This window comes from Brachybacterium tyrofermentans, from assembly GCF_039526165.1.
Classification (GTDB): domain Bacteria; phylum Actinomycetota; class Actinomycetes; order Actinomycetales; family Dermabacteraceae; genus Brachybacterium; species Brachybacterium tyrofermentans.
In genome coordinates this window covers 112,854-154,614 of sequence record NZ_BAAAIR010000042.1, presented here as the reverse complement: position 1 = coordinate 154,614, position 41,761 = coordinate 112,854, and the positions used below count along the sequence as shown (strand labels likewise).

38 protein-coding genes (1 of these 38 running past the window's edge) are annotated in these 41,761 nt (G+C 71.3%); 32 read left to right on the top strand and 6 right to left on the bottom strand.

From position 1 onward, the window contains the following. Window positions 1-111: 111 nt before the first annotated feature. Both ABD093_RS12085 and ABD093_RS12080 read left to right on the top strand, forming a co-directional pair. Window positions 112-1,716, top strand: coding sequence for a hypothetical protein (locus ABD093_RS12085; protein ID WP_343924730.1), 1,605 nt, complete (start codon window positions 112-114; stop codon window positions 1,714-1,716). Window positions 1,717-2,059: 343 nt separating this feature from the next. Next, window positions 2,060-3,490, top strand: a complete 1,431-nt coding sequence (locus ABD093_RS12080) for an MFS transporter (RefSeq protein WP_343924728.1) — start codon at window positions 2,060-2,062, stop codon at window positions 3,488-3,490. 126 nt (window positions 3,491-3,616) lie between these two features. On the opposite strand, the gene ABD093_RS12075 is transcribed toward ABD093_RS12080, so the two are convergent. Both ABD093_RS12075 and ABD093_RS12070 read right to left on the bottom strand, forming a co-directional pair. Next, window positions 3,617-4,747: an FUSC family protein gene (locus ABD093_RS12075; protein WP_343924726.1), complete on the bottom strand. Its 1,131-nt coding sequence runs from the start codon at window positions 4,745-4,747 to the stop codon at window positions 3,617-3,619. 12 nt (window positions 4,748-4,759) lie between these two features. Further along, complete coding sequence (locus ABD093_RS12070; RefSeq protein ID WP_343924724.1) at window positions 4,760-5,290, bottom strand: MarR family winged helix-turn-helix transcriptional regulator; 531 nt, start codon at window positions 5,288-5,290, stop codon at window positions 4,760-4,762. A 69-nt stretch (window positions 5,291-5,359) separates the two neighbouring features. On the opposite strand from ABD093_RS12070, the gene idi reads away from it, so the two are divergent. From idi to ABD093_RS12010, 12 genes are all read left to right on the top strand, one after another. Beyond that, a complete protein-coding gene (gene idi, locus ABD093_RS12065) occupies window positions 5,360-6,055 on the top strand; it encodes an isopentenyl-diphosphate Delta-isomerase (protein WP_343924722.1) in 696 nt (231 codons plus the stop codon). Then, window positions 6,052-7,311: a polyprenyl synthetase family protein gene (locus ABD093_RS12060; protein WP_343924720.1), complete on the top strand. Its 1,260-nt coding sequence runs from the start codon at window positions 6,052-6,054 to the stop codon at window positions 7,309-7,311. Before idi ends, ABD093_RS12060 begins: the two co-directional genes overlap by 4 nt. Continuing rightward, complete coding sequence (locus ABD093_RS12055; protein ID WP_343924718.1) at window positions 7,308-8,885, top strand: SDR family oxidoreductase; 1,578 nt, start codon at window positions 7,308-7,310, stop codon at window positions 8,883-8,885. Before ABD093_RS12060 ends, ABD093_RS12055 begins: the two co-directional genes overlap by 4 nt. Next, the gene (locus ABD093_RS12050; RefSeq protein WP_343924716.1) at window positions 8,882-9,655 is read left to right on the top strand and encodes a tryptophan-rich sensory protein; all 774 of its coding nucleotides are present in this window, start codon (window positions 8,882-8,884) and stop codon (window positions 9,653-9,655) included. Before ABD093_RS12055 ends, ABD093_RS12050 begins: the two co-directional genes overlap by 4 nt. Then, window positions 9,652-10,518, top strand: coding sequence for a phytoene/squalene synthase family protein (locus ABD093_RS12045; RefSeq protein WP_343924714.1), 867 nt, complete (start codon window positions 9,652-9,654; stop codon window positions 10,516-10,518). The genes ABD093_RS12050 and ABD093_RS12045 overlap by 4 nt, the downstream gene beginning before the upstream one ends. Continuing rightward, window positions 10,515-12,203, top strand: a complete 1,689-nt coding sequence (gene crtI, locus ABD093_RS12040; protein WP_343924712.1) for a phytoene desaturase family protein — start codon at window positions 10,515-10,517, stop codon at window positions 12,201-12,203. The genes ABD093_RS12045 and crtI overlap by 4 nt, the downstream gene beginning before the upstream one ends. Continuing rightward, the gene (locus ABD093_RS12035; protein ID WP_193116654.1) at window positions 12,203-12,553 is read left to right on the top strand and encodes a lycopene cyclase domain-containing protein; all 351 of its coding nucleotides are present in this window, start codon (window positions 12,203-12,205) and stop codon (window positions 12,551-12,553) included. Before crtI ends, ABD093_RS12035 begins: the two co-directional genes overlap by 1 nt. Next, window positions 12,550-12,861, top strand: a complete 312-nt coding sequence (locus ABD093_RS12030; protein ID WP_343924709.1) for a lycopene cyclase domain-containing protein — start codon at window positions 12,550-12,552, stop codon at window positions 12,859-12,861. Before ABD093_RS12035 ends, ABD093_RS12030 begins: the two co-directional genes overlap by 4 nt. Continuing rightward, the gene (locus tag ABD093_RS12025) at window positions 12,858-13,742 is read left to right on the top strand and encodes a prenyltransferase (protein ID WP_343924707.1); all 885 of its coding nucleotides are present in this window, start codon (window positions 12,858-12,860) and stop codon (window positions 13,740-13,742) included. Before ABD093_RS12030 ends, ABD093_RS12025 begins: the two co-directional genes overlap by 4 nt. A gap of 117 nt (window positions 13,743-13,859) precedes the next feature. After that, window positions 13,860-14,699 carry a carbohydrate ABC transporter permease gene (locus ABD093_RS12020; RefSeq protein WP_193116651.1) on the top strand — a complete coding sequence of 280 codons (840 nt, stop codon included), beginning with the start codon at window positions 13,860-13,862 and terminating at the stop codon, window positions 14,697-14,699. A 49-nt stretch (window positions 14,700-14,748) separates the two neighbouring features. After that, complete coding sequence (locus ABD093_RS12015; RefSeq protein ID WP_343924705.1) at window positions 14,749-15,486, top strand: sugar phosphate isomerase/epimerase family protein; 738 nt, start codon at window positions 14,749-14,751, stop codon at window positions 15,484-15,486. Between the two features lie 76 nt (window positions 15,487-15,562). Continuing rightward, on the top strand, window positions 15,563-16,678 hold the full coding sequence (locus tag ABD093_RS12010; protein ID WP_343924703.1) for a Gfo/Idh/MocA family protein: 1,116 nt from the start codon (window positions 15,563-15,565) through the stop codon (window positions 16,676-16,678). 92 nt (window positions 16,679-16,770) lie between these two features. On the opposite strand, the gene ABD093_RS12005 is transcribed toward ABD093_RS12010, so the two are convergent. Then, window positions 16,771-18,207, bottom strand: a complete 1,437-nt coding sequence (locus tag ABD093_RS12005) for a NupC/NupG family nucleoside CNT transporter (protein WP_343924701.1) — start codon at window positions 18,205-18,207, stop codon at window positions 16,771-16,773. Window positions 18,208-18,386: 179 nt separating this feature from the next. Between ABD093_RS12005 and ABD093_RS12000 the strand changes: the two genes are divergently transcribed. The 8 genes from ABD093_RS12000 to ABD093_RS11965 all read left to right on the top strand — a co-directional run bounded on the left by ABD093_RS12000 (window position 18,387) and on the right by ABD093_RS11965 (window position 25,695). Next, window positions 18,387-19,844 (top strand): suppressor of fused domain protein, encoded by a 1,458-nt coding sequence (locus ABD093_RS12000; protein ID WP_343924699.1) that lies wholly within the window; start codon window positions 18,387-18,389, stop codon window positions 19,842-19,844. Window positions 19,845-19,853: 9 nt separating this feature from the next. Next, complete coding sequence (locus ABD093_RS11995) at window positions 19,854-20,258, top strand: ArsR/SmtB family transcription factor (protein WP_343924697.1); 405 nt, start codon at window positions 19,854-19,856, stop codon at window positions 20,256-20,258. A gap of 115 nt (window positions 20,259-20,373) precedes the next feature. Next, window positions 20,374-21,603 (top strand): FecCD family ABC transporter permease, encoded by a 1,230-nt coding sequence (locus ABD093_RS11990; protein WP_343924695.1) that lies wholly within the window; start codon window positions 20,374-20,376, stop codon window positions 21,601-21,603. 44 nt (window positions 21,604-21,647) lie between these two features. Further along, a complete protein-coding gene (locus tag ABD093_RS11985) occupies window positions 21,648-22,688 on the top strand; it encodes an ABC transporter substrate-binding protein (RefSeq protein ID WP_343924693.1) in 1,041 nt (346 codons plus the stop codon). Further along, the gene (locus ABD093_RS11980; RefSeq protein ID WP_343924691.1) at window positions 22,685-23,716 is read left to right on the top strand and encodes an ABC transporter ATP-binding protein; all 1,032 of its coding nucleotides are present in this window, start codon (window positions 22,685-22,687) and stop codon (window positions 23,714-23,716) included. The genes ABD093_RS11985 and ABD093_RS11980 overlap by 4 nt, the downstream gene beginning before the upstream one ends. Then, entirely contained in the window at window positions 23,604-24,332 is a 729-nt protein-coding gene (locus tag ABD093_RS11975) for a class I SAM-dependent methyltransferase (RefSeq protein ID WP_343924689.1), read from the top strand. The genes ABD093_RS11980 and ABD093_RS11975 overlap by 113 nt, the downstream gene beginning before the upstream one ends. 60 nt (window positions 24,333-24,392) lie before the next feature. After that, window positions 24,393-24,740, top strand: a complete 348-nt coding sequence (locus ABD093_RS11970; RefSeq protein WP_343924687.1) for a PadR family transcriptional regulator — start codon at window positions 24,393-24,395, stop codon at window positions 24,738-24,740. Window position 24,741: 1 nt separating this feature from the next. Continuing rightward, window positions 24,742-25,695 carry a permease prefix domain 1-containing protein gene (locus tag ABD093_RS11965; protein ID WP_343924685.1) on the top strand — a complete coding sequence of 318 codons (954 nt, stop codon included), beginning with the start codon at window positions 24,742-24,744 and terminating at the stop codon, window positions 25,693-25,695. A 26-nt stretch (window positions 25,696-25,721) separates the two neighbouring features. On the opposite strand, the gene ABD093_RS11960 is transcribed toward ABD093_RS11965, so the two are convergent. Further along, window positions 25,722-26,204, bottom strand: coding sequence for a pyridoxamine 5'-phosphate oxidase family protein (locus tag ABD093_RS11960; protein ID WP_193116640.1), 483 nt, complete (start codon window positions 26,202-26,204; stop codon window positions 25,722-25,724). A 262-nt stretch (window positions 26,205-26,466) separates the two neighbouring features. Here ABD093_RS11960 and sbnA point away from each other — a divergent pair, with 262 nt between their 5' ends. Together sbnA and ABD093_RS11950 are read left to right on the top strand one after the other, a co-directional pair. Further along, on the top strand, window positions 26,467-27,543 hold the full coding sequence (gene sbnA / locus ABD093_RS11955; RefSeq protein WP_319021517.1) for a 2,3-diaminopropionate biosynthesis protein SbnA: 1,077 nt from the start codon (window positions 26,467-26,469) through the stop codon (window positions 27,541-27,543). Then, window positions 27,536-30,817 carry an FAD/NAD(P)-binding protein gene (locus ABD093_RS11950; protein ID WP_343924682.1) on the top strand — a complete coding sequence of 1,094 codons (3,282 nt, stop codon included), beginning with the start codon at window positions 27,536-27,538 and terminating at the stop codon, window positions 30,815-30,817. The genes sbnA and ABD093_RS11950 overlap by 8 nt, the downstream gene beginning before the upstream one ends. A 7-nt stretch (window positions 30,818-30,824) precedes the next feature. Here the strand turns inward: ABD093_RS11950 and ABD093_RS11945 are convergent, their stop codons facing one another. Then, window positions 30,825-31,784 (bottom strand): helix-turn-helix domain-containing protein, encoded by a 960-nt coding sequence (locus ABD093_RS11945; RefSeq protein WP_193116638.1) that lies wholly within the window; start codon window positions 31,782-31,784, stop codon window positions 30,825-30,827. A gap of 183 nt (window positions 31,785-31,967) precedes the next feature. On the opposite strand from ABD093_RS11945, the gene ABD093_RS11940 reads away from it, so the two are divergent. The 3 genes from ABD093_RS11940 to ABD093_RS11930 all read left to right on the top strand — a co-directional run bounded on the left by ABD093_RS11940 (window position 31,968) and on the right by ABD093_RS11930 (window position 35,199). Then, window positions 31,968-32,990, top strand: a complete 1,023-nt coding sequence (locus ABD093_RS11940) for a zinc-dependent alcohol dehydrogenase family protein (RefSeq protein WP_193116637.1) — start codon at window positions 31,968-31,970, stop codon at window positions 32,988-32,990. A 61-nt stretch (window positions 32,991-33,051) separates the two neighbouring features. Continuing rightward, complete coding sequence (locus ABD093_RS11935; protein WP_343924679.1) at window positions 33,052-34,350, top strand: MFS transporter; 1,299 nt, start codon at window positions 33,052-33,054, stop codon at window positions 34,348-34,350. Window positions 34,351-34,884: 534 nt separating this feature from the next. Further along, window positions 34,885-35,199, top strand: coding sequence for a hypothetical protein (locus ABD093_RS11930; protein WP_343924677.1), 315 nt, complete (start codon window positions 34,885-34,887; stop codon window positions 35,197-35,199). Window positions 35,200-35,435: 236 nt separating this feature from the next. On the opposite strand, the gene ABD093_RS11925 is transcribed toward ABD093_RS11930, so the two are convergent. Further along, window positions 35,436-36,500 carry an NAD(P)/FAD-dependent oxidoreductase gene (locus ABD093_RS11925; protein WP_343924675.1) on the bottom strand — a complete coding sequence of 355 codons (1,065 nt, stop codon included), beginning with the start codon at window positions 36,498-36,500 and terminating at the stop codon, window positions 35,436-35,438. A gap of 47 nt (window positions 36,501-36,547) precedes the next feature. Here ABD093_RS11925 and ABD093_RS11920 point away from each other — a divergent pair, with 47 nt between their 5' ends. The 5 genes from ABD093_RS11920 to ABD093_RS11900 all read left to right on the top strand — a co-directional run. After that, window positions 36,548-37,138 (top strand): helix-turn-helix domain-containing protein, encoded by a 591-nt coding sequence (locus tag ABD093_RS11920; protein WP_343924673.1) that lies wholly within the window; start codon window positions 36,548-36,550, stop codon window positions 37,136-37,138. 223 nt (window positions 37,139-37,361) lie between these two features. Next, window positions 37,362-38,375, top strand: coding sequence for a LacI family DNA-binding transcriptional regulator (locus ABD093_RS11915; protein WP_343924671.1), 1,014 nt, complete (start codon window positions 37,362-37,364; stop codon window positions 38,373-38,375). Further along, on the top strand, window positions 38,372-39,385 hold the full coding sequence (locus tag ABD093_RS11910; RefSeq protein WP_343924669.1) for an ABC transporter permease: 1,014 nt from the start codon (window positions 38,372-38,374) through the stop codon (window positions 39,383-39,385). The genes ABD093_RS11915 and ABD093_RS11910 overlap by 4 nt, the downstream gene beginning before the upstream one ends. Next, complete coding sequence (locus ABD093_RS11905; protein ID WP_343924667.1) at window positions 39,385-40,326, top strand: carbohydrate ABC transporter permease; 942 nt, start codon at window positions 39,385-39,387, stop codon at window positions 40,324-40,326. Before ABD093_RS11910 ends, ABD093_RS11905 begins: the two co-directional genes overlap by 1 nt. A 67-nt stretch (window positions 40,327-40,393) precedes the next feature. After that, window positions 40,394-41,761, top strand: the 5' portion of a protein-coding gene (locus tag ABD093_RS11900) for an extracellular solute-binding protein (protein ID WP_343924665.1). 219 nt of this gene lie beyond the right edge of the window; only the first 1,368 of its 1,587 coding nucleotides appear in the window; its start codon is at window positions 40,394-40,396; its stop codon lies beyond the right edge, outside the window.

The following is a 41,761-nucleotide window of genomic DNA, read 5'->3' as shown; positions in this document are numbered from 1 at the left end:
AGAGTTCGAGACGCTCCACTACGAGGCCCTCACCCGAGAGCCCGCACCCACAAAGTAGCGGCAGAGAACCCGGGCCGATTCAACCGCATCGTGCGCTCCCGGAACCGGCAGATGCTCGAGCGCCTCCCGGACGCCTCGCAGACGTTCACGGCGGAGATCACCGGGGACACCGACGGCTTCGAGCACCCCACCGAGGACCGTCTCGATCTCGCTGTCGGAGCCCAGGTCATGATGCTGAACAACGATCCGTGGGACCGCTGGGTCAACGGCACGCTGGGCCGCGTCACCGCGATCGGCCGCGACCGCGAAGGCCCCGCGATCGAGGTGCTGCTGCGCGACGGCCGCAGCGAGCAGGTGCGCCCCCACACCTGGGACGTGACCCGCCCGGTGGCCGAGGGCGGCAGCCTCACCCACCAGGTGCTGGGCACCTTCACCCAGCTGCCGATGAAGCTGGCCTGGGCGATCACGATCCACAAGTCGCAGGGGCAGACATTGGACCGCGTAGTCGTGGACCTCACCGGCGGCACCTTCGCCAACGGCCAGCTGTACGTCGCGCTCTCGCGATGCACGAGCCTCGAGGGTCTCGTGCTGCGCCGCGACGTGCTCCCGCGCGACCTCAAGTCCGACCCCCGCATCCGCCGCTTCCTGGCGACCGGCGAGGACCGCGCGAGCTCGCTGGGCGAGGTGTACCTCGCGGCCCTGATGGTCGGGAACGTCGGCGACCGCTACCGGCCACGCCCGGTGGAGATCGGCGTGGTCACGGCCGACGGGGACGAGGCGACCACCATCGTGAACCCCACCAGCGACCTGTTCGCCGCCCGCACCGAGTACGGCATCACCACCCGCGACGTGCAGCTCGCCCCGGTGCTCACCGAGGCCTGGGCGGCGCTGTCACCGCTGCTCGCGGGCCGCATCCCCGTCGGCCCCCGGATCGACGAGCAGCTGGGCTGGATCGATTTCGAGCTCAAGCGCAACGGCGTCGTGGAGCGCATGCCGCTGGGCGTCGACGTGCCGGCCACCGGTCTCACGGCCGACGAGCGCGCGGCCCTGCGCGCCCCCACCGCGCTCGAGCGGGCGCGGGCGATCCGCGACCTCGTCGAGCGCCGTCGCGCGGGAGTCGCCGGAACGGGGGCCGACGGCAGCACGACCACCCTGACCGCCGCTGCCGACGCGGGCACCCCGTTCCCGCATCTCGCCCGCGGCCGCGGCTATCTGCTCTCCCGCAGCAGCGGTGAGCTCGGGAACCCCGGACCGGACGGCTTCGTCGTCGGCGGCAACCTCTCCGCGCAGGACGACGCCGCCCAGGTCCTGGCCGAGGTGCTCGAGGCCGCCTGGGCGCGGGTGGTCGCCCACGACCAGGACGTCGTGGACCGCCTGCGGGACGTCGAGACCCATTTCGGCGTGCAGGTCCTGCCCGAGGGACTGGAGATCGCGGGACCGATCGACCTCACGGAGATCCTCGTGCCCGGCGCCCGGGTGTGCTTCACCGGCGAGGTCGTCTCCGCCACGCACGGATCGGTGGATCGCTCCGAGATGGAGCACCTCGCGCGGCAGCGCGGGCTGACCCCGGTCCCGAACCTCACCAAGACGCGCACCGACGTCCTGGTGGTCGCCGAGCGCGGCACCCAGTCGAACAAGTCGAAGAACGCCGCCCGCTGGGACAAGCCCGTGCTCGAGGCCGAGGAGTTCCTGGCGTGGGCGCACGGCGCGGTGTGACGCCCATCGTCCCGAGCCGCACAGCCGGGATTCCTCGGCCGACGACGGCCCGAACAACCTACCGATAAGTACGCTTCACCCCTCCTCGCGATGATCAGCGCATCCGCCGAATCTGTCACGCGGGAATACGCTCACCAGTTCAGGTCACGATTCGCACCAGTTGCTGCAACTGATGGCAACTGGTTTCAGCGGGCAGGTGAGCATCGCATGCTGTGGCAACCCCGAGGACGCAGCCGTCCCGGGATGCATTCGGGAATTCCCGGTGCATCCTGCGGACCCGCCGCAGCCACGAATTCAAACAATGCTGTTTGACGCCGCTTCATGCGGACTCCGAGAGGAAACAATGGGCAATACCCCTATGGGCGATGATCTCTCCGCCCCCGGCACGGTGACCACCGAGACCGGCACGATCCTTGCGCGGCCCACGAACCTCGACCCGGGCGTCGCCATCGTCGAGAGCGACGGGCGCCGCCCGGACGCGACGGGCACGAAGGGCACGAAGGGCACCGGCAAGGCCATGGCCGCCATGGGCTTCTCGCAGGCCGTCGACAACTCCGAGGGCGGGTTGATCACCACCTTCTTCCCGCTCATCGGCGCCGCCTTCGGAATCGGCGAGGGAATGCTCGGTCTCCTGAGCGCGATCAGCAAATTCGCCCGCATGATCTTCGGCCCGTTCTGGGCGATGATGGCGGACAAATACGGCCGCAGGAAGATCCTGATCCTGGTCACCGGCGTCTGGGGCCTGTGGACCGTCGCCGCCGGATTCGCCCCGAACTTCACCTGGCTGCTGATCCTCTACGCGATCTCCGTGGTGGGCACCGTCGCCTCGGAGCCGATCATCAACGGACTGCTGCCTGACCTGTTCAAGCAGTCCCAGCGCGGCAAGGCCTACGGCACGATCCGAGCGATCGGCGCCGGCGTCGGCATCCTTCTCGGCCCGGCGATCGGCCTCTTCGCCCGCGGCGACGACCCGAGCCCCGACGCCTGGCGCTACGCCATGTGGACCATGGGCGCGATCTCCATCCTCTCCGGCGTGCTCATCGCGATGTGGGTCAGGGATCCTCGACAGAACACGGCCTGCGACGACATGATGGCCGAGGCCGGGACGTTCAAGATCTCCGACGGCGTGAAGCTCTTCAAGATCCCCACCATCTACCTCATGGCCGGCATGGTCGTGCTCGTCACGAGCCTCGTGCTGCTCGCCTTCTACCCGAACTTCCTGGTCATCGAACGGGGGGTCAGCGTCTTCGAGACCACCCTGACCATGTCCTGCTTCTCGATCGGCGCAGTGTTCTCCGCCTTCCTCGGCGGCCGCCTGGCGGACCTGTTCGTGCGGAAGTTCGGCGAGAAGGGCCGCATCATGCTGATGCAGATCTACCTGGTCTCGTTCGCCGCGACCGTCGCGATCGTGACCCAGCTCCCCTACGAGGGCTTCGGCGCCGCGGCCCCGATCACCTTCCTGCTGGGCCTGGTGTTCTCGATCGGCTTCTCCGGCTGCGTGCTGCCGATGGTCTCCAATGTGGTGCCCACCCAGCTCAGTGCCACCGCCCTCGCGATGCTGTTCTCGCTCATCCAGGTCGGCGTCACCGCCCTCATGTCCCTGGGGCTCGGCTTCGTCGCCGAGGCCTTCAGCAGCCAGACGATGTTCCTGTGGTTCGTCGTCGTGCCGTACCTGCTCAACGCCCTGTACTGGATGCTGTTCTACAAGGTGTACCCCCGGGACGTGGAGCGCCAGCAGGAGCGCAGCGACCAGGTGGCCGCCGGCACCTTCTGAGCCGGCACCTTCTGGGCCGACATCGGCGCGGACGTCCTGCGGGGGAACCCGCGGAGGTCCGCGTCGATCTGCGTCCGGCCCGGTCCAGCCGACCTCGTCCAACCGGCCTCTACTGCCCGGCCTCGACTATGAGGTGGATGGCGTCTCGCGGGCGGCCCGCGCGGAGGCGACGTCGTCGACGATGACGGCGATGTGCAGCATGCTGGCGATCAGGGAGCCGTAGAGCGGCCAGGAGTGCCGCGGCAGCTCCGTGTTGTCGGCCAGGTCGAGGGCGAGGGTCGAGAGCCGATCGGCGATCGGCTCCACCTCGGCATCCGGATCGGCGATGGACCGGCCGGCATCACGGACCACCGCGACCCAGCGCTGACGGAAGCGGTCATCCCACTCACCCTCGGCGTAGGCGCCCTCGCGGAGCGTGCGCGAGAGGTGCCGGAGATGCGAGATCCCTTCCTCGACCCGGGCCAGGATCTCCTCGTAGGACGCCTGGTCAGCGGCGTCCGACGCCGTGCGGCGATCACGGCGGAAGAGGTCGCCGGGGCGCCGGGTGCGGGGGTTGCCCCGTTCGCTCTCGCGAGCGAAATGCACCTCCTGCCAGGCGCTGCCGAGCTCCCGGGACATCGAGCGGGTCTCCTCGACCCAGGCGTCGGCCCGCTCGGTGTCCCAGGCCGTGGCGAACTCGTCGGCCATGTCGACCAGCACGCCGCCCATCCGACGGTTGATGCTGTCCACATAGCGCGCCGCCTGCTTCTCCCACAGCGGAGGGATGATCAGCAGGTTCACCGCGATCCCCACGGCGACGCCGAGCCCGATCTCCAGGATCCGGTCCAGCAGCAACGGCTGCTGCTGCCCGAAGCCGGCACCCAGCACGAAGATCGCGGTGGTCGCGATCGCGACCCCTTCGTCCCGGATCCACGGCACCAGCGCCACGACCATGCCGACGGCCAGGGCGAGCGCGAAGGTCCCGACGCTCACCCCGAGCCACGCGCCGATCACGAAGGACAGCGCGACGCCGAGGATCGAGGCGACCAGGGTCTGCAGGCCGCGGGAGACGGATCGGTACACCGTGACGTGCACCGTGAGCAGGGCGGTCCACGGGGCCAGGAACGGCATCTGGGAGTCGAGCACGTCCCGTGACAGCCACCAGGCGACGGTTCCCGCGATCACCGCCTTGGCGATCTGCAGCCAGCCGGTGACCGCCTCGGGTCGCACCGCGGCGGCCCACAGCTTCTGCGCACGATCCTGCAGGGTGTCGACCATCCGTCGACGGTCTCACACCTCGCGGGCGGTGAGCTCCTCGGGCGGCGCCTCGGTCTCGAGGTGCCGGGCCATCGCCCGGAGGAACTCGATCGCGGCCGGCCGGGCCGACGGCGGCACCAGGTGGGCGATCTCGAGCATCCGCTCGTGCATCCCGGCGAGCCGCTCACGGACCTGGGTATGGGCGTGGTCCGTGGCCACGACCACGCGGGAGCGGCCGTCGCGAGGGTGGGGCACGCGCTCGAGGTGGCCGGAGCCGGTGAGCCGATCCAGCAGCTTCGAGGTCGAGGCCCCGGAGATCCCCAGGTTCCTCGCGAGCGCCTGCGGGGTCGCAGGATCCTCCCCGACCTCGTGGGCGATCACGTAGCGCAGCGCGGAGAGATCCGTGGTGTTCATCTCCATGTCGGCGCTCATGCGCCGCCGCATGTCGTGATCGGCGGTGCGGAATTCCCGCAGGGCCGACAGCAGGTCAACACCCGAATCGCCGCCGTCGTACCAGTACGAACCGCCTGAGCTCCCGCTCGTCTCCCCCACGCTCTCGACCATCCTCCGATGCTACAGTTCATTTATGTAGATAGGCTAAGGATCTCAGGCCGAGCATCGACGAGGAGGGCCATGATCACGACTGCAGGCGAAAGCACGCGGGAACCCCAGGACACGGTGTCCAGCGATTCCTGGGACCTCGACGGATCCTCGGGCCGCGGCGACCACAGCGACCACGTGATCCTGCTGGACGAGGACTGCGCCCCGCTGGGCCTCGCCCCTCGGGCCACCGTCCATTCCGCCACGACGCCGCTCCATCTCGCCTTCTCCTGCCACGTGGTGCGCGAGGACGGTCAGGTGCTGGTCACCCGTCGTGCCCTGACCAAGCGCACCTGGCCCGGAGTGTGGACCAACTCCTTCTGCGGGCATCCGCGCCAGGGCGAGTCCTTCGCCGCTGCAGTCGCCCGCCACGCCGCCCATGAGCTGGGGCTGGAGGTGCGCGGGGTGCGCGCGGCGCTGCCGGACTTCCGCTATCGCGCGGTCGACGCCTCCGGGGTGGTGGAGAACGAGATCTGCCCCGTCTTCATCGCCGACGCCGTCGGCGAGCCCACGCCGAATCCTGCGGAGGTCATGGACCTGCGCTGGGTCGCCCCTGGAGAGATCGCCGCACTCGTGGACCTCGCGCCCTGGACCCTGAGCCCGTGGATGGTCTCCCAGGTCCCTGATCTGCGCGGACACCTCGTCCCGTCGGCCGCACAGACGCCGGGCCCCGCCGCCGCACCCGCACCCGCACCCGCACCCGCACCCGCACCCGCGAGCAGATCATGAGTGCCCACGACCACGGCGCCGTGGACAGGGAGATCGCGCGCCTGCTCACGCGCGGTGTCACCTCCTCGAGCCCGGAGCACCGCGACCTGTGGGATGCCTTCGCCCGCGCCGCCGACGGTGGGAAGCGGTTCCGACCCGCGCTGCTCACGGCCACGCACGGCGCCCTCGGCGGTGGGCGTGAGGTGGCTGCGGTCCAGGTCGCCGCCGCCCTCGAGCTGCTGCACACCGCTTTCGTCGTCCAGGACGACGTGATCGACGGCGATCCGACGCGACGCGGCGTGCCCAGCCTGCCCGGCAGCTTCGCGCAGGACGTCCAGCAGCGCGGGGCCTCCCCCGCCGCCGCCCAGCGCTACGGCGAGGCGGCCGGCATCCTCGCCGGCGATCTCGGTCTGCTCGCGGCGTTCCGGGCGATCGCCCGCTGCGAAGCCCCTGCCCCCGTGGTCGACCGCCTGCTGGATCTCGTCGAGACCACCGTCCACGACTCCGCTGTCGGTGAGCTCGCCGACGTGCGCCTGCAGCTGGACCTGCGATCCGAGCCGCAACCCGACCGGACGGAACAGTCGGGTCAGACGGCGCAGTCCGCGGCGCTGAGGGACGCCCTGGCCGTCGCCGAGTTCAAGACCGCGGTCTACTCCTTCCAGTTCCCGCTCCACGCGGGCGCGCTGCTCGCCGACGCCGAGGACGCGACCCTCGCCGCCCTCGACGAGATCGGCAGCCTGCTCGGCATCGGCTTCCAGCTGTTCGACGACCTGCTGGGACTTTTCGGCGAGGAGCGCCGCACCGGCAAGAGCGCACTCGGCGACCTGCGCGAGGGCAAGCGCACCGCGCTGATCGCGCACGCGACCACCACCGCCCAGTGGCGCCAGCTCCAGCCGCTGCTGGGACGGCCGGACCTCGACGCCGAGGACGCCCGCCGCGCCCGCACGCTGCTCACCGACAGCGGTTCCCGCACGTGGACGGAGGAACTCGCCCGCTGGCACCTGACCAGCGCCGTCTCCTCCGCGATCCGCCATCGGCTGCCGGCCGCCCTCGTGCACGCCCTGAGCACCGCGACCGACGAGATCCTGCGCACCGCCGACCTCCTGCTCCCCTCGCAGCCGCCGTCGGCCCCGGACTCGGGCGCGGATCCGGCGGATTCCTCGCCCGCCGATCGCACCGCCGAGGACACGCCGCCTCATCTCACTCCCGCGTACCGGGCCTCCACCCACGAAATCCCCGCGCACCGCAGTCCGGCGACGACAGGATCCTCCTCATGAGCACCGCAGACGGCAGCACCCCGGACCGCAGCACCGCCCCCGGACCCGCCGCCCCGCTGGTCCTCGTCACCGGTGCCACCGGCTACATCGGCGGCAGGGTGATCCCCGAGCTGCTCCGCGCCGGCCTGCGGGTGCGCGCGATGGCTCGGCACGCCGACCGGCTCGACGGGCGCTCCTGGCGGGACGACGTCGAGGTGGTCGAGGCCGACGTCATGGATGCCGCGACGCTGGCCGATGCCCTGGACGGCGTCGACGTCGCCTATTACCTGATCCACGCCATGGGCTGCGGCAAGGGATTCGCCGACCACGACCGCACCGGGGTGCAGAACTTCGCGGACGTCGCGGCACGGTCCGGGGTGCGACGGATCGTCTACCTCGGCGGCATCCATCCCGAGGGTGAGGAGCTCTCCGCGCACATGGCCTCCCGGAAGGAGGTCGGGGACGTGCTCCTGGCCGGCGAGGTCCCTGCCGTGGTGCTGCGCGCCGCGGTGATCCTCGGCTCCGGCAGCGCCTCCTTCGAGGTGATGAGCCACCTCGCCGAGCGTCTCCCGGTGATGATCGCCCCGCGCTGGGTCCACAACCGCATCCAGCCGATCGCCGTGCGCGACGTGCTCCACTACCTCGTCGGCGCAGCCCGGCTCGAGGGCGCACCGAACCGCACCTTCGACGTCGGCGGGCCCGACGTGCTCACCTACGCCGGCCTGCTGCGGGCCTACGCCCGGGTCGCCGGGCTGCGACCACGCCGGATCCAGGCGGTCCCCGTGCTCACCCCGCGCCTGGCGAGCCACTGGATCGGCCTGGTCACGCCGGTCCCCACCGGGATCGCCCGCCCGCTGGTCGAGTCGCTGATCCACGACTCCGTCGCGGCGGAGTCCGACCTCCGTGGGCTCATCGCCGATCCCGAGGGCGGGCTCACCGGGGTGGACCGTGCCATCTCCCTCGCCCTGACCCGGATCCACGAGCTCGACGTGAGCACCGCCTGGCACTCGGCAGCACCGGCCGGGGCTCCGTCGGCCCCGCTGCCCGAGGACCCGCAGTGGGCCGGCGGCATCGTGCGCGGTGACGAACGCAGCCGGCGCGTCGCGGCCAGCCCGGAGATCCTGTGGGCCGTCGTCGAGGGCATCGGCGGCGCGAACGGCTGGTACTCCTGGCGTCTCGGCTGGGTCGCCCGCGGGCTGATGGATCGGATTGTCGGCGGTCCGGGACTGCGCCGCGGTCGCCGTCATCCGCAGCGCCTCTCGGTGGGCGATGCCCTGGACTGGTGGCGGGTGGAACGGATCGAGCCGGGCCGTCTGCTGCGCCTGCGCGCCGAGATGCGCGTCCCGGGTGAGGCCTGGCTCGAGCTGCGGGTCGAGGCCGAGGCCAACGGCGGCTCGCGACTGCACCAGCGCGCCATCTACCACCCGCGCGGCCTGCTCGGGGACGCGTACTGGTGGGCCGTCTGGCCCTTCCACGGCATCGTCTTCGGCGGCATGCAGCGCAACATCGCCCGCGCCGCCGAGGGTGCCACCACCAGTGCTCCCACCGCCCGCCCCCGCACCTCCCGTCGACCCGATCAGGAGTCCACCTCATGACGATCCTCCGCCGCGGGGCCGTGACCCTCGCCTTCCTGGCCGCCATGGTCGGCACCGCCATCGGCGTGGGTGCCGTCGGCGGGGACCCGATCGCCGAGGCCGCGGGCGGGCTGCTCGCCGCGGACTCCACCCATCTCGCCCCGGCCTCCTCGGCGTTCTCGATCTGGTCGCTGATCTACCTCGGCCTCGGTGCCTACACCCTGTGGCAGTGGTGGGACCCCCGTGATGAACGCTTGATCGCTGCGCCGGCCATCGCCTCGCTGCTGCTGAACGCCGCCTGGATCCTCGTGATCCAGGCCGGCTGGGTGTGGGTCAGCGTGCCGGTGATCGCCGTGCTGCTGGGTGTGCTGGCCCTGCTGTTCCACCGGATCACGGTGCACCCGGCCCGCAGCCTCCTCGAGCGGGTCGTCGTGGACGGCACCTTCGGCCTGTATCTCGGCTGGGTGAGCGTCGCGACCTGCGCGAACATCGCCGCGGCGCTGAAGGGTGCCGGCTTCCTGGGCTTCGGGGTCCCGGAGGTGCTCGCCGTCGTGGTGCTCGCGGTCGTCGCCGCGCTCGGCATCGCCCTCACGGTGGCGGGGCGGCGCCCTATCGCCGCGCCGGCGGCGATGGTCTGGGGCCTGGCCTGGATCGCCGTGGGCCGGGCCGCCGACGCCCCGCACTCCCCCGTGGTCGCGATCGCCGCCGTCACCGCGGCCCTCGTGATCACGATCGCCGCGGTCACCGGGTGGCTGCGCGGCCGACGGGCACCGGACGGGGCTGTGCGATGAGCACCCTGCGCCCGCCCGATGCGCCCGGCACCCACTACGACCGAGTCGCGCAGCGCAGCGCGCGCACCGTCATCGCGGGCTACTCGACCTCGTTCGGCTGGGCCGTGCGGCTGCTGGAGGAACCGGTGCGCACGCATGTGCGCAGCATCTATGCGCTGGTGCGCGTGGCCGACGAGACGGTGGACGACCCCGACCCGCTCCTGCCGAACACGCTGCGTGCCCAGATGCTCGACGACCTCGCCGCCGAGACGGCGCGCGCGGTGCAGCGGGGCCGTTCCACCAACCTCGTGGTGCAGGCTTTCGCGATCACCGCCCGACGCCACGGCATCGGCCCCGAGCTGCTCGACCCGTTCTTCGCCTCGATGCGCGCCGATCTGGCCGTCTCCGAGCACGACCAGGCGAGCCTGCAGGAGTACGTGCACGGCAGCGCCGAAGTGGTCGGGCTGATGTGCCTGCGGGTCTTCGTCGCCGGGGACGACGCCGCCTTTGCGCGGCTGCGGGAGCCTGCGCAGAGCCTGGGCGCCGCGTTCCAGAAGGTCAACTTCCTGCGTGACCTCGCAGAGGATCACGACCAGCTCGGCCGCGCCTACTTCCCGGGGCTGGACCCCGAGAGCTTCTCCGACGCGCATCGCGACCAGCTGCTCGACGACATCGACGCGGATCTCGACCGCGCCGCCGCCGCGATCCCCCACCTGCCCGGCGGAAGCCGTCGGGCGGTGGCCGCCGCGCACGGGCTGTACAGCGCGCTGTCCCGCCGGCTGCGGGCCACCCCCGCCGCGGAGATCCGCCGCACCCGGGTGCGGGTCCCCGACCACGAGAAGGCGCAGATCCTCGCGCGCGTGCTGCTGGGCCGACGCGCATGAGCACCTCCGATCCCCGCGCCCCCATCGCCAGCGCTTCCGACCCCCGCACAGCGGTCGTCATCGGCGGCGGGATCTCCGGACTCGCGACCGCCGCCCTGCTGGCCCGCGACGGCTACCAGGTTGACCTGGTCGAGGCGCGCGAGGAGCTCGGCGGCCGCGCCGGCTCGTGGGAGCGCGACGGCTTCCGCTTCGACACCGGCCCCTCCTGGTACCTGATGCCCGAGGTCTTCGACCACTTCTTCCGCCTCCTCGGCACATCGTCCGCCGAGCAGCTGGACCTGCGCCCCCTGGACCCGGGCTACCGCGTGCTCTTCGAGGGATACGAGGAGCCGCTGGACCTCCACGCCTCCGCCGCCCGCAATGCCGACGCCTTCGAGGAGATCGAACCCGGCGCAGGACGCCGGCTCGCGGAGTACCTCGACTCCGCCGGGAACACCTACGACCTGGCGCTGAAGCACTTCCTGTATACGTCCTTCACCTCGCTGCGAGGATTCCTGGACCCGGCCGTGATCACCCGGGCACCCCGGCTGCTGGCGCTGCTCGCCGAGCCCCTCGAGCGGTTCGTCGCCCGGCGCTTCCGGGATCCGAGGCTGCGCCAGGTGCTCGGCTATCCGGCGGTGTTCCTCGGCTCCTCGCCGGACCGCACCCCGAGCATGTACCACCTGATGAGCGCCCTGGACCTGACGGGTGGGGTGCAGTATCCGCAGGGCGGCTTCGCCACGCTGATCGATGCCGTCGTCCGTCTCGCCGAGCGCGAGGGCGTGCGCCTGCACACCGGCACCCGCGCCACGCGGATCCTCACCGCTCCGAGCGCCGCCGAGCGCGGAACCCGGGCCCAGGGACCCGGGGCGCTCCGGCACCCCCAGAGGCTCCGGAGACCCGAGGTGCAGGGAGCCGAGGTGCGAACGGCCGACGGGGGCCACCGCACCCTGCGCGCCGATGTCGTCGTCGCCACCGCGGACCTCCATCACGTGGAGACCGCTCTGCTGCCGCGCCCGCTGCAGACCTACCCGGAACCGTGGTGGCGGCGGCGCACGAGCGGCCCCGGCGCCGTGCTGGTGCTGCTCGGCGTGCGGGGCGAGCTGCCGCAGCTGCAGCACCACACCCTGCTCTTCACGCGCGACTGGCACGAGAACTTCGGGGCGATCCGCGAGGGACGCGTCCCCTCCCCGGCCTCGTCCTACGTGTGCCGACCCTCGGCGACCGATCCGTCGGTCGCGCCGCCCGGTCACGAGAACCTGTTCGTGCTGGTCCCCGTGCCGTCGGACCCGTCGCTGGGTCACGGCGGCGAGGACGGGACCGGCTCCCCCGCCGTCGAGCGCATCGCCGACGAGGCGATCGCCCGGCTCGCCGAGCAGGCTGGGGTCCCCGACCTCGCCGAGCGCATCGTGGTGCGCCGCACGGTCGGTCCGGCCGAGTTCGCCGAGGATCTCGGGGCCTGGCGGGGCAGCATGCTCGGCCCGGCCCACACCCTGCGGCAGAGCGCCTTCTTCCGCGCCGGCAACGCCTCCCGCCGGGTGACCGGGCTGCTGTACGCGGGCTCCAGCACGCTGCCGGGCATCGGCCTGCCGATGTGCCTGATCAGCGCGGAGCTCATCGCGAAGAGGCTGCGGGGCGACCGCTCCTCCGCGCCGCTGCCCGAACCTGCTGCGCGGACGGCCACGAGCAGCGGGGTCGACGCCTGATGGCCGGGCTGTACCTCGCCGCGCTGCTGGTCCCCTCGGGATGCATGGTGCTGCTGGACCGTCGCTTCCGCCTCGTCCTGTGGAGCACGCCGCGGAGCTCCGCCCGGGCCCTCGTGCTCACCCTCGGAATCGGGATCGTCTTCTTCCTGCTGTGGGATCTCGCCGCGATCGCCTCCGGCCACTACCGCACCGGTCAGAGCCCGGCGATGACCGGCATCGAGCTCCTGCCCGATCTGCCCCTCGAGGAGCTCGTGTTCGTCAGCTTCCTCGCCTACACGACGCTCGTGCTGTGGGGGCTGCTCGCCCGCGCGATGCCCCGGAGGAGAGAGAGCCGGAGGAGGGCGGGATGACCTACGCCCTGCTCGCCGCCCTCTTCCTCCTGCCCCCGGTGCTGGTGACGGCGCTCGCCGCCGTGGTGCGTCGGCCCGGACCACGCTGGTGGGCGGTGACCGCCGGGACCGTCGTCGTGCTGCTGCTCCTCACGATCGTGTTCGACTCCGCGATGATCGCGGCGGACCTGTTCCGGTACGACGAGTCCCAGCTGAGCGGGCTGCGGATCGCGCTGGTCCCGGTGGAGGACCTCGCCTGGCCGCTCGCCGCCGGACTGCTGCTGCCCTCGCTCGCCCTGCTGCTGAACCCCCTCGAGAAGGACCGATGACCACGACCACCGATGCCCCCGGTGCAGTCCGCCAGCTGGTGGGCTCCTCCCGCCCGCTGAGCTGGGTCAACACCGCCTACCCCTTCGCGGCGGCATACCTGCTGGCCGGCGGCGGCATCACCCTCACGCTCGTGCTCGGCACGGTGTTCTTCCTCGTGCCGTACAACCTGCTCATGTACGGGATCAACGATGTCTTCGACCACGAATCGGACCTGCGCAACCCGCGCAAGGGCGGCGTCGAGGGGATCGTGCTGGACAGCCGCTGGCACACGCTCACACTGTGGTCCGCCGGGCTGCTCGCCCTGCCCTTCGTGATCGCGCTCCTGCTGCTCGGCTCGCTGACATCCGCCCTCGTGCTCATGGTCGTGCTGGCGGCAGTGATCGGATACTCCGCGCCGGGGCTGCGCCTCAAGGAGCGTCCGGTGCTGGACTCGCTCACCTCGTCGACGCATTTCGTCGGCCCCGCCGCCGTGGGCCTGGCCCTGTCCGGCGCACCGCTCACACTCGCCGCCCTCGCGGCGCTGGCCGCGTTCTTCCTGTGGGGCATGGCCTCGCACGCCTTCGGCGCCGTGCAGGACATCGTGCCCGACCGGGAGGCCGGGATCGGATCGATCGCCACCGTGCTCGGGGCACGCACGACGGTTCGCCTCTCGCTGGCCCTGTACACCGCCGCCGGGCTCCTCATGCTCGCCGCCGGATGGCCCGCACTGCTGGCAGGGCTCCTGGTCATCCCCTACATCGCGAGCATCTGGCCGTACCGCTCGCTGTCCGACGAGCACGGCGACCGCGCCCGTCCCGGCTGGCGGCGGTTCCTGGGCCTGAACCTGCTGACCGGGTTCCTGCTCACCCAGCTGCTGATCTGGATCGCCCTGCGGAGCTGACGCCGCGCCCCCACCACTTCGTCATCCCGCCCTTCGACCCTCGACCCTCGACCGATCGGTCCACCCCGAAGCCGGACCATCCCGACTACTTCACCCAGTGGAAGAAGGAGAAGAACAATGCGTGAGACCGTCGGAGAGAAAGTCTTCCGCACCGTCGTGCTCGTGGTCCTCACGGTGTTCGTCGTGGTGCCGCTGTACGTCATGATCACCACCTCGCTGAAGCCGCTGGGCGATGTGCAGGCCGGGTTCTCGTGGATCCCCACCACCCTCACCATCCAGCCGTTCATCGACATGTGGTCGACGGTGCCGCTGGCGAAGTACTTCATGAACTCGCTGATCGTCACCTCGGTCGCGACCCTGTTCAGCGTCGGTGTGGCGACGCTCGCCGCCTACGCCGTCTCGCGCTGGCGCTTCCGCGGCCGCGGCCCGTTCATGACCACCGTGCTGTCCACCCAGATGTTCCCCGGCGTGCTGTTCCTGCTGCCGCTGTACCTGATCTTCGTGAACATCGACGCGACCTTCGGGATCCCGCTGGTGGGCACCCGCATCGGCCTGATCATCACCTATCTGACGTTCTCGCTGCCCTTCGCGATCTGGATGCTGGTGGGCTACTTCGACGGCATCCCCCAGGAGCTCGACCAGGCCGGCAAGGTCGACGGCGCCAGCAACCTCACCATCCTGCTGCGCATCATCCTGCCCGCCGCGCGGCCCGGCATCGTGGCCGTCGCGATATACGCCTTCATGACAGCCTGGGGAGAAGTCCTGTTCGCCTCTGTGCTGACCACGGAGGAGACCCGTACGCTCGCGGTGGGGCTGCGGCAGTACGCCACGCAGACCAACGTCTACTGGAACCAGGTCCTCGCCGCCTCGCTCGCGGTGTCGATCCCGGTGGTCGTCGGCTTCCTCATGATGCAGAAGAACTTCGTCGCCGGCCTCACCGCCGGCGCCGTGAAGTGACCCGCCCCGGCGAGACAACCCGCCCCGACCTCCCTCCGGAAGGAACCCCATGGAGATCTCCGTCCAGATGTACAGCGTGCGCGAGGCCCTCGCGTCCGATTTCCAGGGCACGGTGGCGCGCCTGGTCGAGCTCGGCCTCACCCACGCCGAGCCGTTCAGCCTGCTCCAGTACCGCGAAGAGCTGGTGCGCGCCCGCGAGCAGTTCGCGATCGACTTCCCCAGCGCCCACCAGTCCTTCCTGGGTGAGGACACCGACTTCGCCACGGTGCTCGAGGCGGCAGGTGCCGTGGGAGTGACGTACCTGATCGACCCGTCGTGGAGGGCCGAGGACTGGGCCGACGCCGGGACGGTCCGCGCCGTCGCCGCGAGGCTGAACGAGCGCGCCGAGCAGGCGGCGGCCGCGGGCATCCGCGTCGGCTATCACAACCACCACATCGAGCTCTCCTCGCAGCTGGAGGGCCGCAGCGCCCTCGAGCTCTTCGCCGACGAGCTCGATCCGCGGGTCGTGCTCGAGGTCGACACCTACTGGGCCGCGGTGGGCGGGGCCGACGTCCCCGCCCTGCTCGGCGCGCTCGGCGAGCGCGTGCAGCTCGTGCACCTCAAGGACGGCGACCTCTCCACGGACGCCTCCACGCAGCTCCCCCTCGGTGAGGGTGCCATGCCGCTTGCCCAGACCCTGGACGCCTCGGCGCACGTGGCCCTCGGCGTGATCGAGTTCGACGCGTACGCAGGGGACATGTTCGACGGCATCGCCGCGTCGCTCGCCCACCTGAACAGCGCTGTCTGACCCGACGTACGGCCCCCGCACCATCCACGCCCCGCACCCCGGGGCCCGCTCCCCCGCATCACGAAGGACTGTCTCCATGACCTCCCAGAACCAGACCGGCCCCGTCGGCGTCGGCATCATCGGCGCCGGCACCATCTCCGGCCAGTACCTCGAGAACCTCACGTCCTTCCCGGACGTCACCGTGCACATCATCGGCGACCTCTACCCCGAGGCCGCACAGAAGCGCGCCGAGGAGTTCAACGTCCCCGCCTTCGGCACCACCCAGGACGTGCTGGACCACCCCGAGGTCGAGATCGTCATCAACCTGACGATCCCCACCGCGCACGCCGAGGTCTCCCAGGCCATCGTCGCCGCCGGCAAGCACGTGTGGACCGAGAAGCCGATCACCACGGTCCCGGCCGACGCGACGGCCCTGCTCGAGGCGGCCGAGAAGGCGGGCGTGCGCGTGGGCGGCGCTCCCGACACCGTGCTCGGCGCCGGCATCCAGACCGGTCTGCGCACGCTGCGCGAGGGCTCCATCGGCGCTCCGACCAGCGCCCTGACCCTGTTCCAGTCCCCCGGCCCCGAGTCCTGGCACCCGAACCCGGCCTTCCTGTTCCAGGAGGGCGCCGGGCCCCTGTACGACATCGCGCCGTACTACACGACCACCCTCGTGCTCGCCCTCGGCCCGGTCACCTCGGTCAGCGCCGTGGGCTCCAAGGCCCGCGAGCAGCGCACCATCGGCTCGGGCCCCAAGGCCGGCGAGGTCTTCGACGTCACCGTTCCCACCCAGGTCGCGGCTCTGCTGCGCTTCGAGTCCGGGCAGAACGCGACCGTGCTGCTGAGCTTCGACTCCCCGCACACCCGCACCGGTTTCGTCGAGGTGTACGGCACCGATGCGACCCTCGCGTTCCCGGACCCCAACGTCTTCGACGGCGACTCGGCGCTGACCGAGTACCGCGGCGAGACGGCCACCCCGATCCCCGCCACCGGCGCCGTCACCGGCCGCGGGCTGGGCGTGCTGGAGATGGCCCGGTCGATCCGTGCCGGCGTGCCGCACCGGGCCCAGGGTGCGATCGCCGCCCACGTCCTGGACGTCATGGTGGGCATCGAGACCGCCATCACCGAGGGGTCGATCGTCGAGGTGAGCTCCACCTTCGCCGAGGTCGAGCCCATGCCCGCCGACTTCGACCCCTTCGCCACGACCCTCTGAGTTCTGCTGATCGAGCCGTGCATTACCTGCGTTCTGCCTCCCTGGAACGCAGGTAATGCACGGCTCGATTCAGGTGGACCGACCTGCGCCGGTCAGCCGAGCAGGATCCCGGCGATCGCGGCGCTCATGAGGTTGGCCAGGGTGCCGCCGAGGATCGCCTTCAGGCCGAGCTGGGCGATCTCGGAGCGTCGGCTCGAGGCGAGGCCGCCGAGCCCGCCCAGCAGGATGCCCAGGGAGCTGAGGTTCGCGAACCCGGTGAGGGCGAACGTGGTGATCGCGGCGGTCTTCGGGCTGAAGCTGCCGATCTCGGGTCCGAAGCCGGCGAAGGCGACGAACTCGTTGACCACGACCTTCTGCCCCACGTAGCTGCCGGAGCTGACGGCCTCGCCCCAGGGCACGCCGATCATGGCCATGATCGGGGCGAACACCCAGCCGAGGATCTGCTGGAAGGTGAGGTCACCGGCCCCGAACCAGCCGCCGACCGTGCCCAGCAGCAGGTTGATCAGGGCGATCAGGGAGATGAAGGCCAGCAGCATGGCGCCGACGGTCGCGGCGAGCTTGAGCCCGTCGGCCGCTCCCCCGGCCGCAGCGTCGATGACATTGGCGTACTGCATCTCCTCGAGATCGTCCTCGGTGTCCTCGGTGTCCTCGGTGTCGTCTGTGTCGTCGGTGTCCTCGTCCTCGGCCGTCGTGGTCGCGCCTGTCCCGGCGGCGGCCGCCCCGTCGTCGGCCCCGACCGTCGTGGGCGTACGGGCGGTCGTGCCCGTCCCGGCCGTGGCCGCCCCGTCGTCGGCCGCCTTCGCGCTCCGTCCCCCGGATCGCTGATTGCTGGCCTCCACCAGGGCGGCTTCCCGCGCCAGGGCGTCGGGGTCGTCCTCGGGCACCAGCATCTTGGCCATGAGCAGGGCGCCCGGGGCGGCCATGAAGCTCGCCGCGATCAGGTACTCCAGCGGTGCACCCAGCAGCGAGTAGCCCACGAGCACGGACCCGGCGACGGTGGAGAGCCCGCCCACCATCACGGCGAACAGCCCGGAGCGCGAGAGCCGCTTGATGTAGGGGCGGATCACCAGGGGCGCCTCGGTCTGGCCCACGAAGATGTTGGCCGCGGCGTTCACGGACTCGGCGTAGCCGGTGCCCAGCAGCTTGCCGAGGCCTCCGCCGAGCAGTGCGACGAGCTTGGGCAGGATCTTCCAGTGGTAGAGCACCGCGGTGAGGGACGCGAAGAAGATGATCACCGGGAGCACCTGGAGGGCGAAGACGCTGCCCTCACCGTCGGCCGGGATCAGGGGCCCGAACAGGAAGGAGATGCCTTCGGCGGAGGTGTCGATGACGGACTGGAAGCCCGCCGAGACCTTGCCCAGCGCCCATTGGCCCGGTCCCCAGTACAGGACCAGCACCCCGAAGCCCACCTGGAGCGCGAGGGCACCGATCACGGTGCGCAGGCGGATCGCCCGGCGGTTGCTGGAGAGGGCGAAGGCGATCAGCAGGAGTCCTGCCATTCCGCCGAGGCCCCAGAGCAGGTCGACCATCGCACTCACCTCATGACAGCAGTTCGGAAACAGGAGATCGGGAACAGGGCCCGATGCGCGCGCCAGTGTAGGGGTCGACGCCCGGCGGCCCAACCGTCGCCGGTGACAGCGCCGATGACCGAAGATGGACCGTGCACGGATCCCCGGATCCCCGATCGACCCGCACCCTTGGAGCACTCATGGACCCGACGCCGCACGGCACCTCGCACCGGGAGGCGCTGCTGGCGCACCTCACGGAGTTCCTCGGGGATCAGTACGTCATCGCCACCGACACGACGGCTCCCGGCAGCGCGTCAGGTCCCGACGTCTCCTCGGACCTCCCCGCCCCGATCGACCTGGCCGTGTTCGCCCCGTCGGAGCAGGTTCCCCACGCCACCCTGGTCACGCTCGGTCTGTCCGAGAGCCCGATGCGCACCGAGAGCGTCGAGGAGTACCGGCTCGAACTGCTGATGGGTCTTCCCGCAGGATGGCCGGGCATCGATCCTCCCCAGCCGGAGCTGCTGGAGGCGGGCGCGAACTCCTGGCCGCTGCATCTCCTGCGGGACACCGCGCGGATCCCGGGCGAGGACGGCTCCACGCTGGACTGGGGCCACAGCATCACGAACCTGGGCACGCGCTACGACCCATCGGCCCCCTTCACCGGGGCGCTGATCGGCCCGCCCTACGGATACCCGCCGCAGCTGATGAACGCGCCGACCCCCGCCGGTGGCGTGCAGATCCTCGCGGTGCTCCCGGCCACCGACGAGGAGCTCGCGCTGAGGGTCTCCGTCCCTTCCGGCGGCGACATGGTGCTGGACCGCCTCGAGCGGGCCGGGGTCACCGCGGTCCTCGATCCGGCGCGCGAGTCCGTGACCGACGGGCCGGCGCCGTGGCGTCTGCATGTGCTGCTGCGGGAGCCGGCCGAGCATCTGGGTCAGGTGCTCGAGGGGGTGCTGCCGAACATGGCGGAGCAGCTCGGCGCGCAGGGCATCGACGAGTTCGTGCTGCCGATCGGTCCCGAGCCGCTGCGCTGGCGGGTGGGCGGGCGCTTCGCCCCGTCGGCCCTCGCAGACGACCTCGAGCTCGCCGCGCTGCCGGAGCAGGAGCTCGCCGTGCTCCGCGAGGCGATCACCAGCCACGCCACGGTGCTCACGCTCTCCCCGGAGCGCCCAGGCGACGGCGCGACCGTGGCCGGCGCAGCGGCGATGGCGCAGCTGCTGGTCGAGGCCGGAAAGGCCCTCGCGATCTGGATCCCCCATCAGCGGCATCTGACCACCGCCGCACAGTTCTCGGCAGATATCGCGGCCGGGCTGCCCACCACGTGCCGGGTCCACCCCGAGTCGGCGCTGGTCAGCATCGGCGCCGACGGACCCGGCGCGGACGACGCCGCACGGACCGCCGGGCTCGCGGCGCTCGGCGGCGCGGAGGTGCGGTTCGCCGCGCCCGAAATGACCACGACGCAGAGGATCGGCCGTCTGCACCGGATGATCGCCGACTGCGTCGAGGAGGTCGGCGTCGTCCCGACGGCGGGCCAGCAGGCACGCGTGGACGGCACGACCTACGAGCTGCGGCTCGACGCTGCGGCGGGTACGAGTACGGGAGTCGGGTCGGAGGTCCAGGAGCAGGTTCTGCAAATGGCCCCGATCAGCCCCCGGTAGGTTGAGCCCATGGACGCCGACCACCCCCTGCACGTGCGGGCCGACGACACCGCCCCGCCGGACGATCACCTGGTCGCCGAGCTCACCAAGCTGCTGGACTCGGTGACCGGCCTCGAGGCGATGGCCGAGCGCATGGCGCTGCTCGCCGACCCGCGCCGCCTGCGGATCCTGTTCTGCGTGCACGCCCACCCCGGGGTGCGCAGCTCGGACATCGCCCGGGCCATCGGGGCGAGCGACTCGACCGCATCGCATGCGCTGGCCCTGCTGCGCGAGGCCGGATGGGTGCGGCCACGACGCGCGGGCCGCGAGGTGCGCTACGAGCTGGCCGACGGGTTCGCCCACTCGCTCCTGCACGATCTCGGCTCCGACCACCTGCCCGGCATCCACCACCACGAGCACGCCCCCGAGACCTGACTGTCGACAGCCAGCGGCACCGCCCTGCTCCCTGAGCGCCGGATACTTGTAGAGTCCGTCAAGTAGTTCGTCGGATTCGGCGACGGACACCGAGCGGACAGCAGGAGGGGCGGCCATGGCGACCACGACCGACGCCACCGACGGGCAGGCGTCACCCCGCCCTCGTCGGCCCGACGCCCCGCCGGCTCCGCACCGATCCGCCGAGCCCAGCAGCTCCACCAGGCCAAGCAGCTCCGCCGGGTCAGGCAGCGCCGCCGGGTCCCGTCGGCCGGGTCTCACCGACCCGCTCGGCGTGCGCTCCCGCGCCCGGCGCTCCGCCCTGGTGCTCCTTCTGCTCGCCGCGGCCACCCTGCTCAGCCTGCTGATCTGCCTGGGCATCGGCCCGGTCCCCATCGCCCCCGGCACCACCGCGCAGGTCATCGCCCAGCACCTCGGGCTGGCTCCCGCTCCGGCCACGGGATCCGCCGCGGACTCGGCCACCGAGGCGATCATCTGGACCGTGCGCCTGCCCCGGGCCCTCATGGGAGCCGCCGTCGGCGCCTGCCTCGCGATCAGCGGCGCCGCCCTGCAGGCGATGGTGCGCAACATGCTCGCCGACCCGTACATCCTCGGCGTCTCCGGCGGCGCCTCGACCGGAGCGGCGGCCGCGATCCTCTTCGGTGTGGGCGCGGCGATGGGCGAGTACGCGCAGTCGGTGCTCGCCTTCGTCGGGGCCCTCGGCGCGGCCCTGCTGGTGTTCGCGATCGCGCGGGCCGGCGGGCGGGTGACCTCGCTGCGCCTGCTGCTGTCCGGGGTCGCCGTCGGCTACGCGCTCACGGCCGTGACCAACCTGCTGATCTTCTCCTCGGACTCCGCCGAGGGGTCGCGCTCGGTGATGTTCTGGATGCTGGGCTCGCTGTCCCTCGCACGCTGGAACGCCTTCCTGCTGATCGCGGTGCTCGCCGCCGGGATCGGCACGCTCATCATGCTGCTGGGGGCGCGGGTGCTGGACGCCCTCAGCGCAGGCGACGAGATCGCCCACGGCCTGGGCATCTCCCCGGACCGTGCCCGCATCGGCTTCCTGATCGTGGTCTCGCTGTGCACCGCGGCGGCGGTCGCCGGGGCCGGCTCGATCGGTTTCGTCGGCCTCGTGATCCCGCACCTCGCCCGCCGCCTGGTCGGCGCCCGGCACCGGGTGCTGATCCCGGCGAGCGCCCTGCTGGGCTCGCTGTTCCTGCTCTGGGCCGACGCCACCGCCCGCATCGTCATGCAGCCCCGCGAGCTGCCCATCGGGGTGATCACCGCGGCGATCGGCGCACCGTTCCTGCTGATCCTCGTGCGCCGGATGTACGCCCGACAGCACTGAGCGCCCCACTCCATCCCTCTCCCCCGCCCCAGAAAGAGGTCCCCATGGATCTGTCCGCCGCCCGCCGTCCGTCCGCCGGCACCCTCAGCCGCCGCTCGGCGCTCGCAGGGCTCGCCGGAATCCTCGGGATCAGCGCGACGGCCTGCAGCTCGGGGACCGCCGGCGGCTCGACGTCCGGCTCAGAGGGAGCCGCCGGCTTCCCGCTCGAGCTCGCCAACTGCGAGGCCACGCTGACCTTCGACGCCCCGCCGCAGCGGATCGTGCTGCTGGAATCCGCGCCCGTGACCACGCTGGACGGGATCGGGGTGCTGGACCGGGTCGTCGCCCGGGCCGGGGTGTTCCCCCCGGGGTACTACGACGAGGAGCTCGACGCCCGGGTCGAGGAGATCCCGACGCTCTCGGACGACATCGACGCCTCGGGCCACCTGCAGATCTCCCAGGAGATGGTGATCGCCCAGACGCCGGACATCGTGTTCGGCCTGCCCGACGGCGTGACCCGCGAGGCGATGGCCGACGCCGGCGCGCAGGTGGTGGTCCAGGACATCTACTGCGGCACGGACGACGAGCGGGCGAGCTTCGAGACCCTGTACTCCACGATCGCCACCTACGGCCGCATCTTCGACCACGCGCAGGAGGCGGAGGACCTCACGGCTGCGCTGACGGACCGGGTCACGGCGGTCTCCGAATCCGCCGAGGCCCTCCGCACGACGACGGCCGCGGTGCTCTACCCCTCGCTCGGCGGCGGCCCGCTGTACACCTACGGGGCGGGGTCCATGGTCACCGCGCAGCTCGATGCGCTGGGCATCGAGAACGTCTTCGCCGACACCGCCGAGCGGGTGTTCGAGATCAGCTCGGAGCCGCTGCTGGCGGCCGACCCCGACGTGCTGATCGTGCTCTACCAGGGAGAGGGCGACGGCAGCGACGTCACCGCGGAGATGACCACCCAGGACCAGCTGACCGGACTGCGCGCGGTGCAGGACGAGGCCGTGCTGCCGCTGCTGTTCAACTTCGCCGAGCCCGCGTCCCCGCTGGTCGTGGAGGGGCTGGAGAGGATCCACGAGTGGCTGCTCGAGATCGAGGGATGAGTCCCGACCCCGGCTCCTCGCCCGCCGCACCCGTCCTCGAGGCCCGCGGCCTCACGCACGCCTTCGGGACCGAGCCCGTGCTGCGCGGGGTGGACCTGTCCGTGTCGGCCGGGGAGATCGTGGGCCTCGTGGGCCCCAACGGCAGCGGCAAGACCACCGCCCTGCGCCTCCTGCACCGCGAGCTCGTGCCCGACGCCGGGCAGGTGCTGCTCGAGGGCCGCGAGCTGGGCAGCTATTCCGGGCGCGAGCGGGCCCGGCGCATCGCCGTGATGGCGCAGGAGATCACGGGCGAGGTGTCTCTGACCGTGGCGGACGTGGTGCTGCTGGGCCGCATCCCTCACTCCAGCACCTTCGGCTCGACGTCCGATGCGGACCTGGAGATCGCGACCCGGGCGCTCGAGGACTCCGGCGCCCTGCACCTGGCCCGGCGGGAGTTCGGGCTTCTTTCCGGTGGGGAGAAGCAGCGGGTGCTGATCGCGCGGGCGCTCGCCCAACGACCGCATCTGCTGCTCATGGACGAACCCACCAACCATCTCGACATCGGCTCCCAGCACCACGTGCTGCAGATCGTGCGCACCAAGGGCGTGGCGACCATCGTGGTGCTGCACGACCTGAACCTCGCCGCCCGCTACTGCGATCGGGTCATCGTGCTGGCCGACGGCCTCGTGCACTCCGCGGGCCCGCCCGGCGAGGCACTGCCCGCCTCCCTGGTCAGCGCCACCTACGGCGTCGCCGCCGAACGGGCCACGGCCGACGACGGCACCGCGCAGTTCCTGTTCCGCGGGCAGGGGTCCCCGCCCGGCCCTGCCGCACCCGGCCCGTCGGCCGCACCTGCCGCACCCGGCGCACCCGGCGCACCCGGCGCACCCGCCAGCCCCCTCTTCCCCACCGCCTCCACCCCCGAGGAGCCCGACGTTGACGCCCACCGCCGACCCCGCCCAGGCCCGCTGGAACGACTACTGGACCCGATACGCGGCCGAGTACGACGAGCACCAGCTGTGCCGCCTCGCCCACCCCGAGGAACGTGAGACCTGGTCCCGGGTCTGGACCGAGGTGCTCCCGACGGGGACGTCCACGATCCTCGATGCAGGAACCGGCAGCGGGAATATGGCCCTGCTGCTCGCGGGCTCGGGCCACACGGTGACCGGGATCGACCTGGCCACGGGCATGCTCGAGCAGGCGCACACCAAATGCGCGGACCACCCGGATCCGCCGACGTTCCTGGTCGGGGATGCCGTGGATCCGCCTTTCGCCCCGGGCTCCTTCGACGCGATCATCTCGCGGTATCTGCTGTGGACTCTGCGCGACGCCTCGACCGCGCTGGCCCGCTGGTTCGAGCTGCTGTGCCCCGGTGGCGTGCTGGTGGCGGTCGACGCCCCCTGGTTCCGGGGCGAGGGCGCGCTGCCGCGCGGAACCGAGCGGCAGGACCACTTCGCGTCGGCGTACGACGCGGAGGCCTTCGAGCGTCTGACCTTCGGACGCGCCGGCACCGAGCAGATCATCGCCGAGTGGGAGGCGGCCGGCTTCGTGGACGTGCGCGCCGATCCCCTGACCGAGGTGCTCGAGCTGGATCGCGCGAACGGTGTCGCCCCCGGCCACTCCCCGCAGCTGCAGCAGCGCTTCAGCGCGCGCAGGCCCGACTGAACGCAGCGCGCACGACCGCACCATAGACAACACTGTGTGTCACACACTATGGTGTGGAACATGAGCGAGCACTTCGACACCCACCTGCAGGAGCTGAGACGCGGCACCGTCGTGCTCGCATGCCTGCAGTTGTTGCGCACCCCCGGCTACGGCTACAACCTGCTCGAGCAGCTCGCGGCGCACGGCTTCCTCACGGACGCGAACACGCTCTACCCCCTGCTGCGTCGGCTCGAGAAGCAGGGATTCCTGACCAGCGAGTGGAACACCGAGGACTCCAGGCCCCGCAAGTTCTACGTCACCTCGGCCGCGGGTACGAGCCTGGCCGACACCCTCAGCAGGGACTGGCTCGACCTCACACGGTCGATCTCCTCCCTCACCGACGACCCGGGCACCCCGGAGGAGATCTGACATGACCACCTCACTCACCGAGCGCTATATCGGCGCCACCGTCGCTTCGCTCCCTCCGACCGCCCAGGAGGATGTGCGCGCGGAGCTCGAGGGCTCCATCGCGGACGCCGTCGACGCCCGCCTGGATCAGGGCGAGGATCCTGGCGACGCCGAGCGCGCCGTGCTCACCGAGCTGGGCGATCCGGCCGCCCTCGCGGCCGGCTATGCCGACCGTCCGCTGCACCTGCTGGGCCCCCGCTATTACCTCGCGTGGAAGCAGCTGCTGAAGATCCTGCTGATGATCGTGCCAGCGTGCGCCGTCGTCGGAGTCGCCCTCGCGCAGGTGATCGCCGGCGCCTCTGTCGGCGCCGTCATCGGGCAGGCGGTCGGCGTCGGGGTCACCGCCACGATGCATCTGTTCTTCTGGGTGACGCTGGTGTTCGTCCTCCTCGAGCGCACGGGCGCGGACACCGGCCCCGGGTGGACGGTGGACCAGCTGCGCGAGCCGACGTCGACGGGGACCGGACGGGCGGACCTCATCGCTTCACTGATACTCGCCGCAGCCGGTGCGGGTGCCCTCCTGTGGGACCACTTCCTCGGGTTCTTCCGGGTCGACGGGGTCTCGCTGCCGATCCTGCATCCAGGACTGTGGCCCTGGGCGATGGCCGGCCTGCTCGCCCTGATCGCCCTCGAGGCGGTCCTGGCCGTCATGCTCTTTGCGAACGGTCGCTGGAGCGTACGTCTCGCCGTGCTCAACACCGTGCTCGCAGTGCTGGCCATGACTCTGGTGCTCACGTTGCTGGGCAACGGACTCCTGCTGAACCCCGACTTCCTCCAGACGGTGTTCATCGACAACGGCGTCGAGCCGGACTCGATGCGGGTCCTCGGAATCCTGACGTGGTTCATGCTCGTGGGCATCCCGGTGTGGGACATCCTCGACGGCTGGCTGAAGACCCGGCGCGACGCACTCCGCTGACCCCGGGTGACCCGCGGCGTCCGCGCTCAGAGCTCGGTGGTGGCGGTGCCACCGGGTGGGCGCTCCCCGACCACCTTCGCCTTGAGGATCTGCGCGAGCCCAGCGGCCTTGCCCCCGGGCAGGCCCCAGAACTGCGCGGATTCGCCGCTGACCCGCAGCAGCCCCAGGTCCGGGTCGTCCGGACCGTCGGGGAAGTAGGCGGCCGCCCGCTTGGTCCACAGCTGTTCCACCAGAGAGCGGTCCTCGACGAACTCGGCATGTCCCGCGACCGACAGCCACGACCCTGCCTGCGAGATCGAGAGGTTCACCTGCGGTCCGCTGCGCAGCGCCTCGGCCTGGCCGCCGCGCAGTCCGACGAAGAACCAGACGTCCGCGTCGTCGGTCACGCCCTGGATGGACAGGGGGTGAGACAGGAGCTTGCCGCCCGGGAGCGCCGTGGTGAGCATGACGAGGTCGGCGTCGCGGAGCGTGTCCACCACGTCCTCCAGGGCCAGGGTGTCGTCGGTCATGAGGGGTCCTCCCGCGTCGCCGGTGCTGTCCCGGCCGACGGTACTCGCACCCTCCGATCCCGGGTACGGACCCGACCGTTCGGTACCGATACGGGCCTGGTCGCACGGGTCTCCGACGCACCGGCATCCTGCGCGCGCCCATCCCGCCTGCGACGATTTCCTGCTAGCACGCCCCTGGCCCTTCGACCACCACGCGCGGTGGTACCGGGGAAGGTCGGAACGACCCTCGGCACGGGCCCCGCAGTGCCGTATTTTGACGAACGTGACCACACACCTCGCGCAGTCCGCCCAGGATCCCGGCCTCGGCACGCCCGGCGCTGTCGCCCCCGGCATCACCGTCGGCGTCTCCGCCGCCGTGGGCCGCACCCCGCTGATCCGTCTCGACCACCTGTTCCCCGACTCGGGCGTCGAGATCCTCGCCAAGCTGGAATCCGTGAATCCCGGCGGCAGCACCAAGGACCGCCCGGCGCTCGCGATGGTGCGCGACGCGATCGCGAGCGGCCGCCTCTCCGCCGGCGGCACGGTCGTCGAATCCAGCTCCGGCAACCTCGGAGTGGCCCTGGCGCGCGTGTGCACCGCGCACGGCGTGCGCTTCGTGTGCGTGGTCGACTCCCGTACCAACACCACCACCGTGGCCACCATCCGCGCACTCGGCGGGGAGATCTCCCTGGTCTCCGAACCGGATCCCGAGACCGGCGACCTGCTCACGGCCCGGTTCCGCCGGGTCGAGCAGCTCCTGGAGCAGATCCCCGGCGCGGTGAACCTGTTCCAGTACGGCAACCCGGCGAACCCCGGCGCCCACGCAGCAGGCACCATGCGCGAGATCGCCGAGGCCACCGACCACCGGCTCGACGCGCTGATGGCCGCCGTGAGCACCACCGGCACCATCGCCGGCTGCACCGCCTACATCCACGACTCCGGCATGGCGACCCGCACGATCGCGGTCGACGCCGTGGGCAGCGTCCTGTTCGGCGGCACCGCCGCCCCGCGCCCCCTGCCGGGCCTCGGGGCGGGCGTGGTCACCGACATCTCCCGCACCGTCGAGCCGGACCAGGTGGTGCGCGTGAGCGGTGCGGACTGCGTGGTCGGCGCGCGACTGCTCGCCCGCCGCGAAGGGATCCTCGCCGGTGCCTCCACGGGCGGGATCGTCCACGCGCTGGGCACGCTCGTCCCCCGACTGGAACCCGGCACACGGCTCGCATTCATCGTGCACGATGGCGGAGTGCCCTATCTCGAGACCGTCTACGACGATGCCTGGGTCCAGCAGACCCTCGACGCCGATGCCGACGCCCTGGCCGCAGCGACCTCGTCCCTGCTGGCCACTGCCGCGCGTGGCTGAGCGCGCCCCCGGAGCGCCCCTGCGCCTGGTCGTGATCGGGGCCGGCCCCAAGGCCCTGTTCGCCCTCGAGGAGCTCGCCGCGCTGCTGGTCGGTCACCCGGAACCCGTCGGGCGCCCTGGGGCCGGCTCCCCGCGAGAGCTCCTGGAGATCACTGTCCTCGACCCCGGCGAGCATCCCGGCACCGGAGCCGCCTACGACCTCTCCCAGCCTCCCGAGCTGCGGCTGAACGTCGGCTCCGGGATCCTCGATGCCCCGGCTGCCGGCGCCTTCGCATCCTTCCCGGACTGGGCGGCGCGGGAGCATCCGGAGCTGGCCGAGGAGCCGTACCCGCCGCGCGCCGTCGTCGGCCGCTATCTGACCGAGCGCTGGCAGCGGATGCTGGAGTCCCTCGCCCCGTTCGGGACTGTCCGCCTGCTCCGCGACCGCGCCGTCGCCGTCCATCGGGACGCCGACGGATGGCTGGTCTCGCGAGGGGAGGGCTCGGCGCCGCTCGCGCCGGCCGACGCAGCTGAGACCCCCGCAGCTCCGGCTGGCGAGATTCCCGCCGACGAGGTGCTCGTGGCGACCGGCCACGCGGCGGGGCACGACAGCTCCCTGGCGACCGCGCGGGCCTCAGGCCGGTGGTCTGCTGGGCTGCCGCTGCGCCCCGCCGTCCTGCCGGTCGGGACCATGCTCGCGGCGGCTCACGTGCCACCCGGGTCCCGGGTGGCTGTGCGGGGTGGGGCCCTGACCTTCATCGATGCTGCCCTCACGCTCACCGTCGGCCGCGGCGCCCGCTTCCACCCCGATTCCGCCGGATCCGGGCGGCTGCTCCACGAGCGCAGTCCCGAGGAGCCGTCTGCGATCCTCCCCACCACCCGCCACGGCCTGCTCCTGGAGGCGAAGCCCGATCCGGGAACCGCCCTGCCCGACGCTGCTGAGGCGGCGATCGAGGAGGGCCGACGCCAGCTGGCGTACGAGACCTCCCTCTCCGGCTCCCTGACCCCGGATCAGGTGCTCGAGATCGTGCTGGGCGTCGCCGCTCGGTTGCTCGACGATGTCGATTCCGATGTCGATGTCGATGTCGACACCGGCTCGGCGCCAGCCCTCGCCGTGCGCCGCACGCTCGGCGAGGGCTCCGATCCCGAGCTGCCCTCCGGGCCAGGACGCGCCGCGGAGGCGCTGCGTCGCAGCGTGGCCGTCGCCGAGGGCAGCCGGAAGCCAGGGCCCAGCTGGGCCCTCGGCCGCGCCTGGGTGCTGATGTATCCCCAGATCACCGCGGCGCTGCGAGACTGCACGGTCGACGAGACGGCCTGGTCCCGGTTCCGGGAGGCCGAGCTGGTGCTGGACCGCTTCGCCTTCGGGCCGCCCCTGGACACCGCGCGCGAGCTGCTCGCGATGGTCGACTCCGGCGCGGTGGACCTGTCCTGGGTCGACGCCGGCACCACGATCACCGCGCAGGGGATCCAGGGCCTGCCCGCCGGCTCTGCCTCGGCCGATGTCGTGGTCGACGCGGTCCAGCCCCCTCCTGGCCTGGTCGGCGTCTCCGATCCGCTGGCGCGACACCTGCTGGAGACGGGCCTGGTGTCGGTGCGTCCCGGCCGTCGCGGCGCGGTCATCGACCCCGACGCCACCGCGATCGCGCCCGACGGGAGTCGCGTCGAGGGACTGGCGCTCCTGGGCCGGCCGACGGAGGACCACGTGATCGGCCACGACACCCTCAACCGCCATCTGCATGCCGAGCCGGGGCTCTGGGCTCGCCGCCTCGGCGCTCGACTTCTCGGCGCACGCCGTCCCAGCCCGCGCCGTCCCAGCCTGCAACGACCCGACGTCCCCGACGTTCCCGACGATGCGGATCTCCGGTCCGGCTGCCAGGGCCTGCCTCCGCTGACCGCGCGCCTGGAGCCGTGGATGCGCGAGCTCCTCGCCGATCCCGTCGCCTGCCGCGACCTGCTCGAGGATCACGGCAGCCCGCTGAACGTGCACGACTTCTCGGCGCTGCCCCGCAATGCCTCCGAGCTGTCGGACGCCGCCGCAGAACAGGGCGTCGACCTGCGCATCTTCGTGGCGCGCAAGGCGAACAAGACCCTCGGTCTGATGACGGCGGCGCAGAACGCCGGGCTCGGGCTCGACATGGGCAGCGAGCGCGAACTGGAGCAGGCCCTCGAACTCGGTGTCCCGGCACAGGACATCGTGGTCACGGCGGCCATCAAACCGGCCCCGCTGCTGCGCCTGGCACTGACCTCCGGGGCGATGCTGGTGCTGGACAACCTCGACGAGGCCGCCGCGGTCGACGCCCTGCTCGCCTCGCCCAGCTCCGTCCCGGCCCCCACCCGTCGGCCCGTCGCCCTGCGGCTCGCGCCCACGCCGAGCGAGACCGTCGGCCCCACCCGGTTCGGAGAATCCGCGCGCACCTGGCGCGAGTGGGCCCAGTCCCGCGACCCCGTCCAGGGCGCTCTGCGCCTCGACGGCATTCACTTCCACCTGCACGGCTACGACCCCCTCGCCCGCGCCCATGCCCTCGCCGAGGCGGTCGGCCTGGTCGATGCCCTGCGTGCGCTCGGTCACCGACCTCGGTTCATCGACATCGGGGGTGGGATCCCCATGTCCTACCTCGACGACCCCGAGGAATGGGCCACCTTCTGGAGCGCGCACGAGGACCGGACCGGCACAGCGGATAGCTCGCTGACCTGGCGCGGGGAACCGCTGCGACAGGTGTATCCGTATCACCAGGACGTGGTGCGCGGCCAGTGGCTGACCACCTTCCTCGCCGCCGAGGTGGACCCGGGGACCACGGCCGCCGACGCCCTGCGCGAGCGCGGCCTGGAGCTGCGCTGCGAGCCCGGGCGCTCGATGCTCGACGGCTGCGGCATGACCCTGGCCCGAGTCGTCCAGCGCACCTCCACGAGCGACGGGATCCCGCTGGTCGGGCTCGAGATGAACCGCACCCAGTGCCGATCCACCTCGGATGACTTCCTCGTGGACCCGGTGCTGGTCCGCGCCGGCGCCGTGCCGCCGCAGAGCACATCGGAACCGGTGGACGCGTTCCTGGTGGGCGCCTACTGCATCGAGGCGGAGCTGATCCAGCGTCGACGTCTGCGCTTCCCACACGGGGTCCACCGAGGAGACATCGTGGCCCTGCCCAACACCGCCGGCTACCTCATGCACATCCTGGAGAGCGCCTCGCACCAGATCCCGCTGGCCTCCAACATGGTGCAAGGCCCGGACGGTTGGCGGCGCGACCGGATCGACGCCGTCTCCCCGCTGCGCCCCTGGGCGGACCCTGCGAGCTGACCCGCTCTCATCCGGCCTGCTGCCCGGCATGTCGGTCCGGCTGCCGCCCGGCATCTCGTTCCGGCTGCTGCCCGGCATGTCGGTCCGGCTGCTGCTCGGCGCGGCGGGTCGCCGCCCAGCTCGCGAGCAGCCTCATCCGCTCCTCGGACTGCGAGCCCGGCTCGGCGGAGTAGACGATCATCGCGCGACCCGGCTCCGCCGTGAGCACGAGCTCCTCGTAGGCGACGGTCAGCTCGCCGACCACCGGATGCTCGAAGCGCTTCGTCCCGGACCCGTGGGTGTGCACGTCGTGCGCACCCCACAGCCGGCGGAAGGTGTCACTGCACGTGGACAGCTCACCCACCAGGTCCTGGAGCGTCGTGTCGTGCGGGTCCTTCCCGGCTTCGACGCGCATGCTCCCCACGCACATCTGCGCGAACCGCTCCCACTCGGGATAGAAGTCCTTCGAGGCCGGATCGAGGAACTGGAAGCGGGCGAGGTTGGGGATCCGTCCCGCCGTGCCGTCACCGATCAGCGGCGAGTAGAAGGCGCGGCCCAGCTCGTTGGTCGCCAGCAGGTTCTGGTACTGATCGCGCACGAAGGCGACGCCGTCGGTCAGGGAGTCCAGCGCCCACTGCAGGGCGGGGCGCACCGGAGCGGGGGTCGCGGCGCTGCGCCGACGGGGCCGGCCCGACGTCGGGATGCCGTCCGCCGCGCGGGCCAGATCCAGCAGGTGGATGCGCTCCGTCTCGTCGAGCTGCAGGGCCGTGGCGACCGCATCCAGCACGGAGGCCGACGCCCCGGCGATCGCCCCGCGCTCGAGCTTGGCGTAGTACTCGACGCTCACCCCGGCGAGCATCGCGGCCTCGCTGCGACGCAGCCCCGGCACCCGACGGGACCCGCCGCCCGCGGGCAGCCCTGCGGCCTGCGGCGTCACCTTCGCACGGCGCGACATGAGGAATTCGCGAACCTCGGCTCGATTGTCCATGCCGCCACCTTAGGACCGCGCGAGCCGCGCCGCCCGGCCGGAGAGGTCCCCTGCCGGTACACCCCTCGGCAGGGACTCCCCCAGGCCGCGTGCAGGTCGTGGAATGGGGTCATCACCCGAGCGATCCCGGTCCCCGGACCGGACCTGATCGGACGGGAACGACCCAGCACGAAGGAGCACCCCATGCGCGCAGTCATCATGCATGCCCCCGGCGACGTCCGCGTCGAGGAGCGCGAGGACCCTCGGATCATCGATCCGACGGACGCGATCATCCGCCTCACCGCCACCTGCATCTGCGGCTCGGACCTGTGGCCCTACCGCGGCGCCGACCAGCCCGATCACCAGCACATGGGCCACGAGTACGTGGGCGTCGTCGACGAGGTCGGTTCCGCCGTCGAGACCCTGGAGGTCGGGGACTTCGTCGTCGGCTCCTTCGTGATCTCCTGCGGCACCTGCGAGATCTGCCGCGCGGGCCACCAGTCCCGCTGCGTGAACGCGGTGTTCGTGGACGGCGCGATCGGCACCCAGGCCGAGAGGGCCCGGATCCCCTTCGCCGACGGCACCCTCGTGGCGACGCCCGGCCAGCCGGACGCCGCGCTCATCCCCTCGCTGCTCGCCGCCTCCGACGTGCTCGGCACGGGCTGGTTCGCGGCCGACGCCGCCCAGGCCGGTCCCGGGAGGATCGTCGCCGTGGTGGGCGACGGCGCCGTGGGCCTGATGGGCGTGCTGGCCGCGCAGCAGATGGGCGCCGAGCGCATCATCGTCGTCAGCCGCCACGCCGACCGGCAGGCGCTGGCCCGCGAGTACGGAGCCACCGACATCATCGAGGAACGGGGCGACGAGGGCGTGGCGCGTCTGAAGGAGCTCACGGACGGGCTCGGCGCGCACTCCACGATCGAGGCCGTCGGCAGCCAGGAGTCGATGATGCAGGCGATCCGCTCCACCCGCCCCGGCGGATCCGTGGGCTTCGTGGGCGTCTCGCACGACGTGCAGATCCCCGGTGACGAGCTGTTCTTCTCCGCCGTCCACCTCCACGGCGGCCCTGCTCCGGTGCGCCGCTACCTGCCCGAGCTGATCCAGCTCATCTGGGACCGGGTGATCGATCCGGGGAAGGTCTTCGACCTGATCCTGCCCCTGGCCGACGCCGCCGAGGGCTACCGCGCCATGGACGAGCGCCGCGCCACCAAGGTGCTGCTGACCCTCTAACCCCGCCCGCCGGGGACCAGCATCACCACCTCGACCCCACACCCCACCCCGAGAAGGGCCCATGACCGCCACGATCCCGCCAGCAGCCCCCTCGCCGGCACCCTCCCCGGACGCTGCGTCCAGCACCGCGTCCCCGCACGCACTCGCTCCCGCTCCCGCGAAGCTCCCGGCCGTCACCTACGTGCTCACCGCAGGCACCTTCCTCATGGGGACCACCGAGTTCGTGGTCGCCGGGCTGCTGCCCGCCGTCGCGGCCGACTTCTCCGTGAGCATCGCGGCCGCGGGCCTCGCGATCACGGTCTTCGCGATCGGCATGATCGTCGGGGCCCCGACGATGGCGCTCGCGACGCTGCGTGTACCGCACCGGGTCACCCTCACCGCGGCGCTGCTGGTCTTCGCCGTCGGCCACGCCATCGGCGCCCTCACTCCCGACTACGCGGTGCTGCTGGGCACCCGCGTGCTCACGGCGATCGCCACCGGAGCGTTCTGGGCCGTGGCCTCGGTCGCCGCCGTGAACGCCGCCGGTCCCCGGGCCAGCTCACGAGCCCTGGGGATCGTGCTGGGCGGGGGCATGCTCGCCAATGTCCTCGGCGTGCCGCTCGGCGCCTTCGCGGGCCAGGTCATCGGCTGGCGGGGCACCTTCTGGGCGCTCGCGCTGCTGGCCGCGGTGCTCTCCGTGGTGATCGCGCGCAGCGTGCCAGGCACCTCCCCGGCCGACGAACCAGCGCCCGCACCGTCGGCCGACGGGCCCGCGCCCGCCCCGTCGATCCGAGCCGAGCTCGCCGCCCTGCGCTCCGGGAGGCTCTGGCTCGTGCTCGCCACCTGCGCGATGGTCACGGGCGGCGTGCTGTCGATCTACAGCTTCATCTCCCCGATCCTCACCGACGCAGCCGGCCTCCCGCAGGCCTGGGTCCCCGCAGCCCTCATGGGCTTCGGCATCGCCGCACTGATCGGCTCGGTACTCGGCGGCCGGATGGGTGACACCCATCCCCTGGCCACCCCGCTGGTCACGAGCATCGCGACCCTCGTGGTCGCCCTGGCCCTGCTCCAGTTCGCCGCGGTGCCGGCTGCGGCGCTCGTGCTGTTCGTGCTGCTCGGACTCGTCGGCCTGTCCGCGAATCCGGTGCTGGTGGGCCTGGCGAACCGTTACGGCGGAGAGTCCTCGACCCTGGCCACGGCGATGCCCACCTCGATCTTCAACCTGGGCACGGCGATCGGCACCGGCATCGCCGGGGCCGGCCTGGCCTCGGGGCTGGGCACGCGCGGACCGCTGCTGGTCGGCGCCGTCGGCGCGGCCCTGGTGCTGATCCCTCTGGGCCTGCTGATCCTCCGTGAGCGAGGTGCGCACCCCGTTCGCTGACCTCCTCGCCCGTGCGGGATTCCTCGGTCGCACGGGGATCATCGGCCGCACGGGATCATCGGCCGCACGGGATCATCGGCCGCACGACACTCATCGGCCGCACGGCCGCTGCTCGCCATCGCCCCCGTCGGGCGGTGGCGATCTCTGCTCACATCCGGCGGGAATAAACTTGCGGACCGTCCCGTTGTAGGAGACCGTAGTGGTGGTGGACAGCTGGAGTCCGCGGCGAAGCACGGTGACCGAACACCGATCTGAGCGCCTCATGGACGAGTAACTCCCGGCTCGACAGCTGCTACCACCGAAGCGATGCGCGCGACCTTTCCACACCGCGCGACCGTGCAGCCTTCGGCCCGACCTTGCGGGGAACCGCAGAGTTCAGGCCTGGCGCACGTGCGCTTCCGGGCCGCTGCCCACCAGGGCAGGCATCCCGGTGACACGACACCTCGCTGGTGAGAACCCAGCACCCACATCATCGCGTCGGCTCCGGTCGACGTCGCATGCGCCAGCTGTCCGCTGGCGCCGAAGGAGAACACCATGACGACCCTCAGCACCACCTACAGTCCGACCACCCCGGCAGCGCCGACGACGCCGAGCGCCTCGCAGCGCTCCGGCACCCGCACCGTGGTCTTCCGTGACCAGAGCGCCGGTGTGCGCTACCTGACCGATTCCGATCGCCCGACGGACCTCTCGACGACCTGGGAGGACGGCAACGTCTACCCCGTCGTCGAGGTGGATCTGTCCTCCGCGGCCCATCTGGCCACCCGTCGCCGCACCGGCACGGCAGGTTCCGCCGGCCGCTCCGGCCGCGCCCGCCGTCGCCGCGCGAAGAGCACCGCCCTCCGCGGATGACCTCGCGGCGGCGGCCGACCCGGCAGCTGCCCCTCACCACCGCCAGCGGCTACTGCCGATCCACAGCACCAGTTGCCCAGTCGGCAGCGGCTGACCGCATCGAGCCGTGCATTACCTGCTCAGACCACGGTCTGAATGCAGGTACTGCACGGCTCGATTGTCGTTCCCCAGAGTCCCGACAGCTGGTGCCAGCCGGTCAGGCAGCCAGGCGGTCAGGCGGTCAGGCGGTCAGGCGGTCAGGCGACGGAGCGTTCCCGGTGCGCTGCCACGGCCGCCTCGGCGTCGGCCATGACGAGCATGCCGTTGATGTGTCCGCCGGCGAGCGATCCGGCTGCGGCCGAGGGTCCCACCTGGGCACTGGGATCGGTCACGTTGCCCGCCACCCAGACTCCCGGCACCTCGGTGGCGCCGGCGAAGCCGCTGGAGATCTTCTCCCCCATCCCGCCGGGCACCTCCTCGACAGCGAGCCCCAGAGCTTCCAGGCCCTCCTGCCGCGGGTGCATCACGGTCGCGGCGACGAGCACGGTGCGCGGCACGACCTCTCCGCCGATCAGCCGGACCCCGGCCACACCGCCGTCGTCGGACGCGACGATCTCCTCGACCCCGGTCTCGATGACGGAGATGCCCCGGGCGGCGCAGCGCTCCCGTGACTCCTCGTCGGGCTCGAACCCGTGGACGAAGACGGTGATGTCGTCGCTGAGCTGGCGGAACATGAGCGCCTGGTGGATGGATGCCGGGCGGGTCGCGATGATGCCGATGGCCTCGTCGCGCACCTCGTAGCCGTGGCAGAAGGGGCAGTGGACGAGCCCGTGCCCCCAGTGCTGGGCGAGGCCCGGGATCTCGGGCAGCTCGTCGCGCAGCCCGGTCGCGACCAGGAGCCGGCGCGCCGTGAACCGGCGGCCGTCCGCGAGATCGACGGTGAAGCGCAGGTCGCCGTCGGCCGACGGTTCGGCAGCCCGCGCAGCGGTGACGGCGCCGGGCACGATGGTGCCGCCGTAGCGGCGCACCTCCTCGCGGCCGCGTTCGAGGTACTCGGCGGGCGGGGTGCCCTCGTTGCCGAGCAGGCCGTGGATCCCCTCGGCCGGGGCGTTGCGGGGATCGCCGCTGTCAATCACGACGACCGAGCGACGGGAGCGGACCAGCATGAGCGCGCCGTTGAGGCCGGCGGCGCCACCGCCGATCACGACGACATCGAGGACGCCTCCGAAGGCATCGTCAGGAGCATCGCCATGGGGATCGTCGCGGGCATCGCCGCGGGAATCGGGCTGGGACACGGAATCAGGAGTGAGCTGTGAGGTCATGACCTCGACGCTAGACAGCGTTGCCACGCAGGCATAGTCTTTTGCGTATGACGCAAGGAATCAGGGATGTCGACAGCCTCGTGCGCCACCGCCTGCGTGCCCTGCGTCTCGCCCAGGGCCTGTCGCTCGGCGACCTCGCGGAGCGCGCCCACCTCAGCCCCTCGACCCTCTCGCGGATCGAGAACGGGCAGCGTCGCCTCGCTCTGGATCAGCTGGTGCTCCTGGCGCGCGGCCTCGACACGAGCCTGGACGAGCTGGTCGAGGTGCAGGAGGACGAGGTCGTCTCCAACCCGATGAGGGACAGCGGCCTGGACTCCCTGCACTGGTCGGTGCGCCGCTCCCCCGGCACCACCGTTCTGCGCCGCCGCGTGACCGGACCGCCGCCCGCCCCAGATCGGGCGCGGGCCCACCCCGGCCAGGAGTGGCTCGTGGTGCTCTCGGGCACGCTCACCCTGCTGCTGGGCGATCGACGCTATCGGATCGAGGCGAACCAGAGCGCCGAGTTCGACACGATGCTCCCCCATGCCTTCGGCGCCGAGGGCGGGCCCGTCGACGTGCTGATGGTGGTGGACCGCACCGCCCGACTCGAGCACCGCGAGGGCGATGACGGCGGCGGCAGCGGCAACGGCAACGGCTGATACCTCAGGTTTCCCGGACGCTCTTGACACGTGCGAAGTGCGCAGTGCATCATCTCCGTCATACGAATAACGTCCGTGGGGTCGCAGTGACGAGGGGACCACGGCGCCGCCGCTGCACAGGTGCAGCGGACGCGCGATGACCCGCCCTGAGCTCACACCCGCCCCCGTCCGCGACCGAACCCCCGTCCGAGTCCGCACTCGAGCCCATTCCTGAGGAGGGGCCATGGCCCAGCGCCCCACCATGCACGATGTCGCCGCCGCGGCGGGTGTCTCGCAGGCGGTCGTGTCCCTCGTGCTCAGCGGCTCATCCGCCGGTCGAGCCTCCGAGACCACGGCCCAGCGCGTCCGCGACGCGGCCGCGGAGCTCGGATATCGCACCAACCTGCAGGCCAAGAGCCTGAAGACGGGCGTCACGGAGATCATCGGCCTGGTCGGCGACGAGGTCGCCACCTCACCGTTCTCCGGGATGATGATCAAGGGCGCCCAGGATCGCGCCTGGCAGGATCAGCACACGCTGATGACCGTCGACACCGGCGGGGATGACGGTCTCGAGCGCGCGGCGATCGACACGATGCTCTCCCACCGGGTCCGCGGGATCATCTACACCGCGATGTACCACCGCGAGCTGACGGTCCCGGCCGCCGCCCTCGACACCCGCGTCGTCTGCCTGAACGCCCGAGACGTCGACGGTCGAGCCCCCAGCGTCATCCCGGACGAGGTCACCGGCGGGTACGAGGCGACCCGAGCTCTCCTCGATGCCGGACACACGCGCATCGGAATGATCAACATCCACACCTCGCTCCCCGCAGCCACCGGTCGGCTCGAAGGCTATGAGCGCGCGCTGTCGGAGGCCGGCATCTCTCGCGATCCCGAGCTCATCCGCCCAGGGGACGGCACACACCGCTCCGGGGTGCGGGCCATCGGCGACCTCCTCGATCTCCCCTCTCCCCCGACGGCGGTCTTCTGCGGGAACGACCGCACCGCGCTCGGCGCCTACCAGGCCCTCTCCGCGAGGGGCCTGGAGGTCCCCGGGGACATCTCCATCGTCGGCTTCGACGACCAGGACGTGCTGCGCGACTTCTTCCAGCCCGCGCTGACGACCGTGCAGCTGCCCTTCACAGAGATGGGTGATCGAGCAGCCGCACTGGCGCTCGACGCCGCCGCACCGGCAGAGGTCCACCTGGTCCACTGCCCCGTCATCCACCGCAGATCCGTCGGCCCACCGAAAGGACGATGATGTCGCAGTCGCTCACCGCCACCGACGTCGGAACCGCATCGCACACCGCTGCTGATCCCAATGCCCACCAGGGATCGCCGCCCGGGCCTCCGGGCCCGCGCGCGAGAAAACGCCTGCTCGCCCGCATTTTTCACGCATGGCAGTTATACGTATTACTCGCGCCGGCACTCATCTACCTCGTGGTCTTCAAGTACTGGCCGATGTACGGGGCCCAGATCGTGTTCCGTGACTACAACCCCGTGGACGGCTTCTTCTGGAGCCCCTGGGTGGGGCTGGACCACTTCGTCACCTTCGTGACCTCGTTCCAGTTCGAGCGACTCGTCGCGAACACCCTGACGATCAACACCGTCGGCCTGCTGGTGGCGTTCCCGGTCCCGATCATCCTCGCCCTCATCGTGAACCAGCTGCCCAGCGAGCGGTTCAAGCGGGTGACTCAGACGATCCTCTACGCGCCGTCCTTCATCTCCGTCGTGGTCATCGTGGGCATGATCCATCTGCTGTTCTCCCCCAGCTCCGGCATGGTGAACCACGCGATCTCCCTGCTGGGCGGCGAGCCGATCTTCTTCATGGGAACACCGGAGTGGTTCCGGCCCCTCTACATCGGCTCGGACATCTGGCAGAACGCCGGCTTCTCGATGATCATCTACCTCGCAGCGCTGACGGCCATCGACCCGTCGCTGCACGAGGCCGCCCGGATGGACGGGGCGAATCGCTTCCAGAGGATCCGGCACATCGACATCCCCGGGATCCTTCCCGTCATCACGATCCTGTTCATCCTCGCCGTGGGGAACATCTTCAACCTCGGGTTCGAGAAGGTCTATCTGATGCAGACGGACCTCAATCTCCCCACCTCCGAGGTCATCAACACCTACGTGTACAAGACCGGCCTGCAGAACGCCCAGTTCAGCTACTCAGCAGCCATCGGGCTCTTCAACTCGGTCCTCAACCTCCTGCTTCTCCTGACCTTCAACTGGGTCGCGAAGAAGGCCAACCAATCGAGCCTGTGGTGATGAACATGTTGAGCATCCTGTCCCCCGCGAAGAACTCCCTGCGCCAGGAACCGTTCCATCGCCGCATCGCGGATCCCCTGTTCGGCGTCGTCACCTACGGCCTGATCGGCGTGGCGATCGTCCTGATCGTCTACCCGCTCTACTTCATCGTGATCGCGTCGATCTCCGACCCGAGCCTCGTCCAGCAGGGAAAGGTCGTCCTCTTCCCCCGGGGGATCACCTTCGACGGCTACCTGACCATCTTCGGGACCTCGACGATCGTGCGGGGCTTCGCGAACTCCGTGCTGTACACGGTGGTGGGCACCGCCCTCAGCGTGACCATGATCCTCACCGGCGCCTACGCCCTGACCAGGAAGGACATGCCCGGGCGCAACCTCTTCATGATCCTGTTCGTCATCACGATGTTCTTCGACGGCGGCATGATCGCCCGCTATCTCGTGGTGAAGGAGCTCGGCATGCTCAACACGATGTGGGCGGTCGTGCTGCCCGGCGCCGTCGGGGTCTGGAACCTGATCATCGCCCGCACGTTTCTCCAGCAGAATCTCTCCCCCGAGCTGCGGGAGGCCGCCCAGCTCGACGGCGCCTCCGACTTCCGCTTCTTCTTCGGGATCGCGATCCCGCTGTCCAAACCGCTCATCGTGCTGATGGTGATGATCCATCTCGTCGCGAACTGGAATGCGTTCTTCGACGCGATGATCTACCTCAACGACGAATCGAAGTACCCGCTCCAGCTCATCCTGCGGAACGTGCTCATCCAGTCCCAGGCCTCGGCCTCCGGAATGGACATGGCCTCCATGGACAGCACGGCCGCCGCCCAGAAGATGGGCGAGCTGCTCAAGTACTCGATGATCGTCGTCTCCACGATCCCGCTCCTGATCGCCTTCCCCTTCCTGCAGCGCCACTTCATCAAGGGCGCGACCCTCGGCGCCCTGAAGAGCTGACCTGCATTCCCTCACCGGCCCCGTCCCCGTTCCCGTCCGCGCATCACCGTTACGAAGGAGTACCGCTATGCTTTCTCGCCGTCATTTCACCCTGTCCGCCGCCGCCCTCGGCGTCACGATGCTCGGGGTCTCGGGCTGCTCCCGACCCTCGGAGCGCACCACCGAGGATCTCTCCTCCGACGTCGGCATGACCGACGCCGGCACACCGATCGTGACCGAGGAGCTGACCCTCGCCTTCGGCGGCGCGAAGTCCGCGCTGGCCCCGGACTTCGAGACGATGGAGCTGGTCGAGACCTGGAAGGCCGATTCCGGGATCGAGATCACCTGGAACAACGAGCCCGACGAGGTCTGGGCCGAGAAGAAGAACCTGCTGCTGGCCAGCGGCGAGCTCCCCGACGCCCTGTTCAACACCGGGCTCTCGGATGCCGAGGTCGCCAAGTACGGCGCCAACGGCACCCTGATCGCCCTCGAGGACCTGATCGAGGACCACGCCCCCACCCTCGCCGGGATCCTCGCGGAGCGGCCGGACATCAAGGCCGCGATCACGGCGTCGGACGGGCACATCTACACGCTGCCCTCCGTCGAGGAGATGGGCCTGGTCGAGTTCCCGCGCATGCTGTTCCTCAACACGGACTGGCTCGAGGAGCTCGATCTGGAGATGCCCACGACGGTCGAGGAGTACCACCAGGTGCTGCTGGCCTTCAAGGAGAACGTGCCCGGCGGCGTTCTGCCCCTGTCCTTCCTCGAGGCGGGCGACATCGCAGATCTGATCGCGGCGATCGGCGGGCAGGCGGACAACGCCGATCACCGCGTCGTCGAGGACGGCAAGGTCGTCTACACCGCGAACACCGACGGCTTCCGCGAGGCGATCGCCGAGCTCCACATCTGGTACGGCGAAGGGCTCATCGACCAGGAGTCGTTCTCCCAGGACTACGTCAAGTTCGTCTCCAAGGGCAAGGCCGATCCGCAGACCCTGGGGTCGTTCTACTTCTGGGAGATCCCGGAGGTCGTGGGCCCCGAGCGCGCGGACCAGTACGCGATCGTGCCGATCTTCCCGGGTCCCGACGGCGTCCAGCGGGCCTGCGTCGCCAACAACCAGGAGATCAACCGCGGCGCCTTCGCGATCAGCCGCACGAACGAGTACGCCGCCGCCACCCTGCGCTGGGCGGACATGCTCTTCGACCCGGTCATGAGCGCCCAGGCCAACTGGGGCCCGATCGGCATCTCGCAGGAGATCAACGGCGACGGGCTGCTCGAGCAGATCCCCGTCGGCGAGGGCGAGACCGAGCAGGAGCGTCGGGTGAAGGTCGCCCCCGGCGGCCCGAAGATCATCACCGCGAAGGACTTCGAGACGGTCGTGCTCGCGGAGCCCCGGGCCGCCGAGCGCCAGGCCCAGATCGCCGAGCACTACGAACCCCACCGCGCCAATGAGAAG

What these genes read in the sequence shown, in the direction of transcription:
- ABD093_RS12045 (WP_343924714.1), top strand. Translation starts at nt 9,652, where the DNA reads ATGAGCACCCTGCGCCCGCCCGATGCGCCCGGCACCCACTACGACCGA.
- ABD093_RS11935 (WP_343924679.1), top strand. Translation starts at nt 33,052, where the DNA reads ATGACCGCCACGATCCCGCCAGCAGCCCCCTCGCCGGCACCCTCCCCG.
- ABD093_RS12000 (WP_343924699.1), top strand. Translation starts at nt 18,387, where the DNA reads ATGGACCCGACGCCGCACGGCACCTCGCACCGGGAGGCGCTGCTGGCG.
- ABD093_RS12085 (WP_343924730.1), top strand. Translation starts at nt 112, where the DNA reads ATGCTCGAGCGCCTCCCGGACGCCTCGCAGACGTTCACGGCGGAGATC.
- ABD093_RS11970 (WP_343924687.1), top strand. Translation starts at nt 24,393, where the DNA reads ATGAGCGAGCACTTCGACACCCACCTGCAGGAGCTGAGACGCGGCACC.
- ABD093_RS12055 (WP_343924718.1), top strand. Translation starts at nt 7,308, where the DNA reads ATGAGCACCGCAGACGGCAGCACCCCGGACCGCAGCACCGCCCCCGGA.
- idi (WP_343924722.1), top strand. Translation starts at nt 5,360, where the DNA reads ATGATCACGACTGCAGGCGAAAGCACGCGGGAACCCCAGGACACGGTG.
- ABD093_RS11960 (WP_193116640.1), bottom strand. Translation starts at nt 26,204, where the DNA reads ATGACCGACGACACCCTGGCCCTGGAGGACGTGGTGGACACGCTCCGC.
- ABD093_RS12010 (WP_343924703.1), top strand. Translation starts at nt 15,563, where the DNA reads ATGACCTCCCAGAACCAGACCGGCCCCGTCGGCGTCGGCATCATCGGC.
- ABD093_RS11930 (WP_343924677.1), top strand. Translation starts at nt 34,885, where the DNA reads ATGACGACCCTCAGCACCACCTACAGTCCGACCACCCCGGCAGCGCCG.
- ABD093_RS11980 (WP_343924691.1), top strand. Translation starts at nt 22,685, where the DNA reads ATGAGTCCCGACCCCGGCTCCTCGCCCGCCGCACCCGTCCTCGAGGCC.
- ABD093_RS11945 (WP_193116638.1), bottom strand. Translation starts at nt 31,784, where the DNA reads ATGGACAATCGAGCCGAGGTTCGCGAATTCCTCATGTCGCGCCGTGCG.
- ABD093_RS11990 (WP_343924695.1), top strand. Translation starts at nt 20,374, where the DNA reads ATGGCGACCACGACCGACGCCACCGACGGGCAGGCGTCACCCCGCCCT.
- ABD093_RS12060 (WP_343924720.1), top strand. Translation starts at nt 6,052, where the DNA reads ATGAGTGCCCACGACCACGGCGCCGTGGACAGGGAGATCGCGCGCCTG.
- ABD093_RS11905 (WP_343924667.1), top strand. Translation starts at nt 39,385, where the DNA reads ATGAACATGTTGAGCATCCTGTCCCCCGCGAAGAACTCCCTGCGCCAG.
- ABD093_RS11965 (WP_343924685.1), top strand. Translation starts at nt 24,742, where the DNA reads ATGACCACCTCACTCACCGAGCGCTATATCGGCGCCACCGTCGCTTCG.
- ABD093_RS11985 (WP_343924693.1), top strand. Translation starts at nt 21,648, where the DNA reads ATGGATCTGTCCGCCGCCCGCCGTCCGTCCGCCGGCACCCTCAGCCGC.
- ABD093_RS12005 (WP_343924701.1), bottom strand. Translation starts at nt 18,207, where the DNA reads ATGGTCGACCTGCTCTGGGGCCTCGGCGGAATGGCAGGACTCCTGCTG.
- ABD093_RS11925 (WP_343924675.1), bottom strand. Translation starts at nt 36,500, where the DNA reads ATGACCTCACAGCTCACTCCTGATTCCGTGTCCCAGCCCGATTCCCGC.
- ABD093_RS12075 (WP_343924726.1), bottom strand. Translation starts at nt 4,747, where the DNA reads ATGGTCGACACCCTGCAGGATCGTGCGCAGAAGCTGTGGGCCGCCGCG.
- ABD093_RS12015 (WP_343924705.1), top strand. Translation starts at nt 14,749, where the DNA reads ATGGAGATCTCCGTCCAGATGTACAGCGTGCGCGAGGCCCTCGCGTCC.
- ABD093_RS12035 (WP_193116654.1), top strand. Translation starts at nt 12,203, where the DNA reads ATGGCCGGGCTGTACCTCGCCGCGCTGCTGGTCCCCTCGGGATGCATG.
- crtI (WP_343924712.1), top strand. Translation starts at nt 10,515, where the DNA reads ATGAGCACCTCCGATCCCCGCGCCCCCATCGCCAGCGCTTCCGACCCC.
- ABD093_RS12020 (WP_193116651.1), top strand. Translation starts at nt 13,860, where the DNA reads ATGCGTGAGACCGTCGGAGAGAAAGTCTTCCGCACCGTCGTGCTCGTG.
- ABD093_RS11995 (WP_343924697.1), top strand. Translation starts at nt 19,854, where the DNA reads ATGGACGCCGACCACCCCCTGCACGTGCGGGCCGACGACACCGCCCCG.
- ABD093_RS11915 (WP_343924671.1), top strand. Translation starts at nt 37,362, where the DNA reads ATGGCCCAGCGCCCCACCATGCACGATGTCGCCGCCGCGGCGGGTGTC.
- ABD093_RS12050 (WP_343924716.1), top strand. Translation starts at nt 8,882, where the DNA reads ATGACGATCCTCCGCCGCGGGGCCGTGACCCTCGCCTTCCTGGCCGCC.
- ABD093_RS12030 (WP_343924709.1), top strand. Translation starts at nt 12,550, where the DNA reads ATGACCTACGCCCTGCTCGCCGCCCTCTTCCTCCTGCCCCCGGTGCTG.
- ABD093_RS11920 (WP_343924673.1), top strand. Translation starts at nt 36,548, where the DNA reads ATGACGCAAGGAATCAGGGATGTCGACAGCCTCGTGCGCCACCGCCTG.
- ABD093_RS11910 (WP_343924669.1), top strand. Translation starts at nt 38,372, where the DNA reads ATGATGTCGCAGTCGCTCACCGCCACCGACGTCGGAACCGCATCGCAC.
- ABD093_RS12025 (WP_343924707.1), top strand. Translation starts at nt 12,858, where the DNA reads ATGACCACGACCACCGATGCCCCCGGTGCAGTCCGCCAGCTGGTGGGC.
- ABD093_RS11940 (WP_193116637.1), top strand. Translation starts at nt 31,968, where the DNA reads ATGCGCGCAGTCATCATGCATGCCCCCGGCGACGTCCGCGTCGAGGAG.
- ABD093_RS12080 (WP_343924728.1), top strand. Translation starts at nt 2,060, where the DNA reads ATGGGCAATACCCCTATGGGCGATGATCTCTCCGCCCCCGGCACGGTG.
- ABD093_RS12070 (WP_343924724.1), bottom strand. Translation starts at nt 5,290, where the DNA reads ATGGTCGAGAGCGTGGGGGAGACGAGCGGGAGCTCAGGCGGTTCGTAC.